Origin of the sequence: Liquorilactobacillus sucicola DSM 21376 = JCM 15457, from assembly GCF_000612445.1 — a bacterium.
Lineage (GTDB): Bacteria > Bacillota > Bacilli > Lactobacillales > Lactobacillaceae > Liquorilactobacillus > Liquorilactobacillus sucicola.
The window spans coordinates 115,344-173,014 of sequence record NZ_BALC01000002.1; the positions used below are offsets into that span (position 1 = coordinate 115,344).

At 39.6% G+C, this 57,671-nt stretch carries 48 protein-coding genes and 6 pseudogenes (1 of these 54 only partly in view); 49 read left to right on the forward strand and 5 right to left on the reverse strand.

The window, feature by feature from the left end:
* Positions 1-97: 97 nt before the first annotated feature.
* Positions 98-2,272: an anaerobic ribonucleoside-triphosphate reductase gene (gene nrdD, locus JCM15457_RS03775; RefSeq protein WP_034987782.1), complete on the forward strand. Its 2,175-nt coding sequence runs from the start codon at positions 98-100 to the stop codon at positions 2,270-2,272.
* Positions 2,262-2,852 (forward strand): anaerobic ribonucleoside-triphosphate reductase activating protein, encoded by a 591-nt coding sequence (nrdG, locus tag JCM15457_RS03780; protein WP_034987785.1) that lies wholly within the window; start codon positions 2,262-2,264, stop codon positions 2,850-2,852. The genes nrdD and nrdG overlap by 11 nt, the downstream gene beginning before the upstream one ends.
* Positions 2,853-3,352: 500 nt before the next feature.
* On the opposite strand, the gene JCM15457_RS03785 is transcribed toward nrdG, so the two are convergent.
* Positions 3,353-3,907 carry a M15 family metallopeptidase gene (locus JCM15457_RS03785; protein ID WP_034987788.1) on the reverse strand — a complete coding sequence of 185 codons (555 nt, stop codon included), beginning with the start codon at positions 3,905-3,907 and terminating at the stop codon, positions 3,353-3,355.
* Positions 3,908-4,013: 106 nt separating this feature from the next.
* Positions 4,014-4,487 (reverse strand): hypothetical protein, encoded by a 474-nt coding sequence (locus JCM15457_RS03790; RefSeq protein ID WP_034987791.1) that lies wholly within the window; start codon positions 4,485-4,487, stop codon positions 4,014-4,016.
* A gap of 94 nt (positions 4,488-4,581) precedes the next feature.
* Between JCM15457_RS03790 and JCM15457_RS03795 the strand changes: the two are divergent.
* The 5 genes and pseudogenes from JCM15457_RS03795 (at position 4,582) to pepF (ending at position 10,037) form a co-directional block, all read left to right on the forward strand.
* Positions 4,582-5,320, forward strand: a pseudogene (locus tag JCM15457_RS03795) (MBL fold metallo-hydrolase).
* 371 nt (positions 5,321-5,691) lie between these two features.
* Positions 5,692-6,090, forward strand: coding sequence for a transcriptional regulator SpxA (gene spxA, locus JCM15457_RS03800; RefSeq protein ID WP_034987794.1), 399 nt, complete (start codon positions 5,692-5,694; stop codon positions 6,088-6,090).
* A gap of 181 nt (positions 6,091-6,271) precedes the next feature.
* Entirely contained in the window at positions 6,272-6,991 is a 720-nt protein-coding gene (locus JCM15457_RS03805; protein ID WP_034987797.1) for an adaptor protein MecA, read from the forward strand.
* A gap of 145 nt (positions 6,992-7,136) precedes the next feature.
* Positions 7,137-8,153, forward strand: a complete 1,017-nt coding sequence (locus JCM15457_RS03810) for a competence protein CoiA (RefSeq protein ID WP_051993278.1) — start codon at positions 7,137-7,139, stop codon at positions 8,151-8,153.
* 75 nt (positions 8,154-8,228) lie between these two features.
* Positions 8,229-10,037: an oligoendopeptidase F gene (gene pepF, locus JCM15457_RS03815; protein WP_034987800.1), complete on the forward strand. Its 1,809-nt coding sequence runs from the start codon at positions 8,229-8,231 to the stop codon at positions 10,035-10,037.
* Positions 10,038-10,558: 521 nt separating this feature from the next.
* Here the strand turns inward: pepF and JCM15457_RS03820 are convergent.
* A complete protein-coding gene (locus tag JCM15457_RS03820; RefSeq protein WP_235725587.1) occupies positions 10,559-11,182 on the reverse strand; it encodes a DsbA family protein in 624 nt (207 codons plus the stop codon).
* 198 nt (positions 11,183-11,380) lie between these two features.
* Here JCM15457_RS03820 and yjbM point away from each other — a divergent pair, with 198 nt between their 5' ends.
* The 4 genes and pseudogenes from yjbM (at position 11,381) to mgtE (ending at position 15,284) form a co-directional block, all read left to right on the forward strand.
* Complete coding sequence (yjbM, locus tag JCM15457_RS03825) at positions 11,381-12,013, forward strand: GTP diphosphokinase (RefSeq protein ID WP_034987806.1); 633 nt, start codon at positions 11,381-11,383, stop codon at positions 12,011-12,013.
* 200 nt (positions 12,014-12,213) lie between these two features.
* The gene (locus JCM15457_RS03830; RefSeq protein WP_034987809.1) at positions 12,214-13,020 is read left to right on the forward strand and encodes an NAD kinase; all 807 of its coding nucleotides are present in this window, start codon (positions 12,214-12,216) and stop codon (positions 13,018-13,020) included.
* A pseudogene (locus JCM15457_RS03835) lies at positions 13,010-13,898 on the forward strand (RluA family pseudouridine synthase). The gene JCM15457_RS03830 and the pseudogene JCM15457_RS03835 overlap by 11 nt, the downstream one beginning before the upstream one ends.
* A 15-nt stretch (positions 13,899-13,913) precedes the next feature.
* Complete coding sequence (gene mgtE, locus JCM15457_RS03840; RefSeq protein WP_034987812.1) at positions 13,914-15,284, forward strand: magnesium transporter; 1,371 nt, start codon at positions 13,914-13,916, stop codon at positions 15,282-15,284.
* Positions 15,285-15,998: 714 nt separating this feature from the next.
* Here mgtE and JCM15457_RS03845 read toward each other — a convergent pair.
* Positions 15,999-17,028: pseudogene (locus JCM15457_RS03845) on the reverse strand (lactonase family protein).
* A gap of 189 nt (positions 17,029-17,217) precedes the next feature.
* Here JCM15457_RS03845 and JCM15457_RS03850 point away from each other — a divergent pair.
* Positions 17,218-17,574, forward strand: a complete 357-nt coding sequence (locus JCM15457_RS03850) for a PTS glucitol/sorbitol transporter subunit IIA (RefSeq protein ID WP_034987818.1) — start codon at positions 17,218-17,220, stop codon at positions 17,572-17,574.
* A gap of 212 nt (positions 17,575-17,786) precedes the next feature.
* Here the strand turns inward: JCM15457_RS03850 and JCM15457_RS03855 are convergent, their stop codons facing one another.
* The gene (locus tag JCM15457_RS03855; protein WP_034987821.1) at positions 17,787-18,764 is read right to left on the reverse strand and encodes a GMP reductase; all 978 of its coding nucleotides are present in this window, start codon (positions 18,762-18,764) and stop codon (positions 17,787-17,789) included.
* Between the two features lie 196 nt (positions 18,765-18,960).
* Between JCM15457_RS03855 and JCM15457_RS03860 the strand changes: the two genes are divergently transcribed.
* The 37 genes and pseudogenes from JCM15457_RS03860 to JCM15457_RS04040 form a co-directional block, all read left to right on the forward strand.
* The gene (locus JCM15457_RS03860; RefSeq protein WP_034987824.1) at positions 18,961-19,467 is read left to right on the forward strand and encodes an aminoacyl-tRNA deacylase; all 507 of its coding nucleotides are present in this window, start codon (positions 18,961-18,963) and stop codon (positions 19,465-19,467) included.
* Positions 19,468-19,489: 22 nt separating this feature from the next.
* The gene (locus JCM15457_RS03865; protein ID WP_034987827.1) at positions 19,490-20,350 is read left to right on the forward strand and encodes a methyltransferase domain-containing protein; all 861 of its coding nucleotides are present in this window, start codon (positions 19,490-19,492) and stop codon (positions 20,348-20,350) included.
* Positions 20,351-20,553: 203 nt separating this feature from the next.
* Positions 20,554-21,066, forward strand: coding sequence for a tRNA (uridine(34)/cytosine(34)/5-carboxymethylaminomethyluridine(34)-2'-O)-methyltransferase TrmL (trmL, locus tag JCM15457_RS03870; protein WP_034987833.1), 513 nt, complete (start codon positions 20,554-20,556; stop codon positions 21,064-21,066).
* 142 nt (positions 21,067-21,208) lie between these two features.
* Positions 21,209-23,539, forward strand: coding sequence for a DNA translocase FtsK (locus JCM15457_RS03875; protein WP_034987836.1), 2,331 nt, complete (start codon positions 21,209-21,211; stop codon positions 23,537-23,539).
* Positions 23,540-23,771: 232 nt separating this feature from the next.
* Complete coding sequence (yfmF, locus tag JCM15457_RS03880; protein WP_034987837.1) at positions 23,772-25,031, forward strand: EF-P 5-aminopentanol modification-associated protein YfmF; 1,260 nt, start codon at positions 23,772-23,774, stop codon at positions 25,029-25,031.
* A complete protein-coding gene (gene yfmH, locus JCM15457_RS03885) occupies positions 25,031-26,332 on the forward strand; it encodes an EF-P 5-aminopentanol modification-associated protein YfmH (RefSeq protein WP_034987839.1) in 1,302 nt (433 codons plus the stop codon). The genes yfmF and yfmH overlap by 1 nt, the downstream gene beginning before the upstream one ends.
* Before the next feature lie 2 nt (positions 26,333-26,334).
* Entirely contained in the window at positions 26,335-27,060 is a 726-nt protein-coding gene (gene ymfI / locus JCM15457_RS03890) for an elongation factor P 5-aminopentanone reductase (protein WP_034987841.1), read from the forward strand.
* 90 nt (positions 27,061-27,150) lie between these two features.
* Entirely contained in the window at positions 27,151-28,074 is a 924-nt protein-coding gene (locus JCM15457_RS03895) for a helix-turn-helix domain-containing protein (protein WP_034987843.1), read from the forward strand.
* Between the two features lie 38 nt (positions 28,075-28,112).
* Positions 28,113-28,700, forward strand: a complete 588-nt coding sequence (gene pgsA, locus JCM15457_RS03900; protein ID WP_034987845.1) for a CDP-diacylglycerol--glycerol-3-phosphate 3-phosphatidyltransferase — start codon at positions 28,113-28,115, stop codon at positions 28,698-28,700.
* Between the two features lie 91 nt (positions 28,701-28,791).
* Positions 28,792-30,035: pseudogene (locus JCM15457_RS03905) on the forward strand (competence/damage-inducible protein A).
* A gap of 114 nt (positions 30,036-30,149) precedes the next feature.
* Entirely contained in the window at positions 30,150-31,208 is a 1,059-nt protein-coding gene (gene recA, locus JCM15457_RS03910; protein ID WP_034987847.1) for a recombinase RecA, read from the forward strand.
* A 295-nt stretch (positions 31,209-31,503) separates the two neighbouring features.
* Positions 31,504-33,069: a ribonuclease Y gene (gene rny / locus JCM15457_RS03915; RefSeq protein ID WP_034987849.1), complete on the forward strand. Its 1,566-nt coding sequence runs from the start codon at positions 31,504-31,506 to the stop codon at positions 33,067-33,069.
* Between the two features lie 159 nt (positions 33,070-33,228).
* The gene (locus JCM15457_RS03920) at positions 33,229-34,029 is read left to right on the forward strand and encodes a TIGR00282 family metallophosphoesterase (RefSeq protein ID WP_034987850.1); all 801 of its coding nucleotides are present in this window, start codon (positions 33,229-33,231) and stop codon (positions 34,027-34,029) included.
* Positions 34,030-34,042: 13 nt separating this feature from the next.
* On the forward strand, positions 34,043-36,670 hold the full coding sequence (gene mutS, locus JCM15457_RS03925) for a DNA mismatch repair protein MutS (RefSeq protein WP_034987852.1): 2,628 nt from the start codon (positions 34,043-34,045) through the stop codon (positions 36,668-36,670).
* Between the two features lie 15 nt (positions 36,671-36,685).
* On the forward strand, positions 36,686-38,692 hold the full coding sequence (gene mutL / locus JCM15457_RS03930) for a DNA mismatch repair endonuclease MutL (protein ID WP_034987854.1): 2,007 nt from the start codon (positions 36,686-36,688) through the stop codon (positions 38,690-38,692).
* Positions 38,693-38,718: 26 nt separating this feature from the next.
* Positions 38,719-39,333, forward strand: a complete 615-nt coding sequence (gene ruvA / locus JCM15457_RS03935) for a Holliday junction branch migration protein RuvA (protein ID WP_034987856.1) — start codon at positions 38,719-38,721, stop codon at positions 39,331-39,333.
* A 17-nt stretch (positions 39,334-39,350) separates the two neighbouring features.
* A pseudogene (ruvB, locus tag JCM15457_RS03940) lies at positions 39,351-40,363 on the forward strand (Holliday junction branch migration DNA helicase RuvB).
* A 34-nt stretch (positions 40,364-40,397) separates the two neighbouring features.
* Positions 40,398-41,441: a tRNA preQ1(34) S-adenosylmethionine ribosyltransferase-isomerase QueA gene (gene queA, locus JCM15457_RS03945; RefSeq protein ID WP_034987859.1), complete on the forward strand. Its 1,044-nt coding sequence runs from the start codon at positions 40,398-40,400 to the stop codon at positions 41,439-41,441.
* A 28-nt stretch (positions 41,442-41,469) separates the two neighbouring features.
* Positions 41,470-42,615 carry a tRNA guanosine(34) transglycosylase Tgt gene (gene tgt / locus JCM15457_RS03950; RefSeq protein ID WP_034987862.1) on the forward strand — a complete coding sequence of 382 codons (1,146 nt, stop codon included), beginning with the start codon at positions 41,470-41,472 and terminating at the stop codon, positions 42,613-42,615.
* An 84-nt stretch (positions 42,616-42,699) separates the two neighbouring features.
* On the forward strand, positions 42,700-43,074 hold the full coding sequence (gene yajC, locus JCM15457_RS03955) for a preprotein translocase subunit YajC (RefSeq protein ID WP_034988324.1): 375 nt from the start codon (positions 42,700-42,702) through the stop codon (positions 43,072-43,074).
* Positions 43,075-43,484: 410 nt separating this feature from the next.
* On the forward strand, positions 43,485-43,931 hold the full coding sequence (gene fabZ / locus JCM15457_RS03960) for a 3-hydroxyacyl-ACP dehydratase FabZ (protein WP_034987865.1): 447 nt from the start codon (positions 43,485-43,487) through the stop codon (positions 43,929-43,931).
* A gap of 71 nt (positions 43,932-44,002) precedes the next feature.
* Positions 44,003-44,443, forward strand: a complete 441-nt coding sequence (locus tag JCM15457_RS03965) for a MarR family winged helix-turn-helix transcriptional regulator (protein ID WP_034987868.1) — start codon at positions 44,003-44,005, stop codon at positions 44,441-44,443.
* 20 nt (positions 44,444-44,463) lie between these two features.
* Positions 44,464-45,450, forward strand: coding sequence for a beta-ketoacyl-ACP synthase III (locus JCM15457_RS03970; protein WP_034987870.1), 987 nt, complete (start codon positions 44,464-44,466; stop codon positions 45,448-45,450).
* A gap of 24 nt (positions 45,451-45,474) precedes the next feature.
* On the forward strand, positions 45,475-45,717 hold the full coding sequence (locus JCM15457_RS03975) for an acyl carrier protein (protein ID WP_034987873.1): 243 nt from the start codon (positions 45,475-45,477) through the stop codon (positions 45,715-45,717).
* 21 nt (positions 45,718-45,738) lie between these two features.
* Complete coding sequence (locus tag JCM15457_RS03980; RefSeq protein WP_034987875.1) at positions 45,739-46,677, forward strand: ACP S-malonyltransferase; 939 nt, start codon at positions 45,739-45,741, stop codon at positions 46,675-46,677.
* 5 nt (positions 46,678-46,682) lie between these two features.
* A pseudogene (locus JCM15457_RS03985) lies at positions 46,683-47,413 on the forward strand (3-oxoacyl-ACP reductase family protein).
* Between the two features lie 13 nt (positions 47,414-47,426).
* The gene (fabF, locus tag JCM15457_RS03990; RefSeq protein ID WP_034987878.1) at positions 47,427-48,662 is read left to right on the forward strand and encodes a beta-ketoacyl-ACP synthase II; all 1,236 of its coding nucleotides are present in this window, start codon (positions 47,427-47,429) and stop codon (positions 48,660-48,662) included.
* 2 nt (positions 48,663-48,664) lie between these two features.
* Complete coding sequence (gene accB, locus JCM15457_RS03995) at positions 48,665-49,123, forward strand: acetyl-CoA carboxylase biotin carboxyl carrier protein (protein ID WP_034987880.1); 459 nt, start codon at positions 48,665-48,667, stop codon at positions 49,121-49,123.
* 8 nt (positions 49,124-49,131) lie between these two features.
* Complete coding sequence (gene fabZ, locus JCM15457_RS04000; RefSeq protein WP_034987882.1) at positions 49,132-49,557, forward strand: 3-hydroxyacyl-ACP dehydratase FabZ; 426 nt, start codon at positions 49,132-49,134, stop codon at positions 49,555-49,557.
* Between the two features lie 16 nt (positions 49,558-49,573).
* Positions 49,574-50,938: an acetyl-CoA carboxylase biotin carboxylase subunit gene (accC, locus tag JCM15457_RS04005; RefSeq protein WP_034987885.1), complete on the forward strand. Its 1,365-nt coding sequence runs from the start codon at positions 49,574-49,576 to the stop codon at positions 50,936-50,938.
* Positions 50,939-50,941: 3 nt separating this feature from the next.
* Positions 50,942-51,799, forward strand: a complete 858-nt coding sequence (accD, locus tag JCM15457_RS04010) for an acetyl-CoA carboxylase, carboxyltransferase subunit beta (RefSeq protein ID WP_034987887.1) — start codon at positions 50,942-50,944, stop codon at positions 51,797-51,799.
* Positions 51,792-52,580: a carboxyltransferase subunit alpha gene (gene accA / locus JCM15457_RS04015; RefSeq protein WP_034987890.1), complete on the forward strand. Its 789-nt coding sequence runs from the start codon at positions 51,792-51,794 to the stop codon at positions 52,578-52,580. The genes accD and accA overlap by 8 nt, the downstream gene beginning before the upstream one ends.
* A 21-nt stretch (positions 52,581-52,601) precedes the next feature.
* Positions 52,602-53,360 carry an enoyl-ACP reductase FabI gene (gene fabI, locus JCM15457_RS04020; RefSeq protein WP_034987893.1) on the forward strand — a complete coding sequence of 253 codons (759 nt, stop codon included), beginning with the start codon at positions 52,602-52,604 and terminating at the stop codon, positions 53,358-53,360.
* Positions 53,361-53,535: 175 nt separating this feature from the next.
* Positions 53,536-55,011 (forward strand): glucose-6-phosphate dehydrogenase, encoded by a 1,476-nt coding sequence (gene zwf / locus JCM15457_RS04025; RefSeq protein WP_034987897.1) that lies wholly within the window; start codon positions 53,536-53,538, stop codon positions 55,009-55,011.
* Between the two features lie 206 nt (positions 55,012-55,217).
* On the forward strand, positions 55,218-56,300 hold the full coding sequence (gene dinB / locus JCM15457_RS04030) for a DNA polymerase IV (protein WP_034988326.1): 1,083 nt from the start codon (positions 55,218-55,220) through the stop codon (positions 56,298-56,300).
* 70 nt (positions 56,301-56,370) lie between these two features.
* Positions 56,371-57,054, forward strand: coding sequence for a metal-dependent hydrolase (locus JCM15457_RS04035; RefSeq protein ID WP_034987899.1), 684 nt, complete (start codon positions 56,371-56,373; stop codon positions 57,052-57,054).
* Positions 57,055-57,065: 11 nt separating this feature from the next.
* Positions 57,066-57,671: the 5' portion of a DHH family phosphoesterase gene (locus tag JCM15457_RS04040; RefSeq protein ID WP_034987901.1), read on the forward strand. The gene runs 366 nt beyond the window's last position; only the first 606 of its 972 coding nucleotides appear in the window; its start codon is at positions 57,066-57,068; its stop codon lies off the right edge, out of view.

The window sequence follows — 57,671 nt, forward strand, 5'->3', positions numbered from 1 at the left end:
ATATATAGATATTGATTTAAAAGAACACACAATAGGTTGTATTCGGATGCTGTAAGTAATAGAATGTAAATAGAATAACAAACAGGGGGAATTGGAAATGGCAACGACAGAAACCAAAAGGAATACGAAGAATTTAACTAGGATTCCGACATTTTGTATTAAAAGAGATGGGTATAAGATGCCGTTTGCTATTTACAAACTCCAATTGATACTTGATCAGTTGGACTTGGGTGAAAAGGCACAATCACTGATCAATGGGATTCTTAAACAACTTGAAGATAAAACAGAAACTAGTACACAGGATATTCATCGCGCTTTTGTAGTCGCTTTGAATGAGGCGGGTTTTCATGATGAGGCTGTAAAGTACATAGCTGTCCATAAGGAACGTCTCATTCAATGGCAGGAACAAACGGATCCAACTAAACGATTGCAACGGTTGCAGAAGAAAGATCCAGCCTTAGTGCATGAAAATGCTAACAAAGACAGTAATGTTTTCAATACTCAACGCGACCTTACAGCAGGAACAGTCGGTAAAACGCTAGGGTTGAGGATGATGCCGGAACACATTGCTAAGGCGCATTTGCGTGGAGATATTCATTACCATGATTTGGATTATACTCCATGGAGCCCGATGACCAATTGTTGCTTGATAGATTTTAAGGAAATGCTGACAAATGGTTTCAAAATTGGTAATGCTGAAGTTGAGAGTCCGCATTCAATACAGACGGCAACTGCACAGATGGCACAGATAATTGCCAATGTTGCTTCTAGTCAGTACGGCGGATGCTCTGCCGATCGAGTAGATGAATTGCTTGCACCGTTTGCATTGCGTAATTATGAGAAACATTTAAAAGAAGCACATGACTACATTGATGACGAAACTAAGCGGCGGGAGTTTGCTAAAAAGCGGACGAAAAAGGATATTTTTGATGCTATGCAAGGCCTTGAATACGAAATAAACACCTTGTTTTCATCACAAGGCCAGACTCCGTTCACAACATTAGGTTTCGGTTTAGGGACAACTTGGATCGAGCGCGAAATTCAAAGATCAATTTTAAGAATTCGAATTCAGGGATTGGGACGTGAGAAACGAACAGCAATTTTCCCCAAATTAGTGTTTACGCTGAAAAAAGGCTTAAACTTGAAACCAAACGACCCAAACTACGATATTAAACAATTAGCAGTTGAATGTGCTACCAAACGGATGTATCCCGATATTTTGATGTACGATAAGATTAAAGAATTGACGGGAAGTTTCAAGGCGCCAATGGGTTGCCGTAGTTTCTTACAAGGTTGGAAGGATGACAAGGGAATAGAGGTTAATTCTGGTCGAATGAATCTTGGAGTGGTAACGGTCAATCTGCCACGTATTGCTTTACAGGCACATGGGGATAAGAAGCTTTTTTGGGAGATTTTTAATGAACGGATGCAAATCTGCAAGGAGGCTCTTGTTTTCAAAGTTAATAGAGTTAAGCAAGCTGTTCCACAAAATGCACCTATTTTGTATCAATATGGAGCATTTGGACAACGACTTACTTCGCAGGATAATGTCGATGAACTCTTCAAGCATCGTCGTGCAACTGTTTCGTTAGGATATATTGGGCTGTATGAGGTCGGTACTTCATTTTATGGACCAGATTGGGAACAAGACGAAGAGGCACACGAATTCACGGTGGCAATTGTCAAAGAGTTGAAGAATAATTGTGAGAAATGGTCAAATGAGTATGACTATCATTTTAGTGTGTACGGTACGCCTAGTGAATCATTGACAGATCGTTTCTGTGTGGCTGATCGGAAAAAATTCGGCAAGATTGCAGATATTACAGCTAAAGACTACTATACTAATAGTTTTCACTATGATGTTCGTAAACATCCGTCACCATTTGAGAAGTTGTCTTTTGAGATGGCATATCCTAAGTATAGTTCTGGTGGCTTTATTCATTACTGCGAGTATCCGAATTTGCGACAAAACCCAAGGGCTTTAGAAGCTGTATGGGATTGGGCGTACAATAAGGTTGGCTATTTGGGTACGAATACCCCAATTGATCATTGCTATAAGTGTGGTTTCCAGGGAGAGTTCAAAGCAACAGAACGTGGTTTTGAGTGCCCAGACTGTGGAAACCATGACCCTAAGAGCTGTGATTGTGTTAAGCGGACTTGCGGCTACTTAGGGAACCCATTGCAACGTCCAATGGTCCACGGGCGCCACGTTGAAATTGCCTCGAGGGCTAAGAATATGTTTGATGGAACGGGGGGACAAGATGCAGAGTAGAGTAAGAAAAGAACGCAAACCACGCGATCCTAAACCCGAAGAGTGGCTCGCTAGAGATTTGAGTCAAGGATACATTGCTGACTATAAACCGTTCAATTTTGTGGACGGAGAAGGTGTAAGATGCAGTATATATGTTAGCGGGTGTAAGTTTGCTTGTCCTGGCTGCTACAATAAGGTAGCGCAAAACTTTCATTATGGGACCCCCTATACCAAGCAACTAGAGGATACGATTATCAAGGATCTGGGTGAAGATTACTGTCAGGGTTTGACACTGCTGGGTGGTGAACCTTTTCTTAACACTCAGGTTTGCCTGCAATTGGTAGATCGGATGCATGCGGAATATGGGCATACTAAGGACGTCTGGTCATGGACCGGTTATCGCTGGGATGAGTTATTGCGTGACTCGGAAGACAAGCTGGAATTGTTGTCTAAAATCGATATTTTGGTGGATGGGCGTTTCGAACTCCCTAAGAAGGACCTCACGCTCCAGTTTAGGGGCAGCTCTAATCAAAGAATTATTGATGTACAGCGTTCCTTAAAAGCTGGCAAAGTTGTATTGTGGGATAGGTTGGTAAAATAGGCATTTAAAAACCTTGCGTCTTAATGATTGCTTATATAGTCCGAGTTGTTGTAATGAAATAAAGATACACAAAAAGATATTAAAAACATGAAAAGCTGCGAGTGGAATGTAAGCCACTTGCGGTTTTTTTAGCAATAAAAAAGCAGTACAAAGTCGGTAAAGTTTGAGTTCTAACGCAGAATTATGTACGTTGTGAGCACTTTACTATGAGCAAGTAATTTGAGTTAGACGGGGAATTTTGACTTATGGAACACATTTGTACGGAATAAATAGAGGAGCTGGGTTAAAATTTTACTTTTGACTCAGCCCCATGCAGAATTAATTCATTATCTGGTGTGTATAGTAGCAAGCTATTCCTAAATTTTGAATATTAGATACGATTCTCCAAGTAGAACTGGCTTTTGAAACTGTTTGTTCCGGCCAGTGGAAGTTAAAAAAATTGTAGTCATGCTGTAGTTTTCAACTTGTTCTGTTGAAATTAACAAAATTAAAGCAGCTATTTAATAATCATTAGGATCAGCAGAGCGAGGTTCGTAGATGTCACTATCGGTATCACGATAATCCCACCATTCATTAGGATAACCCTTAAAGCCAGCAGCAGTCATTGCCTGATCTAAAATTTGGTAATATTTTTCTTGCTCAGCAGAACGCGGGCTATTTCGAAAAGCGAGTGTTGAGAAGTCATCGAAACCAGTCTGCATTTCAATTTCACCGCCAGCTAAGTCAGTAAGAGTTAAGTCAAAAGTGACCCCCTTTTGATGGCTAAAGTTAGGATTAGGCGCCGCAACAAAAGTGGGATCAGGATAAACATCAAAAAGCCTTTTTTGAGCACTGACAGGACGATAGGCATCCCACACTTTGATGCGAAAGCCTTTTTCTCGTAGAAGGCGACTTGCTGTAACCAGTTTTTGTGCTGTGCCAGTTCGGGCGATTGCAGTTGTGAAATCATAGATGACTTGCTGCGTGAAATTATTGGTCGTTGCATAACGAAGTTCAACAATGATCGTGGGATCCAGTTTTTGAATATTGCTGAAACCGAACTTTGTCTCATCCATATGAACACTATACCTCCTTAACAAGTAAAATTTTGAGAGAGCTTCTTTACGTCATTGTAACCGTTATTCTTGCTGTGGACCAATAATTTGCGGTGACAAACAAAAATTAAAATGAATTGGTTTTTGATTGATAAACAGCTGTATGTGCTTGATATTTTGAATCTTTTAAATACTTTTGATTGAATAAAAGCGGGCCGGCATTGCTCCAAGCAAGAAAGGCATTTTGACTAGGCCAGGCCGAAAGTAGAAGGTAGTTGAAATTGTGGTTTAAGGAACGTGCAAGGATAAAGTTACTGTTGTTTGAGTGTTCAAATAAAGGCACAAAAATTTTTTGCTCGTCACTATTTAAAGTAAGATAAGAAAAAACAAAATAATAATTTGCTTTTTTTAAAAAAGTTCCACTGAGTATCTTAAAAGAAATTCCACCGTGAAAGGGAGTTTCCCCAGCAGACAAAGCTAGTAAAATATCGCTTTCGTCTTTAGAGACAGGATATAATTGTATCAATTTAAGATTTTTGTTTTTTTTGCGCAGTTGCGAGATAACAGCATTAGTACCAAAAGTTAGATGCAAAGTTTTCATAGAAGACGCCTCCAGTACAATTATAACGCTTACTATGGCATGTGTTATAATTTCGTTAGTAAGAATATGCTAAAAAGTAAAGGAGCAGATGATGATGAAGATTACAATATTAGGTTTTTTTGGAGGATATCCTTATGATGGCAAGGCAACTAGCAGCTATTTACTGCAGAGTGATGGATATAATTTGCTGCTTGATTGTGGAAGTGGAGCTTTGTTGAATTTAGAAAAAGAACTTGACCCTCTTCAGCTCAATGCGGTATTGCTTTCTCATTATCATCAAGATCACATCGCCGATATTGGTGTTTTGCAGTACTATTGGCAGTTGAATAATGAGCAGATAGGTGGCAAATTTGCCAATATATGGGCATACGCAAGATAAAGAGCACTTTGCAAGTTTAACTTGGGCTAAAGCAACGGTCGGTCGTGGATACGATCCAAGTGCAACTCTTATATTAGGCCCCTTTGAAATTGATTTTTTGCCGACGAAGCATCCTGTGACGGCTTATGCTGTCAGAATAAAAGATACTAATAATGGTAAAACCTTGGTATTCACAGCGGATACAGATTATATTCCAGAAATGGCAGCTTTTGCACGCGGCGCGGATGTTTTAATGACAGACACAAATTATAGTGATGGCAAGAAGGAACCAAAGTGGCACATGACTTCTACTGAGTCGGGGAAAATTGCAAAGGAGGCAGGAGTAAAGAAACTTATTCTGACACACTTACCGCAAAAAGTTGATTTTTCCTTGTTGCTTGATAAAGCACAAATGGCGGCATCAAAACAAGTTAAAGTTGAATTAGCAGAAATCGGCAAGATTGTGCAGTGTTAAAAAGAATGTTAATTCAGCTGACGTTAATCTAAATTTATATATATATACTGTAAACGCTTTTCTCGTTTGCCTGTTAATCCTTTAGTTACCGCTTTCTCAAAGAAATTTTACTATAATCCATAATTCATAATTTATGGTTATTATAACTATGGAATAAAGTGATGTTTGTAATTCAAGCATATTTGGCAAAGAAAGGTTGTTAAACTAAAGGATTTGTAGGTTTTAACGTACTATAATGAATAAATTTTGCTAATTTGTTTGCTTTTTTTTAGAAAAAAAGGTATTAATTTTTTGACGGAAGTAGTATAATAAACTTGTGGGCGATATTAATTATGATTAGCATGTTTTAAAGAGAAAAGGAGCGAAAAAATATGGTTACTCTATATACTTCACCAAGTTGCACTTCTTGTCGTAAAGCGCGTGCATGGTTAAAAGAACATGATATTTCTTTTAAAGAGCGCAATATTTTTTCTGAACCGCTGAGCATTAATGAAATTAAGCAAATCTTACAAATGACAGAAAATGGAACAGAGGAAATTATATCTAAACGTTCAAAAGCGTACCAAAAGTTGAACATCGATTTGAATGATATGCCTTTGCAAGAGCTGTTTAATCTTGTTCAAAAGAATCCTGGCTTGTTACGCAGACCGATTATTTTGGATGAAAAAAGATTACAGGTCGGCTATAATGAAGATGAAATAAGAAGATTCTTGCCACGTGAAGTTCGAGCACTTGAACTGCAGCGTGCCCAGAAACTAGCAGGGTTCTAGTTGCGAGTTTTCTGTGGGTTGGAGATTTTCTGAATAGTTATTTTTATGAGTGATACAGAGGCTGAGACCATATTCGTCCCAGCCTCTGTATTTTACTTTTTTTTAAGATAAAGTGCTTTACAATTTCTTATTTTTAGTTATCATTAAGCGAGAGGGTATACTGGAAAGGTGGGTGACCTAGATGGAGATGGAAAAAATCAATGATAACACAATTCGTGTGTTACTTGAAACCGAAGATTTAACTGAACGCGGTATTACTGTCCTTGACCTACTTGGGAACCATAAGGAGATTGAAAGTTTCTTTTACAGTATTTTAGAGGAAGTTGACGTTGATCATGAGTTTCGTGAAAATGATGCTGTGACCTTCCAGTTGCTTCCAAATAAAAATGGTCTTGAGCTATTCATTAGTAAAGTTGATCCTAAAGAAACAAAGGGCGATCAAGCTAATAACGGCAATAATGAAGGAGAAGAGTTTTCTTTTCTTGGTGCTAATGAAGATGTTTCTGAATATATCCGGCAAGAGTTATCTACTTCTAAGTCCAAGAATAAGAAAAAGGCACTTGAAAATGACGGCGACGGAGTTTCGGAATATTTAAAGGATAAGACTGTTAAACAAAGGCACGTTGTAGTTGAATTTGATGATTTTGAAAATTTCGTGCAAGCTGCGAAGATTTTGCATAACGAGGAAATTGCTTCAACGTTGTATTTACTAGATAGTGTGTACTATCTTGATTTGGTTTTCTTTGTTGGTCAAGCTAGCGATAATCAAATCAAAGATACTTTATCATTGGTTGTTGAATACGGAAGACGTGCAGGCATTTCAGCTGATGTCTTACAAGAACGGGGTAAAAAGTTATTAAGCAGTTCAGCACTTGAATTGGCCCGTTATTATTTCAAATAATAGAAGACAGTAGAAACCCTTAAAGGTAAATAATGATTGACGACTCTAAACCAGATTACTTCGCTGGTTTAGAGTTTTTTTAGTAAATGGTTTGCGAGGTAGCAAAAGTAAGAATAGTTTGCGTATCTGTTTAAGGGTGATGCAGATGTTAATAGCGAGAACAAATGGTAAGTCAGTTTTTGCAGCTGATGCTAAACATGGTGAACATTATTGGTGTCCAGGGTGCGAGACAGAGGTAATTTTAAAAAAAGGAAATTTTAAGATTAGTCATTTTGCACATAAAAAAGGAATGTGTCAGATATTCTCAGAAGGAGAAACACCTGAACATCTTCTTGGAAAAAATAAAATATTGGCGGCTTTTAAAAATGCAGGTTACGCTGGTGTTCTGGAGAAACACATACAAATGCTGAATCAAAGGCCAGATGTTTTAGTTCAATATAAGAATAAAAAGTCGATTGCACTTGAATTTCAGTGTGCACCACTAAGTTTAAAAAAGTTGTCTGAACGGTCAGAAGGATACTGTAGCAAGGAACTAAAATTTTGCTGGATACTAGGGCAACGCTATAAAATCAAAAAAACACTAACACAGCAAATAAGTCAATTCATGCAATGGTCAAAAAAGCTTGGCTTCTATCTGTTGTACTTTGATACAGTTAGATCAAGATTTGAATTGGTTTATGGGATTCAGCAAGCAGATTTCTTACCTTTGCGCTGCTATCATTTTTACACTGAAAGTGTTATAGCATTAAAAAAATTTATGTTGCAAGACCATCAGATCGAGTATTATCAACTAACAGTGGAAGAACGATTCAAACAAAAAAGACTTTTCTTGAAGAAAATGCATTACTCTGCGGGTATGTTCAGAAAACTGCAGGAACATGCTTACCAAGAACGCATTAGTCTGCAAAGGTTGACACCCTTGATTTTGCAGAAAAAATATGAGGTGCCACTGTTTTATCGTAAGGAGTTTTATTGGCGAACAGAGACTTTGCTACAGCAAAGGAAAATATTCGGCTTGAAACGAGATAGGGTGGATGCACAGAGTTTTGAACTTGATAATTACTTATTTCAAGTTCCCTTTATCAATAAAAGTAAGTTTAAGAAGCAAATAGTGCTAAGATTTCAAGAAGAGGTACAGCTGATAGATAAAGCAGCAGATTAAAAAAACTGACATTATAATTTATAATAGGCTATACTCTGGATAAGGTAGACTTACGTCGATTAAAGGAGGAAAAGAATGAAGAAAGAAAGTATAAAACTACCACTGCGTGAAGAAATCCCCAGTAAACTGACATGGGATCTGACCTTGATTTTTAAAAATGACAAAGAATTTGAAAAAGAATTAGAAGAGATTGAAGGTCAAATCGCTAATGTTGAGAACCGACAAGGATCTTTATCAAAAGGTTCAACTGCATTTTTAGATTCTTTAGAGGCAATTTTGCAACTTGAACGTCGGATGGAAAAAGCTTTTGTATATGCTAATTTAAAAAATGATCAAGATACAGGCAACAAATATTATCAAGGATTTATTGCCAGAGCACGCCAATTATATGCAAAAGTAGGAGCGGGAGTTTCATGGTTTGAACCAGAACTCTTGGAACTGCCGATAGAAAAGTTAAAAGGATACTTCAACCAAAACACCGAGTTGTTAGCATATAAACATCTAATTGCCAAAATAACAGCGCAAAGGAAACATTTTTTATCTGCAAAGGAAGAAGAATTGTTGGCCGGAGCTGCAGACATTTTTTCAACTCCAGAAAACATCTTTGGTGTTTTGAATAATTCTGATTTGAAGTTTCCTGAAGTACGCGATGCCAAAAATAATTTAATTCAGTTGTCACACGGAAACTATGGTAGATTATTAGAATCTCCACAACGAAGTGTCCGACGAGCTGCTTTTACGGAAATGTACCAAGTGTATCAACAGTTTCAAAATACTTTTGCGTTATCCCTTGCAGCACATGTGCACACACATAATTATTTGGCACAAAAGCGTTGTTATCCCGATGCCCGTAGTGCAGCCCTGACGAGAAATAACATACCTGTTTCCGTATATAAAACATTGGTAGAACAGGTAAATCATCACCTGCCTTTGCTACACAGATATGTTTCATTGAGGAAAAAAATCTTAAAAATAAATGAAGTTCATATGTATGATCTGTATACACCAGTAACCAAAATTCCAGCTAGGACATATAGTTATAAAGACTCACAAGAGATAGTTCTAAAAGCTTTAAGCGTTTTGGGTAATGATTACACTGCAAGAGTAAAAGAAGCATTTGAAAATAGATGGATCGATGTTGTTGAAAACAAGGGGAAACGCAGTGGTGCATACTCTTCCGGTATGTATGATACTGCACCATACATTCTTTTGAACTGGCAGAATAATCTTGAAAGTCTCTTTACGTTGATTCACGAGATGGGGCATAGCATGCATACTTATGCCAGTAACACCTCTCAAGACTATCATTATAGTGATTATTCAATTTTTGTTGCTGAAATCGCATCAACTACGAACGAAAACTTGCTAACACAATACCTGCTTGAACATACGGAAGATCCACATGTCAAAGCGTATATTCTCAACCATTATCTGGATGGTTTTAAGGGAACGATCTTTCGGCAGACACAATTTGCAGAGTTTGAACAGTGGATTCATGAACAAGATGCTGAGCAAAAACCGTTAACTGCAAAAGAAATGAATGCTTTTTATGCCGATTTGAATAAACGATATTATGGACCAGACATTTTTAATGATTCTGAGATAGCTTATGAATGGGAGCGCATCCCGCATTTTTACTACAACTTTTATGTATATCAATACGCAACTGGCTTTGCGGCAGCGTCTGCCTTGGCACAGAAGATTTTAACTGAGGGGCCCAATGATTACCTCAACTTTTTGAGCGCCGGAAGTTCAGATTTTCCAATTGAAATTGTCAAAAAAGCAGGGGTAGATATGACTGAGACGACTTATCTTGAATCAGCCTTTGGACTTTTTGAAAAAAGACTGGATGAGCTGGAAAAATTGATAACTAAGTTGAGCTAATATACACTAAGAAACAGTTTAGTTCTAAAAATGAAAGTAGTAAGAGCGAAAGCGTATAGAAATACAAACTGTATTTACAATGGATAGTTAAGAATTGCTGTCTATATGGTGGGCTCTAAGAGAGGGGCAGATCAAAATAAGGAATATCTCCAAAGTTGACTTCAACTCCCACTTCTACTTATTTTGGATAAACATGTTTCATAGGTCCAAATTTTCCAGCTCCCGCGAGTTACGCATAGCAAAGCACTTATTGCGTTCGTAATTTTGTGTTAGTATTCACAATTTTCTAATTTTGCGTTGCCTGAAAAAGGGGCTGTGCCAAAAGTTAAATTTGGCACAGCCCTTATTCTTATTCCGTATAAACGTGTTCCATAAGCCAAAATTCTCAGTCTAACTTCGAATTATTCATAGCAAAATACTCGCTATATTCGTAATTTTGAGTTATTACTCAAATTTTCTCGACTTATGTCACACTCCCTGAAAAAACGGGCCCTGCTTGAAGCGGGGCCCGTTAAACTTTTTTATAAAATGTGTAATGAGGTGTGGGGCCCTTTCTTTGAAGATGCTTTATGCTTTAAAATAATCTCCTCATTTAATTGCCCTGTGCATAATTGTTCTAAAAGTTTGTAGGAACTACAGCCAGTGAATGAGACACCACAATCCATACCATCTAAATTATAAATAACAACGGTAGGATGTTCGTGAACATTCATTTCAGCTGCCATCTGTTGATCCTGTTTGAAAGAATTGATAGTAAATGATGAATGCCGGTCATCATTAAACATATCACAATCTAAGTTGCTAGCTTGGGCAGTCTTTTGAGCGACCTCCTCGTTATATTCTGTTCCAAAATCAACAATCTGTTCCTGCAGGTTCAACAAATAATTACGTCCACATCGTTTTCCTTGAAAGGACGCTGCTTTGTAATCAAGTGATGCTTGATAGATATTATTAAAAATCTGATTGCGTGCTTGCAAATCATTTAGAGGAATATTTTTTGTCTGCATAACTGAGCTCACTGTCTGCAAATTCAGAAATGGAATAAAACTAAACCTAACCTCGACATCTAACTGATCTACTAGTCTTAGTATGTTCTGCTCCGAATGATAGCAGTCGCTACCTATTGGGTTGATAAACAAATACATTTCTAACACTAATCTTTCCTCCGCTTAGTATAATTTTCTCTCTCAATTCTATTTAGTTAATTGCTAACTATACTTTAACAAATTTTTTTTTTTCAACGTTTCTGCCTTATTTTTTTAAAGCAGTTTTTTGAAATTACCCTACTATTTGTTGAGTATGTTAAAATATTGGGTATATGATGTAGAGCAGAGGGGATCATTGTGATAAAAAAGTGGGATAATTTTTTATTGCCCTATGAACAAGCCGTTTCGGAAATCAAAGCTAAATTCCTAGCGGTAAGGCACCAGTTTGAATTATCGCAAAGACACGTACCTATTGAATTCGTAGTTGGACGTGTTAAACCTATCGATAGTATTCTTGAGAAAATGCAGCGGCGAAAAATCAGTTATGAACGTTTAGCGAGTGATATGGAAGATATTGCGGGAGTTCGAATTATGTGTCAATTTGTGGATGATATCTATCAGATTGTTAAGCTTATCAGAAAAAGAGAAGACATGTATGTTATTGACGAACGAGATTATATTTTAAACAAAAAGCCGAGTGGTTATCGCTCATATCACATTGTCGTTGAATACCCAGTTCAAATGCTAGAGGGTGAGAAAAGAGTTTTGGTTGAGATTCAGATCAGAACTTTAGCGATGAATTTTTGGGCAACGATCGAACATTCATTGAATTATAAGTACCAAGGAGAATTCCCAGAAGAATTAGCTGATCGTCTTCAGCGTGCAGCTGAGGCTGCTTTTCAACTAGATAAAGAAATGACTGCTATCAGAGAAGAAATACAAGAAGCACAGAGTTTATTCTCCTATAAGCGTGGACACAAAGAACAATGATTAGGTACTGGTATGCTATAGTTGAGTGGTGGTTAATACGTTACAAACTAGAGGCAATGATTTTTTTAAATACGGAAGCTGAATGATTTAGTGAAATTAAACTCGAAAGGGAAAAACTTTTATATAAGTGTACTATGCAAACATCTTTAATGATGTTACACAGATTTTAGCAGATAGAATGTAGATAAAAGAGGTCAGTTATGAAAATAGCCATTTTTGCTAATGAGGGCCGCAAGTCAATGATGATCAGCCGGAAGCTGCATCAAAAATTTAAAGACACTCACTTTATACTGGATAATGATAATCCTGACATTGTCGTGACAGTGGGGGGCGATGGGACTCTCTTGTCGGCTTTTCATCAATATAAAAACATTTTGGACAAGGTACGTTTTGTTGGTGTTCACACAGGGCATCTAGGGTTTTATACCGACTGGAGAGATGATGAGATCGATGATCTTGTTATAAGTCTGCAGTCAGACAATGGTCAATCTGTCAGCTATCCCTTATTAGATGTTAAGGTCAGTTATATGGACCAGTTGCGTCCCGAAACTTTCTTAGCGCTGAATGAAGCGACTCTAAAGAGGAATAGTGCCACAATGGTGACGGATGTCTATATTGGCGGGGAACTTTTCGAAAAATTTCGTGGGGATGGTCTTTGCATCTCAACTCCAACAGGTTCGACCGCGTACAATAAATCATTGGGTGGAGCTGTCATTCATCCGAATTTAAAGGTTTTGCAAATGACTGAAATCGGATCGATCAATAACCGTGTTTTTCGTACTTTGAGTTCGCCAATGATAATTGCTCCAAACGATTGGGTTACCCTGTATCCTAACCGGGAAAGTGATTACATTTTGACGGTTGATCAGAATAGCTACCATGGACGCCAGATAAAACAAATAACGTTTAAAACGTCTAAGCAAAGTATCCATTTTGCTAAATATCGTCATATGCAGTTCTGGCAGCGAGTTCAAGATGCATTTATCGGTGCAGAATATGCAAATTAGTTGGACATATACAGGCGGTTCGCCTATCAAGGTGAGAACGTTCTTGAAGTTAAAGGGGGTTTCACGCCGCTTGCTAACCAAAGTCAGATACCAAGGTGGCAGTATACTACTTAACGGCCGGGAGGGACGCAAAACTGATAAGATGCAGCAGAAGGATAGGATAACACTTGTTCTTCCACCAGAAAAGCCAAAAATTTTTGTCCCCTTCATATGTCCCATTGGATATTCTGTATGAAGATCGAGATTTTCTGATCATCAACAAACCAGCAGGTGTAGCTTCAATTCCGTCTCCATTACATCCTAGTGATTCTCTTGTAAACCGCGTTTGGGGTTACTACCAGCTCAGACACTATTGGGGACTCATTCCTCACATTGTGACACGATTAGATCGTGACACGTCAGGGATTGTGTTGTTTGCAAAACATCGTTACGCACATTCCTTAATGGATGAACAGTTAAAAAGTCACTATGTACAGAAGTATTACCTTGCTGTGTTGACAGGGCAAGTGGAGGAGCAGCATATACTAATAAACCTTCCTATAGGCAGGGATCCAGCATCGATCATAAGAAGAAAAGTAGTTGCTGGTGGAACTAACGCAAGTTCGGAATTGCAGAGGGTCCAACAGTTAAGCGGGAGTACTCTTTATCGCATTCAGCTTCATACGGGGAAGACACATCAAATACGAGTCCATTGTGCGTATTTTCAGCACCCGCTTGTTGGGGATACTCTGTATGGAGGAAAAATAAGCATGCCGCTGCAAAGGCAGGCACTTCATTGTGAACAGCTTATATTCAGGCATCCTTTTTTAGATAAGGTAATTAGGATCAGGTGTGACTTGCCCCATGATATGCAAACTTTTATTCAAAAAAATAATTAAAGAGGTAAGCCGATCATGGCCGAAAACAAAAATACAAATAATGAAAAAAAACAAATAATCCTTTCTCTTTTAGATGAGCAAAAAGCAACCAAATTCAGAGAGCTTTTTTTAAACCTGCACGTCTATGAACAAGCGCAGATTTTTACTAGTTTAGATGAAAAACAACGGGCTCGTGTATATCGCTACTTAGATCCAGCTGAACTCGGTGATACTTTTGATGCTATTGAAGAAGATCCAGAAAGTATTGTTGCCTATTTTAAAGAGATGTCACCTAATTATGCTGCCAAAGTGATCACGCAAATGTATACGGATAATGCGGTTGATGTTTTGGCTTTTGCGGATAAAAAAGATTTGCCAAAGTATTTGCGGCTAATGTCACGCGAAAAAGCGGATGAAATTAAAGAAATGCTGCATTACGAAGACAAGACTGCTGGTGCCATCATGGCGACAGAATACGTTAAGATCGTCGGCAACCAAACAGCACGTTCGGCAATGCATGTGCTAAAACGAGAAGCTGAAGAAGCAGAAACTATTTACTACACTTATGTTGTTGATGATGATGACAGATTAGTAGGTGTGGTAACTTTGAGAGAACTGCTGATCAGTGGAGATGATATGTTGATTCAGGAAATCATGAATGACCAGGTAATGTCAGTCAAAGTGGATGAAGATCAGGAAGATGTTGCTAAGACGATTCGTGATTATAATTTTTTGGCAATTCCTGTCACCGATTATGATGACAAAATGATCGGAATTATCACAGTTGATGATATTATCGATGTTATTGATGAAGAATCAGCGGAGGATTATTCAGGATTAGCCGGTGTTGATATTGAAGAAAGTCCAGATAATCCAATCAAGGCGGCTGCTAAGAGATTACCGTGGTTGATAACTCTTCTTTTCTTGGGAATGTCAACTGCAACTTTGGTGTCGCATTATGAACACCTAGTTAGTGAAGCCAGCATTTTGGCCGTTTTTATTTCTTCAATAACCGGGACTGCGGGTAATGCTGGAACACAAAGTCTGGCGGTTGCTGTTAGGCACTTAGCTTATAAAGGCGACGATGATAAGAGCTTATTTCGAACGATCATTGCTGAAATTTTTACAGGTCTTGTAATCGGAACAATTACAGGTGTGACGATTATGGTCATCGTTGGTTTTTGGAAGAATAATTTTGTTCTAGGCTTTGTAATTGGGTTGGCAATGATGTGTGCTATTGTTGTTGCAAATCTGGCGGGAAGTCTCATTCCCATTTTGATGGATAAGATTGGAGTAGATCCTGCAGTCGCATCAGGCCCCTTTATTTCGACTTTGAGTGATCTGACCTCTGTTCTGATTTACTTCAACATAGCTAAATTATTTTTGTCCTTCATTATCGGAAACTAAGCCGATTGAATTTAAGTGAGATGGGCAAAAAAGAGGGGGCTGTGCCATAAGTCCTTCAAAATAAAAGAGATTAGTGAAAATCGTTCTTTGATTTTCACTAATCTCTTCTTTTTGGTTCATATAAACGTGTTTCATAGGTCAAACTCGCTTGTCGGCCTCAAACTTTACCGTTGTATGGCATAAGCTGTTCTTGACTAAACATAAGAAAGAGTAACTTGCGAAGAAAATAAGTCCTTACCAGTCATGGTTCCAAGTTTGGATTTTAGGTGAGGCGGAAAAGCTTCGACTGCACCAAGCGAAACCACTGTGCTTTCCCAGAACCGCTCTCATAGTACGGCCATTGATTAAAATTGGAAACATCAACGTGAGACTGCCAGAGTCAAATCATAAGGAAAAAAACTTATGAGACCTTGAGACCAAGGTATGAGTAATCATATAATTGGTTAGTTTTTTACCGTGGTTAAAAAAATTTGATTGTTTTATCCATGCAAACTATTACTGCGAACTTATCCTGTTTAGGATAAGTTCTTTTTTTACGGTAATAGTAGTCCAACAATATGAGCAGATGCTGTCGCCTGTTGGCGAAGCGGTTTACGGATAGCAAAAAATAAAATTTCACTGGCATACGTGTCACATGCTTTTCATACGAACTAAGGGTTTCAAATGCAGAAGCAATATGAGTTAGTTCCCTTAGTTTCAAGTAATATTTTTTAATCAATCGATGAAGGCAACACAAACGCCTTCGGGGATGGTAATATCTTTTTGAATGCAGGTTAACTTGCCAGTCGTAGTATCACGGCTCAACAAAGTTGCATTGTCGGTGTTTTGGTTAGCCACCACAATAAATTTGCCAGTTGCATCAAGCATGAAATCACGTGGAAAGTCGCCCTGAGTAGGTGCATACTCAATGAGATCCAAGTGCTTTTTTGCAGCATCAAATGCAAAAACAGCAAGTGAATTGTGACCACGATTGGAAACATAAACAAATTTTCCATCTTGGGATATGCGGATAGCTGCAGCTCCATTGTGCTTATTCCATGTGGCTGGAATCGTAGACACAGTCATTATGTGAGTAAACCTGCCCGTTTTTTGGTCGTAGGCTAGCAGTGCTAGCTTGCTGCTTAGCTCACCGGCAAGAAAAGCATATTTGCCACTTGGGTGGAAGACCAGATGGCGCGGTGCGAACCCAGCAGCAGTTGAAAATTCTGCAACCAAGTTTAACTTCCCGTCAAAGGATACGTCATACGTATAGAGTTTGTCAGCACCAAGGTCGCAGACTGCCAGTCGTCTGTCTGGTGTTAGATCAGTATAGTGAACATGAGATTTTTCCTGTTCTGGGCGGGGCCCGCTGCCGTGATGGCGTACCTCGTCTTTTTTGACCAATTTGCCGTGCTTATCAGTTTTAAGAACTGTGATGGTGCCCTCATGGTAATTAGCAGTGAAGACGAGCTGCTTTTCTTCATCAATGCCGATATAACATGGCGGAGCACCAGCTGCTAGGACTTCATTCTGGAAAGTAGGTGTGGAAGAGGACAAGGCATAGCTGGCAACGCCACCATGCTGATCTTTTTTTGAAATCGTATACAAAACATTATCTGCCGAATAACGCAGGTAAGTTGGATTTTGGATCTCAACAAATACTTTTGGTGCGCTTAATGTTTTCTGGTCAGTGTTGAGAATAGCACGATAGATACCCTTAGAACTTTTTTTTAGTATAGGTGCCAAATAAAACTGTTTCTTGCATTTTAAAACCTCCTAATTGCTTGTTTAATCATAGATAGTATACCACATAATGTACAAAGCTCTGATACGCCAGGAAAGCAAAAAAATGGTACAACTTAATTAAAGCGGAGAAACATTGCACTGAGTATTCCTTAAAGACATATGATACAATGTGATTATTCTATAGATAATTCGAAGGAGTCAGACGATTATGTTAAAAGCAGAAGTTGTTGAAATAGGTCCGGAAGCTATCTCGAAAAATGATCCTTTGTTGATACTTTTTGATGAGACCGCATCGACTAAATTGAGACGTGTTTCAATTGTTCAACGATTTTCAAAAAGTGGAGATGCTAATTATGATATTGCGGCAGGAAATAAGATAAGCATAGATGACCAGGAGTATGAGGTCGTCTATGCAGGTCAACTGGTGAAGAGCAATATGGAAATGATTGGGCATGCGACGCTTTGTTTCAGTGAAGTGCCAGAAACGCCACAGCATAACGGAATTTATCTCAAGCCTTTTGATTTTCCTAAAATACATGTTGGCAGCATTATCAAATATTACTAAAACCTGATTGTAATTTTTAAACTAAACAAGGAGTCCGCAACCAATCAAATGGCTGCGGACTCCTCTTTTATTCCGTATAAACGTGTTCCATAAGTCAAAATTCTCCGTCTGACTTCGAATTACTCATAGCAAAGTACTCGCTATGTTCGTAATTTCGAGTTATTACTCAAATTTTCCCGACTTATGTCACACTCTCTTTCAGGGGAGCAGAGCTAAATGCTGTCTCCGTTGAAAATTGAGTTTTTGACAATAACATAATCGACTTTGCGCAAAGCTGCTAGATCACGACCTCCTGCATATGAAATGGATGACTGCAAATCTTCATGCATTTCTCGTAGAGTATCTGCAATGGTACCGCGATAAGGAACTAATAATTTTTTGCCTTCAACGTTTTTGTACTGGCCTTTTTGGTATTGTGATGCAGATCCAAAATAGGTTTTGTATTTGTGACCATCCTTTTCAATAACTTCACCGGGACTTTCTTTATGTCCTGCGAAAAGTGAACCGATCATACACATTGAAGCACCGAAACGAACTGACTTGGCAATATCCCCATTGTAGCGGATTCCGCCATCTGCAATGATTGGCTTGCTGGCAGCCTTGCTGCAAAGCCGTACAGCAGCAAGTTGCCAACCACCGGTTCCAAAACCAGTTTTTAATTTTGTAATGCATGCTTTTCCAGGACCGATTCCGACTTTGGTCGCGTCTGCGCCAGCATTTTCAAGTTCACGCACACCTTCGGGCGTACCAACATTACCTGCAATCACAAAGGTGCCAGGGAGATTTTTCTTGATATGCTGAATCATATCAATAACTGTCTCTGCGTGTCCATGAGCAATATCAATCGTAATGTACTCGGGGAAAGCCCTTTTAGCAGCTAAGACATTGATAAAATCATACTCTTGTGGTTTGACGCCAACCGAGATTGAAGCGAAAAGGCCTTCTCTGTGCATTTTTTGTATAAAAGGGAGCCGCTTTTCTTCGTCAAAACGATGCATGATATAAAAATAACCATTGCGTGCAAGCCAAGCAGCCAGCGGTTCATCAATGATAGTCTGCATATTAGCAGGAACGACAGGGATTTTAAAGGTCATTGGGCCGAATTTTATTTTGGTGTCGATTTCAGAACGGCTTTTAACGATGCATTTATTAGGAACTAATTGAATATCTTCATAATCAAAAACAGGCAATATAAAGACCTCACATTCTAAATTTACAAATATTATTCGTCGATTAGTGACTTTTGGTTCACAAACACTGTTAAATCTATCCTAAATTAATTTGAAAGTCAAATAAAAAGGAATGCTTAACATATATCATTCGTGTTTATCAAGAAATGACTAATTATGAGGGGCAGGTTATAATATAGATGAAGATTGACAAGGAGTGAAGCAGCATGCAAAAAAGGCCAAAATAAAAAAGACAAATGACGAAAGAATACTTGATCAACATCATATTGATTACCGTGAAACCCACTTCGACTGGATTACAAAGGGCAAGGATGCGTTGACGGAAGCAGAAGCAAATGGCGTGCCAGCCAAAAGTATTTTAAAAACAATCGTTTTAAAGGGAAGCGATAACGTCCGCGACTATCTTGTTGTTTGTCTGCCGTTAGAATATGAAATAAATCTAAAAAAAATTGCTAATGAGCTGGGGAAAAAGCAAGTTCATTTAGCCGATAATAAAAGATTAATTAATATTACAGGCTATGTTCACGGGGCTAATACTCCAATCGGCATTAGTGTTCGTAAGGGTTTTCCGATTTACTTTGATGAAAGAATAAAAAAATTTGATAAGATTTCTGTTTCGGCAGGCAAAGTTGGAAGATCTGTTTGTTTGCGGCAGGGTGACTTAATAGACCTGGTAAAGGGCAAATATCTTAAGGTTGAGTAGCTAATTTGGACGGAGGAAAAGTGTGAAAAAAATCGAGTACGGGATGGATTTTGTTGCTAGAAATCTGGGAATTTTTAAATGTCCTGTTTGTGGCAGAAGTTTTGAAAAAATAGTACATAAAAGCGTCAGCTGTGATCAAGGGCACTTGTTTGATTTTTCAAAAAAGGGGACACTTTATTTTTTGAAGCATGGTGTTAAAAGCGACTATAATGATGAAACTATGTGGCAGGCACGGCGTAATGTCTTGCAGGCGGGTTTGTTTCAACCAATTGTTGATGAAATAAGCAGTTTTCTTTCCGAAAACAGGTCATTGCGAATAATTGATGCAGGATGTGGTGAAGGTTCAACTCTGAAGTATTTTGAAAATAAACGTGAAAGTAACAAGGATATCTATGTTGGTTTTGATATTTCAAAAAGGGCAATTAATCTGGCAACGCAGGGAGAGGGTTCAGCTTTTTTCTGTATCGCTGATTTAGCTCAGCTCCCATTTGCTGCGAATTCGTTTGACGCAATCATTGATATGTTTTCACCATCGGCCTATGGAGAATTTGAACGGATTTTAAAAAAGGGTGGTATATTGTTCAAAGTCATCCCTAATGAAAACTATTTGATTGAATTGAGGCACATGCTGTATGAAAAAAATGATAATCATTATTCTTATAGCAATGCTGAAGTTCTGTCCTTATTTAAACAGCATTATCCTCAGGCTAGAGTCAAGAGAATCAATTATGAATTCACACTTAAAGAGACATCTTTTGAAGATCTACTATACATGACACCATTGCACTGGGGGGCTGCTGAAACCAAGATTGATGATGCACTTGCAACTGGATTAGCCAAAATAACAGTCGATGTTTTACTTTTAATGGTTGAAAACGATTGAAAACTAATTGTTTTTTGAAAATAACTTGTAAATCAAAAGCTGGAATGGTATTATAGCGTAGAGAAATCGGTTGTTAACAATTAACGGAACAGAGTCGTTAGTTGTTGAATGATTGTACTTCATTAACGTAGCTGTTCGCCGTGCCCACACCGAATGGCTACGCTTTTTTTGTTTAAAAAAATATGAATAGAGAAGGAAAGATCATGGCAAACCACATTGTTTTATTTGAACCGCTGATGCCGGCTAATACAGGAAATATTGCAAGAACGTGTGCAGGAACCAATACGGAGCTGCATTTGATCGAGCCCTTGGGGTTTTCAACAGATGATAAGTATTTAAAAAGAGCAGGATTGGACTATTGGGATAAAGTGAAAATAACATATCATGAAAACCTGCAGGCGTTCATGCAGACGCTGGGAGTTGCCGATGATCTGTATCTTGTTTCCAAATTTGCAGAACATGCATACACTCAGGTCAGATATAATCATGAAGGCAGAAACAACTACTTTATTTTTGGCAAGGAGACAACGGGGCTGCCGGAGCCATTTATGCGGCAAAACGCAGACAAATGTATCAGAATACCACAAAATGATACGCATATTAGAGCATTGAACTTATCTAATACAGCTGCAATCGTAATTTACGAGGCGTTGAGACAGCAAAACTTTCCTGCTTTGGAAAAAAGTCATGTTTATGAAAATGACAAGCTTAAATAATCTTTTTGGTCGTGTTAATTTGAAAAGCATACTGTTTATTTAATCTAAGGAACCTCCTCATCATCGTAGCTGGGATAATGTCTTGCGATGTACTTATGTTATAATCAGACCAAGTAGTTAATAGTGAGAGGGGTATCAAGCTTTGGCACAACGTAAGAGGAAAAGGCGAACAACTAGCAGAAAGTCGGAATTTATATCCAAGCGCACAAGCGGTGGATTATTTATTCTTGTAGGCTTATTAGGTTTCTTGAAACTCGGCTATGTTGGAATATTATGTGTAAATATTTTTCGCTTGTTTATCGGTGATGCATACCCTGCAGGACAGGTTGTGCTTATCATTTTAGGTGCCTATTTGCTGCTGACTGGAAAAGAACCGCAACCTAAAAAACATTACCTAAGTGGTGCAGGGGTTATGTTGGCCAGTGGACTGCTTTTATTGCACAGCCTTTTTTTTCAACAATTGGAGCTGCATTCTAATTTTATTAGTATTACTTGGCAGTATTTACGTGCAGACATTGCTGCGGGAAGCATAGGAAGCCGCATTGGTGGTGGATTGTTAGGTGCACTCTTATATACACCTTCTTACTTTTTATTTTCGCAAATTGGAACGTATATTGTCACGGGAGTGGCTTTTGTTGTAGGTGCATGTATTTTCAGTGGTTTTCCGGTTAGTCGCGTACTGGAGTATTGTGGAAAGGCACTCTATCAGTTACTTGCTTTTTTCAGGGAAACGCTGCGGTTCTTTATGAACAAATTATACCAAGGGTTTCTAAAATTACGGCACAAGATTGCGGCTGTACAACAGACCAGAAAAAAGGAAAGGGTTGTCGAAAAAGAAAGCAGCCAACCTGAAGTTCAGCCTGAAAAAGAGCAGAATAACAACGGTAGTGAAGAGAAAGTAAAAATTACACAGTCAGAGAATGCAGCTGTTATTAGGACTGACACGTGGAATACAGGAGTGGAACAGGACAAATCCAACTCTAAGGAAAATAAAGATGAGCAAACTACAAAGAAGGGGCTAAGTTTTGGTGACAATCCGGTAAATGATGATTATAAGCTGCCACCGGCAACTCTTCTGCAAAGGGTTGATCCCACTGATCAGAGTGGTGAATATCAAAAAATCGAGAAAAACACACAGGTTTTGAAAAAAACATTTAATAGTTTTGGAGTCGATGTAGATATAAAGAGTGCTATCTTAGGACCAGCAGTCACAAAGTACGAACTTCACCCAGCAATTGGGGTCAAAGTCAGCAAGATTGTCAATCTCGCTGACGATTTAGCACTAGCTTTAGCTGCTAAGGATATTAGGATCGAGGCACCTATTCCAGGCAAGTCCTTAATTGGAATTGAAGTTCCTAATCAAAAAGTTTCGACAGTCTCTTTCAGAGATATTATTGAGGCACAAAAGAAACAAAAAAGCAAGCCGCTGGAAGTTCCTCTTGGAAGAGATATTTCAGGAAAATTAGTGACGGCAGATCTTGCAAAGATGCCGCATTTATTGATTGCGGGTTCAACCGGGAGTGGAAAATCTGTGGCAATCAACGGTATTATTACCAGCTTGCTGATGAATTGTCCGCCGCATTTAGTGAAGCTTATGCTAGTCGATCCTAAAAAGGTAGAGTTGGGTGTTTACAATGGTATCCCCCATCTTTTGACGCCGGTCGTGACTAATCCTAAAAAAGCGTCTAAGGCTTTACACAAGCTGGTTGCTGAGATGGAGCGTCGTTACGAATTATTCGCCAATACTGGTCAGAGAAATATCGCTGGGTATAATGAAATGATCCAACGGCAAAATAGTGAAACGGGTTCAGAAGAAATGCTCTTGCCATACATTGTTATTGTTGTCGATGAATTATCAGATTTGATGATGGTTGCAGCAAATGAAGTTGAAGATGCAATTATCCGCTTGGCCCAGATGGCGCGTGCTGCTGGAATACACATGATTCTTGCGACGCAACGGCCCTCTGTTGATGTTATTACCGGCTTGATTAAAGCAAACGTTCCTTCGCGAATTGCTTTTGCCGTTTCGAGTGGGACTGATTCAAGAACGATAATTGATACAAACGGTGCTGAAAAATTACTTGGACGCGGTGATATGCTATTTTTGCCAATGGGGCTTAATAAGCCAATCCGTGTGCAGGGTGCGTTTATTTCTGACAATGACGTGGCAAGTGTTGTAGATTTTGTCAAACAACAGCAGTCAGCTGAGTATGATGAGTCATTGATTGTTTCTGATGAAGAAACAACGCAAGATGAGACTGAAGATTCAGAAGACGAACTTTTCAATGATGCAGTTCAACTGATTGTTAAGGAGCAAGCATGCAGTATTTCAATGCTCCAACGCCGCTTTCGTATCGGATATAATCGTGCGGCAAGGTTAGTTGATGAAATGGAGGCTAAGGGGATGGTTGGTCCTTCTGAGGGCAGCAAACCACGAAAAGTTTATCTCAGTAACGATACTCCTCCAGAGTAGTAATGACTAAGGAGCATGCGTTAAAAACGAGGTGTATTCTTTGGGTTAAAGTATCCAACTTTAATCAGAGGAATATGCCTTGTTGCGGTTGCAGCTTAAGTAGTTTTTAAAATTAAGGTAAGCGGCACTTGAATAAGCAGAAGCTGCACACTGATCAATAGAAGCTTATTTGTAATTTTGATTTTAATCAATTATGATATTGTACATAAGCAATTTTGAGGAGGAAACAGAAGTGCGTACTGAAATAACGCCTGGTGTGAATTTAACAGTTACACCAAACAAACAATTCAAAACAACAAGAATCGCTATTGCACTGATTGAACCTCTTGATAGTAAAGTGTTAACTAAACGGATGCTGCTGGCAAATGTGTTAGAAGCTGCAAGTGCACATTTTCCAACCCAGAAGGCAGTTGCGGAAAAACTATCAAAAATGTACGGTGCTGGTTTTGGAATCACAGTTGAGCGCCGTGGAAATGTTCATATTATGAATTGCGTTTTCGATAGTGTGAATGAACGTTACTTGGCTGACGAGGAGAATTTATTCGATGAAGCTTTTGCTTTTTTGAAGCAGTGTCTTTTTGCACCGTTAGTCTTTAATGACGCTTTTGAGCAGGAAACATTTGAACGTCAGAAGAAAAATTTGGGCTTCTATATGCAGAGTGTCAAAGATGATAAGCAGCTCTACGCGGCGCTTTCTTTGCAAAAAAATTATTTTACGGATGAAGCACAAAGAGTACCATCATTTGGTACTTATGAACAATTAGAGAAGATAACTTCTAAAGAATTGTACGACTATTATCTGGAGTGTATTGCAAAGGATCAAATTGAGATAGTTGTGTCTGGAAATGTGGATGTAAAAGAGTGTGAAACGTTAGCACGTGAACTTCCGTTCTCAAAGCGGAATTCTTTTGAGGGACAGCTTTTTTATACTCAGGATCTCCAAATGGAGGTTAATGAAGAAAATGAACATCAAGCTGTTGTACAAGGAAAACTAGATTTGGCTTATAATTTACCTATTTTTTATCGGGAAAAGGGATATTATGCGGCCTTGATCTTTAATGGTATTTTTGGAGGACTGCCGCTCTCAAAGCTTTTCATGAATGTACGCGAAAAATCCAGTTTGGCATATTATGCGAACAGTTCATATGACAGCTTCCGAGGTTTTGTTTCGGTTCAGGCTGGAATACAACCTAAGAATAAAATGGCTGTTCAGGAAATAATAACTAAACAGCTGGAAGATATAAAAAATGGTGAAATTTTGCAAAATGAATTTCAAGATACGAAAAAGGCTTTGAAAAATTCATTTTTGAGCAGATTGGATAGTCCAACGAACAACTTGGATCAAGCATTGATAAATATTCTAATGAAAAGAAATGTTTCGGTTCAAGAATGGCTGCAGGATCTTGATGCTGTCAGTCTCGATGATGTTGTTGAAGCAGCTCAAAAAACAAAGCTGCAGTCAATTTATTTTTTAGATGGAGAAGTTAACTAATGGAAATAGTGCAGTACGCGCAATTCGGCGAGAAAATGTATAAAGAAAAATTAGACAACGGTTTGGAAGTCAATATTCTTCCCAAAAGAGGATATCATAAAACTTACGGTATTCTGACGACTGATTATGGGTCACTTGATAATAAATTTGTCCCACTGCATAAAACAAAAATGGAACGTGTCCCTGATGGAGTTGCGCATTTTCTGGAACACAAGTTATTTGAGAAGAAAGATCATGATGCATTTGAGTTGTTCGGTCACTATGGAGCAGACGCAAACGCATTTACTAGTTTCACCAATACTAGTTATCTTTTTTCAACTGCCAGCTATCCACAGAAAAATTTAGAAATTCTATTGAATTTTGTTCAAGAACCTTATTTTAATGCCCAATCAGTCGAAAAGGAAAAGGGGATTATCGGCCAAGAAATAAAGATGTACGAGGATGATATCGACTGGCGTTTTTATTTTGGAATGCTTAAAAATCTGTATCCAGAGCATCCGTTGAGCGTCGATATTGCGGGAACTACAGAATCAATTAGTAAAATTACGGTTGAAAATTTGTATGATTGCTACTGGACCTTTTACCATCCTAGAAACATGAATTTGTTTGTTACTGGAGATGTTGATCCTGAGGAAACGTTCGAGTTAATAAATAAAAATCAAGCTAGAAAAAACTTTGCCCCAGCTGAAGAAGTTAAGAGGGCAATTTTAAAATATGATGAATCAGGCCAAGATATAATACCTTATCGAATGTTGGAGCTTGACACACAACGTGCAAAAGCAGCCGTTGGGGTCAAGGGATTAGACCAAGTTCCAGCGGGGCGTGCGGGTCTGACCTATAAAATGCGCATTGAAATGCTTCTTTGGCTGCTATTCAGTGATACTTCCGCTAATTATACGCGTCTTTACAATGAGGGTATTATTGACGATAGTTTTGACTTTATGTTTCAATTGGAACGTGGTTTTCACTATGCTTCAATCAGTAGTGATACAAATGACCCACAAAAATTCTGCCATGATATAATCAATATTTTAGAAAATGCTGAGCAAATACTAAAGGGACATTATCAGCAGTTTAACTTGGCCAAAAAAGAGTTGCTCGGCCGGCAGATTCACATCATGAATTCACTAGAAGGCATTGCTAACCAATATTCAGGTCATTTATTTGAAGGAGCGACTGTTTTCGATAAGGCCGCTGTTATTCAGCAAATGGAGTTCGAGGATGTTTTACAAGCATGTAAAGCTTTTATCCGCTCAGAAGCAGTTAGTGTGTATCAAATTTTACCAAAAGAAGGTATTTAATTATGAAATGGGTCCTGATAGTCGGTTCATCAGGGGATATCGGCAGTGAAATAGCTCGTGATCTGGCCACCCAAGGATGGTCAATTTACCTACATTATTTCAGAAATAAGAAAAAAAGTGATGCTTTATGCACGAACTTGCGACAAACATATCCCAAGCAGGATTTTATTCAGTTGCAATGCGATCTCACTAGCAAGACTGAACTGGATAAGTTGAGTGAACAGCTTTTTGGTCTGGATGCTGTTATTTTTGCTCAAGGAACGACTTGCTATGGCCTTTTTCATGATTTAAAGCCCACTGAGTTTAACTCTATGCTCTCCATGCAGCTGACGGCTCCGTTATACTTGCTGCAAAAAGTTGAGGAGAAACTAGCTCGTAACCATTTTGGCAGAATTGTCTTTATTGGATCTGTTTATGGTGGAGCAGGGAGCGCAATGGAAGTTGGATATAGTGCAATCAAGGGCGCTTTAAGTTCTTTTGCAGCAGCATATAGCAAAGAAGTTGGTTCACTTGGAATAACGATCAATGTTGTTGCCCCAGGAGCTGTAAACACACAAATGAATGCATTATTTTCTGAAAAAGAAAAGATTCAAATTGATGAAATGATTCCGCTGGGACGATTTGCGGCAGCTAGCGAGATCAGTTATTGGGTTCAGGCAATGTTGAATGAACGTGCTGCTTACCTTACTGGTGAAACGATTTATGTCACTGGAGGCTGGCTGAAATAATCAATTCTTAATTAATATTTGTCTTGAGCTATGCTATACTAGAAAGGGATTTAGAAAGTGTAATCGGACAGTAATGGAGAGTTAATAAATATGACTGAAATTGGAAAGAATCTTAAAAATGCAAGAATAGAAAAGGGCTATACGCTGGATGATCTGCAGCAGATAACGAAGATCCAAAAGCGCTATTTGATTGCGATTGAAGACGAAAAATTTGATGCTTTACCGGGAGATTTTTATGTTAAAGCATTTGTCCGCCAATATGCTGAGACAGTTGGGATGGACCCAGAAGAGCTTCTTGACGAAATTGGTGACGGTACCCCAAAGCCAGCCGATATTACGGAAAACGCAGCAACGCGTGAGGATGTCCGCAGTCGAATAGAGTCTACTAGACAGAGCATGGCAAAGACAAATAAATTCAATCGACTTTTGTCCTACCTGCCCACAGTTATCATTGTCTTAATTGTTGTTGCTATTTTAGGTTCTATTTATTTTGTTGCTTGGAACAATCATCAAAAAACAGCTGATTCACAGCAGATTCAAAGCAGCAGCACTAAAGTATCTGTTTCATCTGATGATGTGAGTTCGAACAAAAAGAAAGCTACTAAGAAGAGCTCGTCGCAGAAGGATTCCAGCTCGTCGGCATCCAGCACTTCAAGTAAGAAAAAAGATAGCAGCAGTGCTAAGAAGAAAGGGTCGCGGATTAGCTTAGATTCAAATTCAGGCTCATCGTTTGTGTATAATTTGAAGAACAGTCCTAAAGAAAACATTGTTAAGGTCAGTGTTAAGGACGCGAGTGCTTGGACTGCCGTTTCTGTTGATGGAACACAGCAGTGGCAAGGAACTTTGAGTTCAGGAGAAGATCATGAGTTGAAGATCCCTTCAGGTGCCAGTTCGATTGCTATTAATTTAGGGAATTCAAAAGCGACGAAGATTGAGATTAACGGACGCAATTTTAATTTTATGAAGGATAATAGTTCCTTAACAGTTAGGACTTTGACGTTGAATATCAAGTAAACTGCTGCAATGCAGCATGAAAGAGAGGGGAGTGGAACATGAATTTACCGAACAAATTAACCGTGATTCGGATCTTCTTGATTCCGGTGTTTATTTTAGTGCTGACGATTCCATTACAATGGGGGACATTGAATTTTGGAGGCACGGTACTCCCTGTGGCACAGCTAGTAGGGGCGGTCATTTTTGCTGGCGCGTCTTTGACTGATTTCGCAGATGGGCAGATAGCACGCAAGAGACATTTAGTAACGAATTTTGGCAAATTTGCTGATCCCTTAGCTGACAAAATGCTTGTTATGACAGCTTTTATTCTTTTGGTGTCAATGGGGAAGGTCCCGGCTTGGGTTGCCGCAATTATCATTTGCCGCGAATTAGCTGTCACGGGTTTGCGCCTTATCGTTGTTGAAAATGATGGTGAGGTAATTGCCGCTGCTATGCCTGGAAAAATCAAAACAATGACACAGATGTTCTCCATTATTTTTCTCTTGTTGAATAACGTGTTTTTTGCGGCTGTTGGAATTCCTCTTGGTGAAATATTATTGTATATCTGTTTGTTCTTCACAGTATATTCGGGAATTGATTACTTTGTAAACAGCAAACAGGTCTTCGCTGATTCATTTGATAAGTAACTCTTTTAAGGAACTGGAATATGTTTTTCAGTTCCTTATTTTTGTACAAATAATTACTGCCTTGCGTAGTTAGTATATGGAGGAGAAGTAAATGCATACTGAAATAATCGCAGTTGGTACGGAAATATTATTAGGGCAAATCATTAATACTAATGCAGCGTTTGTTGCTCGCAGGCTTGCTGGGATGGGGATCGATGTTTATCATCAAACTGTCGTAGGAGACAATTCGCAACGCTTGACTCAGGCTATCAAGATTGCTGCTAAACGCAACGATCTGATTATTTTAATGGGTGGTTTGGGACCGACAAAGGACGATTTGACAAAACAGACTGTTGCTAATTTTTTGAAAAAAAAGCTAATTGAAGATGCAGATGCAATGAAGAAGATAATTCATTACTATGCGGCAAGTGAGAAAGAAATGACTGCTAACAATCGTTTGCAGGCACAGTACATAGCGGGTTCCGTCCCTTTAAAAAACGAAACCGGTTTTGCAGTGGGAGAGTATTACCAAAATGATCATGGCTGCGATTTTTTGTTGTTGCCTGGACCGCCCAATGAATTAAAGCCAATGTTTGCAAATTTTGCTCAGCCGTTATTATATAAAAAATACCATAACAATCATTTGCTCTTTTCACGAGTATTACGTTTCTTTGGCATAGGCGAGTCGCTTTTGGCAACAAAAATAGAAGATCTTATTGATAAGCAGTCCAATCCGACTATTGCACCATATGCAAAAACGAGTGAAGTCACCTTAAGACTTACTGCAAGTGCTGTTGACGAGTATGAGGCCAAGCAGCTTTTGGATGAGACTGAAGAAAAAATTTGCAGCCGTGTTGGTGAGTATATGTATGGCTATGGGGATGAAAATTCACTAGTAAAAGTTGTTGTTCAGAAACTGCTACAGGCAGGGTTAAGTATAACTGCCGCTGAGAGCTTGACAGCTGGAGCTTTTCAGGCAGCACTAGGTGACGTACCGGGGGTATCCAGTGTTTTCCCTGGCGGATTTGTTACGTATGCTAACAGTGCTAAGAGCGGTCTTTTAGATATTCCCGCACGAATTATTCAAACTAATGGTGTCGTAAGTGAAGAAACGGCAAAATGGATGGCGCGAAAATCAAAGGAGAAAATGGAAACGGATATTGGAATCTCGTTTACGGGCGTGGCTGGACCAGATGCCTTGAAGGGAAAGAAGCTGGAACCGTGTGGATTGGTCTTGCTTTCAAAGATCGTCCGGTCCAAGCGAAGCTTTATCATTTCGCTCGTCAGCGATCACTGGTGCGTGAACGAAGTGTATTAACCGGCTTAGATTGGATCAGACGTGAGCTGATAAAATGATTTTTTCGAACCTTTGTTCGATTTTTCTTGCAATTTATTTTTTTAATCGGTATTATTGAGTGGAAGACCGCTATGAATTATTCTTAGGCATGGTCGGACTGAGGAGGAATTAGATTGGCTGATGAGAGAAAAGCAGCACTGGATGCTGCCTTAAAAAAAATTGAAAAAAACTTTGGTAAGGGTTCTATTATGCGAATGGGAGAAAAAGCTGATACCCAGATTTCAACAATTCCAAGTGGTTCTTTGGCTTTAGATGAAGCCTTGGGTGTCGGTGGATATCCTCGAGGAAGGATTGTTGAAGTTTATGGACCTGAAAGTTCTGGTAAAACGACTGTAGCACTTCATGCAGTCGCGGAGGTTCAGAAAAACGGCGGTGTCGCAGCTTACATTGATGCTGAGAATGCACTTGACCCTGCTTATGCAACAAAATTAGGTGTAAATATTGACGATTTACTTTTATCACAGCCTGACACTGGTGAACAAGGCCTTGAAATTGCTGATGCCCTAGTTTCTTCTGGTGCAATCGATATTGTTGTTGTTGACTCAGTTGCAGCACTCGTGCCACGTGCTGAAATTGAAGGTGAGATGGGTGATGCACACGTAGGGCTACAGGCCCGCTTGATGTCGCAAGCGTTACGTAAACTTTCAGGAACGATTAATAAAACGAAAACAATTGCAATTTTTATAAACCAAATTCGTGAGAAAGTCGGCGTGATGTTTGGTAACCCAGAAGTTACACCTGGTGGACGTGCACTTAAATTCTACTCGACGATCCGCTTAGAAGTAAGGCGTGCCGAACAGATTAAAGATGGGGCCGATATTGTCGGGAACCGTGTTCGTATCAAAGTTGTCAAGAACAAAGTCGCACCGCCTTTTAAGCGCGCAGAAGTTGATATTATGTATGGTGAAGGAATCTCCAAAACCGGTGAATTAATCGATATGGCAGTCGAAAAAGAGATTGTTAAAAAAAGCGGTTCATGGTACTCATATGGTGAGGATCGAATCGGTCAAGGAAGAGAAAATGCAAAACAATATTTAAGTGATCACCCAGAGATGATGACAGAGGTTACACACAAGGTTCGTCAAGCTTATGGAATCGCTGATGCGGATGAAAAAGAATCAACCGAATTGCCACTAGATGATAAAAAGGAAAATGCAAAAGCAAAAGAGTAGCACTATCAAAAAGGGCAGTAGCAGAACGGTGAGTTTTGTTGCTGCTTTTTTATTTGAAGAGCGAAAAGTAAGCTGCAAATTTAGGCTATCCCAAGATATGGCGTGCTGAGATATTTTACCAGTAGTAGAGAGTCGCAGGACTCTACTTCCTCAAATTGGTGAAACCATCCGTTTTATGTTGACATAACGTAGCACCACACCGTAAAATATAAGAGTATGTTGATCAAAATAACATCTTAAAAGCAATGGTTATTTTAAAAGTTTAATCATTTTTTGACGATGTGGAGGTGAAAATTTGGAACTGACAATTACTATCCTCGCCATCGCTGTTATAACTTTGGGTATTGGTTTAGCTTTAGGTAAAGCTCTTCAAAAGAGCAGTTATAAGAAGAATCTTGATGCCGCTACGCAAACTGCACAAGGGATCGTGAGGAATGCTAAAAAAGAAGCGGCAGCATTGAAAAAAGAAGCTGTTTTGGAAGCTAAAGATGAAAGTCATCGTTACCGAGGCGAAATTGAAAGTGAATTGAAGGAAAGACGTTCCGAGGCTCAAAAACAAGAAAACCGTTTGCTTCAACGCGAAGAGAATTTGGATCGCAAGGATTCAGCTCTTGAAAAACGTGAGCAAGGACTTGTAAAAAAAGAAAATCGGATAGAAATCGACCAAAAAGAGCTGGAGAAAAAACACCTTGAAGTTGATTCTCTAATTAAGCAGCAGAAGACAGAGCTTGAACGGGTTGCTTCCCTGACTAGGGAAGAGGCTAAGGATTTGATCATGGATGAAACTAAAGAAGCTTTGAATCATGAGCTTGCTGTTATGATCAAAGACAAGGAGATAGAAGCTCAAGCTAGTGCTGATCGGACTGCTAAGAGTTTGATTGCACAGGCTATTCAGAGAAGTGCTGCTGATACTGTTTCGGAGACCACAGTATCTGTCGTTTCGTTACCTAATGACGAGATGAAGGGCCGGATTATTGGTCGTGAAGGACGTAATATTCGTGCACTTGAGACTTTAACGGGGATCGACCTTATTATTGATGATACTCCTGAAGCGGTTGTTTTAAGCGGGTTTGATCCAGTCCGCCGCGAAATAGCTAAGATGGCGTTGGAGAAGTTGATTCAGGACGGAAGAATACATCCGGCCAGAATTGAAGAAATGGTGGAGAAATCTACCAAGGAAATAGATGCAAAGATAAGAGATACAGGTGAAGAAACAATCTTTGATCTTGGGTTGCATGCAATGCATCCTGATTTGATTAAAACTGTGGGACGTTTGAAGTATCGGACAAGTTACGGACAAAATGTTCTCGATCATTCGGTTGAAGTGGCTAAGATAACAGGTGTCTTAGCGGCTGAACTTGGTGAGGATGTTACGCTAGCAAAACGTGCAGGTCTGCTACATGATATTGGAAAGGCAATTGATCACGAAGTTGATGGATCTCATGTTCAGATTGGGGTCGAATTGGCTGAAAAATATAAGGAAAGTGATACTGTAATCAATGCGATTGCTTCACATCACGGAGATGTTGAGCCTAAATATACGATTTCAGTTCTGGTCGCTGCAGCTGATGCGATTTCAGCAGCACGTCCAGGAGCTAGAAGCGAATCCTTAGAAAATTATATTCATCGTCTTGAAAAGCTTGAAAAAATCACTAATGAATTTGATGGTGTTAAAAAGAGCTACGCGATCCAAGCAGGACGTGAAGTGCGTGTAATAGTAAAACCAAATGAAGTAAATGATCTGGAGTCAACGGTTCTTGCACGTGACATAAAAAACAGGATCGAAAGTGAAATGGAGTATCCTGGACATATTAAAGTAACCGTTATTCGTGAGATAAGGGCAGTTGAATACGCTAAATAGTCATTATTTTAAGTGATTTATTACCTGCAAGGAAACTGGGATGCTATGTCCCAGTTTTCTTTTTTATTTCAAAACTAAAACAAAAGAGATTTCGCAACAGAGTTGTAAAAATGCTAAAATTGAATTATTGAGCAATGAATATCAGAAAAGGGGAAAAATATGCGTATTTTGTTTGTTGGCGATGTTATGGGGAATGCAGGTCAGGAAGTACTGGAAGAGTATCTACCCAAGTTAAAGCATCTATACCACCCTCAAGCGACGATTGTTAATGGGGAAAATGCAACCAGAGGGCGTGGAATCAATGAAAAAGTGTACAAACGAATATTAAACTGTGGGGCTGATGTTGTTACGATGGGAAACCATACGTGGGATAATCCAGCGATAACGGACTTTATTCAATCAGCGAAAAAACTGATTAGACCAGCTAATTTTTCGGCAGGACAGGTACCAGGCATAGGTTATACGACGATAAAAATAAATCAGCAGAAGCTGGCTGTTCTTAACTTGCAAGGGCGTGTATTTATGAATCCTTCAGATGATCCCTTTGCTGTAGCTAAGGAAGTCATTGCAGAATTAAGAAAACAGACTAATTTTATTTTTGTTGATTTTCATGCGGAAACGACTAGCGAAAAAGCTGCTTTTTCATGGTATTTTGATGGGCAGGTTTCGGCTGTCGTCGGGACACATACTCACGTCCAAACAAACGATGCGCGTATCCTTCCTCAAGGAACAGCTTTTCTGACAGATGTCGGAATGACAGGGCCCTACGATGGTATTATAGGTATGAAACGGCAAAATGTTATAGCACGTTTTTTAAATCAAATGCCGACAAGATTTGAAGTTGCCGAAGATAGTCGCCGTAATTTGTCTGCTTGTCTGATTGACATTGATGATGAGACGGGAAGGGCACGAAAAATAAAGACAATTCAAATTAATGCCGATCATCCGTTCATGCAATAAAGGAGAGAAACAGATGCCGCAAAAAACAAAAAACACACCAATGATGGAACAGTATTTAGCTGTTAAAGAACAATATCCAGATGCTTTTTTATTTTATCGTTTGGGTGATTTTTATGAGATGTTTTATGACGATGCGATTAAGGGTTCACAGATTCTAGAGTTAACATTGACGACACGTAATAAAAATGCGGCTGATAAAATACCGATGTGTGGTGTGCCGCATCATGCAGCACAAAATTATATTGATATTTTGGTCGATCAAGGCTATAAAGTTGCGATTTGTGAACAAATGGAAGATCCTAAGTTAGCCAAAGGAATGGTCAAACGTGAGGTCATTCAATTAGTCACACCGGGAACGATGATCGATCCCTCGGCTAGTGAGGCAAAAGAGAATAATTACTTGACTGCTTTGCATGAAAGCAATGAAAAATATGGGTTAGCTTATGTAGATCTCTCGACTGGCGAATTAAAAGCAGCAACTCTGGAGAGCATAAGCCTTGTACTGAATGAATTGATGAGCTTGCGGACAAAAGAGATTGTAGTTGATGATTCTGTCACAAAAACAAGTTTAGACAAGATAGAGGCACTTAAAATCATGATCTCAAAGCAAGATGAAGTTAGAGAAAGTGCGGAAGCGAGTTATACGATTCAGGATATAAAAAACAAACTTGAGGTGGAAGTAATTCAGCATCTTATCACATATCTTAATGTGACCCAAAAGCGGAGTTTAGGACATCTGCAAAAAGCAGTCCACTATGAACCATCAAATTTCTTAAAAATGGATCCATATTCTAAACGTAATTTAGAGATATTACAAAACAGTCGAACAGGCAAGAAACAAGGAACGCTGTTGTGGCTCTTAGATGCAACCAAAACAGCAATGGGGGGGCGGTTATTGAAACAATGGCTCGAACGTCCGCTACTTGATTCAAAAAAAATAATCAGTCGACAAAATAAAGTCGAGAATTTATTGCAGCATTATTTTGAACGCAGTACCCTCCAAGAAGAATTGACAAGTGTCTATGATCTGGAGCGGTTAGCTGGCCGAGTGGCTTTTGGAAATGTTAATGGTCGTGACCTGATTCAACTGAAGCAATCATTGGAACAAGTTCCTAAAATTAGTTATGTTTTGAATGAACTGAATGACGGGACTTTCGATGATCTTTTAGAAGGCCTTGACCCAGTTGGAGATGTCGTTGATCTAATTGAGAATGCAATCATTGATGAACCACCTATTTCAGTGAAAGATGGCGGACTGATCAAGGCGGGTTATAGTGCAGAACTTGACAAGTATACGGATGCGATGAAAAATGGCAAAAAATGGCTGGCAGAAATGGAAGCAAAAGAACGGCGTGAAACGGGAATCAATAATTTAAAGATTGGTTTCAACCGTGTTTTTGGGTATTATATTGAGGTATCAAAGGCAAATCTGGACAAACTGCCGGCTGAGCGGTATGAACGGAAACAGACATTGACGAATGCCGAACGTTTTATAACACCCGAACTAAAAGAAAAAGAAGCAATGATTCTAGGTGCAGAAAGTAAAGCTATTGAGTTAGAGTATCGTCTTTTCGCAGGTATTCGCAATCAGATCAAAGACCAGATCAAACGTCTGCAAAAATTGGCACGTGCGATCGCAATATTGGACGTTCTACAAAGTTTCGCCGTTGTCAGTGAAAGAGATCATTTTGTCAAACCCAAGTTAACCGCTGGTAAACATGACGTCAAAGTGATGGGCGGCTGGCATCCGGTGGTGCAACAGGTAATGGGGAAGCAAAGCTATATTCCTAATGACGTTGTGATGCCTGAGAAACTTAGCATTCTTTTGATAACAGGGCCGAATATGTCTGGAAAAAGCACTTATATGCGTCAACTCGCACTTACAGTCGTGATGGCACAGATAGGTTGTTTTGTACCAGCAGCAAGTGCTGTTTTACCGGTTTTTGACCAAATCTTTACGCGAATTGGGGCTGCTGATGACTTAATTGCTGGACAGTCGACATTTATGGTTGAGATGAAAGAAGCAAATCATGCACTTAGTCATGCAACACGTAATAGTTTGATATTGTTTGATGAAATAGGCAGAGGAACGGCAACATATGATGGAATGGCATTAGCACAAGCGATTATTGAATATGTTCACGACCATGTATTTGCGAAGACGCTATTTTCAACTCATTACCACGAATTGACCGCCTTATCTGAAAAACTACCAGCGTTAAGGAACATTCATGTTGGAGCTGTTGAAAAAAATGGCGATTTGATTTTCTTGCATAAAATGCAGCCTGGGCCTGCAGATAAGTCCTATGGAATTCATGTTGCAAAGCTTGCAGGAATGCCTGAGAATCTCTTAAAGCGGGCCAATTTTATCTTAGGCAAGTTAGAGAGCAAGAAGAAGCATACTGACAATTCAGTGAGTGATGAGCAAAATACAGTTGAAAAGAAAGCCGATGTAAAAGAAGTTGAACCTCAAGTCGACGATAAGCAGCTTTCTTTATTCGAACCGGAAAAGATTGTTTATAAAAAAGACGATCAGAAAGTATTATCAGAGATTAAAGAAACCGATTTGATGTCACTGACGCCACTTGATGCAATAAATATTTTGTATAAATGGCAGAAGGATCTGAGAAAGAAAAGGTAATTGGAGGTAATTTTCATGCCGAAAATAAAAGAACTCTCAGAAGTACTTGCTGATCAGATTGCAGCTGGGGAGGTAGTTGAAAGACCAGCCTCCGTAGTTAAAGAACTTGTTGAAAATGCAATTGATGCGAAGAGTACTCAGATTGATATAGTTGTTGAAGAAGCAGGTTTAAAAAGAATTCAGGTTATTGACAATGGAGAAGGAATTCCAGCCGAAGATGTTGAATTAGCCTTCAAACGTCACTCGACAAGCAAAATAACGAGCCGTGAAGATTTGTTCAGAATAAAAACGCTTGGTTTCAGAGGAGAGGCTTTACCGAGTATTGCCTCTGTGGCTGATGTCTATCTCGAAACTAGTACTGAAACAGATGTTTCAGGAACACTTTTACATGTTAAGGGTGGTGAGCAGCTTGAAAAGAAAACGAGCGTTCGACCACGTGGAACAGAAATAACTGTTGCAGACTTGTTCTACAATACACCTGCGCGACTCAAATATTTGAAAAGCCTTCAAACTGAACTGGCCGCAATAAGCGATATTGTCAATCGCTTAGCGCTAAGCCACAATGACATTGCGATTTCATTGAGCAATAATGGACATACTTTATTGCAGACAGTGGGAAATAACGATCTTCAACAGACAATCAGTGCAATATACGGTGTGAAGAACGCGCGGCAGATGGTTGCTTTTAACGGAAAGGATCTTGACTTTAAGGTTGCAGGATATGTTTCACTTCCTAAATTAACACGTGCAACTAAAAGCTATATCAGTCTGTTGCTTAATGGAAGATATATCAAAAATTTTCAATTGAGCAATGCGATAATCAAAGGATACGGATCCAAATTGATGGTTGGGCGCTACCCCGTTGCAGTTGTCAATATCACGCTTGATCCGCTCTTAGTTGATGTTAATGTCCATCCAACAAAACAGCAGGTGCGTATAAGCAAGGAAGATCAGTTGGCACAATTATTGACAAAATGTGTTTACGACCGAATAGCACAGGAGAACCTAATACCTGATGCCTTGAAGAATTTGAATCAAAAAACACGCAAGGAAATTGATATTGATCAACTTCAATTTGATCTGAATGAGTCCTCGCGCTCTTATTATCATGATAGAACCGGTACAGGTGAATTGCCGGCCCAACAAGTGACTTCTCAAATAAAAGATGCGGTACCTGACATCAATAGTTCAGGCAGCTCTACCGTAGAAGACGAGCAAGATGAAGAGTCATCAAAGAATGCAAAACCAGCAGTCACTATCATTAGAGACAAAAATGATATGGTGGATAAGTTAGATGAGTGGGACAAAAAATATCTGCGACAAGCATCACAGTCTGCTATTTTACAAAAAACGTCTGAAAATCAGTCGTATGTCCCAAAGCAAGATCAGCTGCAGGCTAAAACCCAGCGCCGCTTTCCAGAATTGACTTATATCGGTCAAATGCACGGAACATACTTGTTTGCAGAATCGCAGGATGGATTGTATATTATTGACCAGCATGCAGCACAGGAGCGCTGCAAGTACGAGTACTATCGTGAAAAAATAGGTGAGGTTGAATCAGACCAGCAAGATCTTTTGGTACCAATAGTTCTCGATTACACAACAAGTGATTCACTGATCATCAATGAAAATCTGCCTAAATTAGAACAATTAGGGATCGACTTGGAGGATTTTGGACCTAACAGTTACATCGTGCGGCATCATCCAACTTGGTTCAAGGATGGACAAGAAGAAGATATTATCCGTGAACTTATTGACTATATTTTAAAAGATGGCAAGATAGATGTTGCAACCTATCGAGAGAAAACAGCAATTATGATGAGCTGCAAACGCTCAATTAAAGCTAACCATCATTTGGATGACAAGCAGGCCAAAGCATTGTTGGAGCAGCTTAAAAAATGTGAAAATCCGTTTAACTGCCCGCACGGACGGCCTGTGTTGGTACATTTTACTAATTCTGACATGGAACACATGTTTAAACGGATTCAAGATCCACATCAGAGCTTGCGAGAACAAGAGTAAGCAGATATTTTAGGAAGGAAGAAGAGATGTACGAATATTTTAGAGGAAAGATAACTGCCGTGACACCATATTATATCGTTGTTGAAGCGGGAATGATCGGTTATCAAGTATATGTTGCAAATCCATTCCGTTACCAAGTTGATGTACAGCATGAAAAAAAGGTTTATATTTATCAAGCTGTAAGGGAAAATGCTATTACCCTCTTTGGTTTCTGGGATTTAGATGAAAAAAACATTTTTGTCAAGCTTCTTAACGTTTCAGGAATTGGACCCAAGAGCGCACTTGCTATTCTAGCGAATGATGATCATCAAGGTCTTGTGACTGCGATCGACAGTGAGGATATCGGTTATTTGACTAAGTTCCCAGGAGTAGGGAAGAAGACGGCCAAACAGATCGTACTGGACTTAAAAGGCAAGATGGAAGAAGCCGGTATACAAAAAGAATTGATAGGACAACAAGGATTGGCACTTTCCAGCCAAACTGATTCAAACCAATATCTGGAAGAAAGCATCGCGGCATTATCTGCATTAGGTTATACTAAAACCGAAGTTAAACGAGTCAGCAAGAAACTTGCACAATTTGCAGGCAAGTCTACTGATGAATATCTGCGTGAAGCGTTAAGATTATTGATTAATAAGTGATGCGAGGGGGTGTCTAAATGCCGGAAGATGATCGCATAGTATCAGGCGATTTAGTCGATGACGAACAAGATGATGAAAGAGAAAATTCACTGCGGCCGCAGATTTTGACCAATATATTGGCCAAAAGGCGATTAAGGATGAGCTCCAAGTATACATTAAAGCAGCTTCTCAGAGGCAAGAGGCACTAGATCACGTTTTATTGTATGGTCCTCCGGGTTTGGGAAAAACGACGCTTGCGATAATAATAGCAAACGAAATGCATGTTGCAATCAAGACAACAAGTGGTCCAGCAATTGAACGACCTGGTGATCTGGTTGCACTCCTGAATGAGCTGCAAGCAGGCGATGTTTTGTTTATTGATGAGATACATCGTCTACCTAAAATCGTAGAAGAAGTGTTATATTCCGCAATGGAAGACTTCTATGTCGATATTGTTATTGGACAGGGTCCAACTGCCCATCCGGTACACTTCACGCTTCCACCATTTACTTTGATTGGGGCGACAACACGGGCAGGGTTACTATCTGCGCCGCTGCGTGATCGCTTTGGAATTATTGCACATATGAACTATTACACCGAAGATGAACTCGCAACGATCGTTGAACGTTCTGCTGATATTTTTCAAACACTGATTAGTTTGAGCGGAGCACATGAAATCGCACGAAGATCACGAGGGACGCCACGAATTGCGAACCGCTTGTTGAAAAGAGTACGCGATTTTGCAGAAGTTGCTCAGCAAGATAAAGTTGACGAAGAGATTGTCCAGTACGCTCTCAATCTATTGCGTGTGGATGATCACGGATTAGATGAAACAGATCGTAAAATGCTGAAAATGATGATTGAACTCTATAATGGCGGCCCAGTCGGTGTAAATACGATTGCAGCCAATATTGGTGAAGAAATAGAAACCGTAACCGAAATGATTGAACCATATTTAATGCAAAGTGGTTTCATCAAAAGAACACCCCGGGGGAGAGTCGTCACCCCGGCAGCTTATGAACATCTAGGAATACCGTATTCTAAAAATTAACAGAAATATTTTTCTTAAAAGAAGGGTGACAATTTTGTCAGAAGAACATTTGACCACAGAAGATTTTGATTATGATTTACCACAAGAACTGATAGCACAGACTCCGCTGAAGAAACGCGATCATTCGCGAATGTTGATCTTGGATAGTAAAACAGGGACTTATAAAGATGATGTTTTCTATAATGTGATCGATCAATTGCACGCGGGCGATGCTTTAGTAATGAATGATTCACGGGTAATGCCTGCACGAATATACGGTATTAAACCTGAAACAGGCGGTCATATTGAAGTCCTGCTGCTGAATAATACACAAGGTGACGAGTGGGAGACTTTAGTTAAGCCAGCAAAAAGAGCCAAAGTCGGGACACGGATTGTCTTTGGGGATGGAAAGTTAAGTGCTGTTATCACTAAGGAGTTGGAGCATGGTGGTCGGATGATCCGCTTTGAGTATCAAGGCATTTTTATGGAAATTCTGGATGAGTTAGGCGAAATGCCATTGCCTCCGTATATTAAAGAGAAGTTGGATGATCCTGAAATGTATCAAACTGTTTACTCACGTGAAATAGGATCTGCAGCTGCTCCTACAGCAGGCTTGCATTTTACGAAGGAACTGCTTAAGAAAATCGAAAATAAGGGTGTTCATTTAGTTTACCTGACATTGCATGTTGGTTTAGGGACGTTTAGACCGGTCAGTGTTGAAAATATTGAAGATCATAAAATGCATAGTGAATTCTATAGGTTGTCAGAGGATTCTGCAAAGGTCTTGAATGAAGTTCGCGCTAATGGGGGCAAGATTGTGGCAACTGGGACAACAAGTATTCGTACATTAGAGACTATCGGGACTAAATTCAATGGTGAGATTCACGCCGACAGCGGCTGGACGGACATTTTTATTAAGCCTGGTTATGAATGGAAAATAGTCCAAGCCTTTATCACTAATTTTCATTTGCCGAAATCAACGTTAGTAATGTTAGTTTCATCATTCACTGGAAGAAAAAATATTTTGAATGCTTATAAACATGCAGTCGATGAGAAGTATCGTTTCTTTAGCTTTGGCGACGCGATGTTTATTAAATAATCATGATAACAAGAAATGGAGAATTGTAATGACTGAACCAGCGATCAAATATCGTTTGATCAAGAAAGAAAAGCATACTGGAGCGCGACTAGGCGAGATCGTAACGCCACACGGTACGTTTCCGACACCAATGTTTATGCCAGTAGGGACACAGGCTTCAGTGAAGTCTCTAGCTCCAGAAGAATTAGATGCGATGGGAGCTAATATTATCCTTTCCAATACCTACCATCTGTGGCTGCGTCCAGGAGAGGACATCGTCAAAGAGGCAGGCGGGTTACACAAGTTTATGAACTGGAAGAAAGGAATACTGACAGATTCTGGTGGATTTCAAGTGTTCTCACTTGCTAAGATGCGCGATATTACTGAAGAAGGGGTTCACTTTAGAAGTCATCTGAGTGGCGAAAAACTCTTTCTTTCACCGGAAAAAGCAATCCAGATTGAAAATGCACTGGGGGCAGATATTATGATGAGCTTTGATGAATGTCCCCCTTTTTTTGAAACTTATGACTATATCAAAAAATCAGTTGAACGAACAAGCCGCTGGGCTGAGCGAGGCTTGAAAGCACACCAAAATAAAGGTACGCAAGGACTATTTGGGATTGTTCAAGGTGGTGGTCACAAGGATTTGAGAGCGCAGAGTGCACGTGACTTAGTTTCAATGGATTTCCCAGGTTATTCAATTGGCGGTCTTTCTGTTGGTGAAAGCAAGGCCGAGATGAACCATGTTCTTTCATTTACAACTCCTATGCTTCCAGAGAATAAGCCGCGTTATTTAATGGGGGTTGGTTCAGCTGATGCATTGATAGATGGCGTCATTCGCGGAATAGATATGTTTGATTGTGTTTTACCGACGAGAATTGCACGCAATGGCAGCTGCATGACTTCACATGGCAGACTTGTTGTGAAAAATGCAATTTACGCAAGAGACTTTAGACCAATAGATGATAATTGCAATTGTTACACTTGTCGTAATTTTTCACGCGCTTATATCAGGCATTTGATCAAAGCAGATGAAACTTTTGGTTTACGCTTAACCAGTTATCACAACCTTTATTTTTTGATAAATTTGATGAAACAGGTACGCCAAGCAATTATGGATGATAATTTGCTTGAATTTAGAGAGAGCTTTTTTGAAGAATATGGATTTAACCGTGAAAACCACCGTAACTTCTAAGAAATTTGGCTAAATACCTAGTCAGTGGCTTAAAACTTTGTTAAAGTTATAATTGTGCAGGTTTTATAGATGGGAGTGAAAAAAATGAATGGATCGTTACCAACGATTATAATGTTTGTTGCTTTAATCGGTTTGATGTACTTTATGATGATCAGACCGCAAAAGAAGCAACAGCAAAAACGTCAAGAGATGTTAGGCAACCTCAAAAAAGGGGATGCTGTTATTACAATTGGAAGATTGCATGGAGTTGTTGACAGTATAAATAATGCTGAACATACAGTAACACTTGATTGTGACGGAATTTTTCTGACGTTCGAACAATCTGCTATTGCAAGCGTTACACCATCTGAAAACAATGGCAGTGCGGTAGCTGAGGAAAAGACACAGACAACTGTTGCCAAGGATACTGAAGAAACAAGCAAAGAAGATGTTTCTGAAGACGAAGAAAAGAAAAGCTGAAGATAATATTGAGGAAAGTGATGCTTAAAGTCGAATTCTTGTAAGCACACTTTTTTATTTTGGTACGTCAAGCAAACAAAAATAGATTAAAATTTGATTAGGCTAAAATGGGCTATGTATGATTAGTGGTTATTGCTAAATATTTTATAATTTTTTGCTTATTATAATCATTTAGTATAATTGATATGCTACACTGCGATATTGGGTCGAACAGCCTTTCTAAAGTTATTTAAATGATATAAGCTGTGTTATTTGCGAATATATAATGATTAAAAATACAATGTTTGTTTTTTTGTAAATTAAAATGACTTTTTTGTTGGAATTTGACAATTTAGTCCGAGTGTAATATTATTCAATCATCGAATATTTTGATGTTCGAAATACTTTTTTTGGTAAGTGAGGTGACAAATGTGGTGCTTATGGATGCACAAGAAATTATGGACCTGATCCCTAATCGTTTTCCAATAATTTATATCGATTATGTTGATGAACTGAAAGCTGGTGAATCAATCGTTGCAACAAAGAACGTAACGATTAATGAATCTTTTTTTAGAGGTCATTTTCCAGGTAATCCTGTGATGCCTGGGGTATTGATTATTGAAACTTTAGCACAGGCGGCTTCAATTTTAATTTTGAAATCACCTGAGTTTGTGGGGAAAACAGCCTATCTGGGGGCGATTCACAAAGCTAAATTTCGCCGGGTTGTTCGTCCAGGGGATGTGCTTAAGCTACATATTACCTTGACAAAAAAACGGGAAAATATGGGAATCGTAGAAACGAAAGCAGTTGTTGATGGAAAAACAGCATGTGCAGCTGAACTGATGTTTATTGTGGCAAATAGAGACGAAAAAATCTAAAAGGATTGTTGTATTTTCGCTTGTAACATTGTCATTTAAATTGAGGTTGGATAAGGACGGACATTGAACACATGGAAAATCGGGTAAAAACAATCAATGATTCCCTTGTAAGAATTTATAATGATATTCTTTGGATTGAGGAGCATGAATTAAAAAGAAGTCATTTTAAAGACGTCTCTATCAAAGAAATGCATGCAATCAATGCAATAACGATGTACGATAAAAAAACGGCATCGCAGGTAGCAAAAGAACTGCACTTAACGCCAGGTACACTTACTTCAACCATTGATCGGTTGAGCAAGAAAGACTATGTAACACGGATTCGGTGCAGTGATGACCGTCGTGTTGTTCGTTTAGGATTGACCAAGAAGGGACGTCTTATGTATCGGGCACATGATGCTTTTCACCGTATGATGGTACGGAGTTTTCTGAAGGATCTTGATCCGGAAGAAATAAAAACGATTGAAAAAGCAGTATGTAACCTAGAAGATTTTCTAAGGGAGCATTCATAGATTAAGGAGTAGACAGCATATTGGAGACAATCAAAGTTGTCAAGACTGCTCGTTGTGTCCCAGCTAAGGTTGTGACTAACGATGATTTGAGCAAGATCATGGATACCTCAGATGAATGGATCAGTAGTCGAACAGGTATCAAGCAGCGTCATATTAGTGTCGGGGAGAATACTTCGCAGTTATGCGCTGTCGTGGCCGAACAACTGCTCAAAAAAAGTGGTTGGGATGTTGAGTCAATTGATCTTCTGTTAGTCGCAACTATGTCGCCAGACACTTACACACCTGCAACTGCAGCGTTAGTTCAAGGAAAAATTGGGGCGCATAATGCATTGGCATTTGATATCAGTGCTGCGTGCTCTGGCTTTATCTACGGGCTAAATGTAGCAGAAAAATTTATGACATCTTCTGGATCAGCTTGCAACCGTGTAATGCTGATTGGGGGAGAGGTTTTGTCAAAAGTCATTGACTGGACGGACAGAACAACGGCGGTCCTGTTTGGCGATGGGGCTGCAGGCGTTTTGCTGGAAAGGCAAGAAGATGGTGGTGCCAGCCGATTCATCTCCTCAAGTTTGCACACTTATGGTGAGCTAGGGGATAAGCTGGAAGCAGGCAAAACAGAGGCATTGGTTTCTTTTCCAATGGAAGGCGAGCATAAAATTAAGGCTTTTTCGATGTCTGGAAGAGACGTTTACAAATTCGCCACTCATAAAGTTCCAGTATCGATTGAAGAAGCAGTTAAAAAAGCCGGTTTGACTTTAGATCAAATTGACTATTTTGTTTTGCACCAAGCAAATTCACGTATAGTTGCACAAATCGCTAAGCGTTTAAATCAGCCCTTAGCGAAGTTTCCAATGAATATTGCCAAATACGGAAACACCTCCGCTGCAAGTGTGCCACTTCTTTTGGATGAACTTGTTTCAGACAAAACGATAAAGCGCGGGCAAACGATCGTGCTAAGCGGCTTTGGCGGAGGTTTGACAGTAGGCACACAAATTATCAAATACTAAATATTAACTAGGAGTGTATTAATAATGACAGAACAAGAAATTTTTGACAAAGTAAAAGATATCGTGGTTGAACAATTAGATGTAGATGCTGATAAGGTGAAAATGGATTCAGATATTAAAGATGATCTTGAAGCAGATAGCTTAGATGTTTTTGAAATCATGAACGAGCTTGAAGATGAATTAGATATTAAACTTGAAGCTGATGAAGGTGTTAAAACGATTAAAGACGTTGTTGAATATGTAAAAAAAGAAGTCGACGCAAAATAATTTAATGGAGATCTTAGATTTATGAAAATAGGCTTTTTATTTAGTGGACAAGGTGCCCAATACAGTAAAATGGGGTTAGATTTGTACGAATCTGACCAGGTTTACCGTGAGACGATTGATCAAGCGGCCGAACTGACAGGAATGGACCTTGGTACTATTTACCGCAACGAAAATAATGAGTTGGCGCAAACAGTTTATGTACAACCAGCTATTGTTGCCATGAGCTTAGGGATAATGCGAATGCTCAACAGAGATGTACCGCAGCTTGATGTTCATGGCATGGTGGGATTGAGTTTGGGCGAATATTCGGCACTTATAGCTGCAAACAGTTTGAGTTTTGAAGAGGGCATGCAGGTTTTAAAGGATCGTGCAATGTATATGCAAAACGATGCAGAAGAAACTGATGGCGCAATGGTTGCAGTTATGAAAACGGATATTGAAACCATTAAAAACATTTGCAAAGAAGCAAGTAACGACACAGAAGTCGTGTGTCCTGCGAATTATAATTCCCCTAAGCAAGTTGTTATAGGCGGAAACAAAGCGGCCGTTGATCGTGCGATCAAGCTATTTCATGAGCAAGAAATTAAAAATGTTATTCCATTAAAGGTCAGCGGGGCGTTCCATACCCCGCTTTTTAAAAAAGCAAGTACTTTGATGGAAAAACGTCTTGCTGGTGTGCAGTTTGAAAAAACAATTGTTCCTGTTATCAGCAATACAACTGCACAACCGTTTCAGGCTGAAGAAACGCGAGAAATATTGACACGGCAATTGATATCACCGACACACTTTTATCAATGTGTTGATTATATGATTAAAGAATTAGGGATCGATACTGTTGTTGAGATCGGACCTGGTCAGACTTTGAGTAAGTTTACAAGACAAATTGACAAAAAAATTGAACGCTATCACATAGATGGTCAAGCTAATTATCAAAAATTTATTGAAGCAAGTCGAGGATGATAAACATGGATCTTAAGGGGAAAAATGCTTTTGTTACCGGCAGTTCCCGCGGAATTGGAGCTGCAATTGCACTTCAATTTGCAAAAGAGGGCTGCAATGTTATATTAAATGGGCGTAAGAATGTTTCGGACGAACTGATAAAGAAAATCGAAGCCCAAGGTGTAAAATGCAAAGTCGCTCTGGGTGATGTTTCCAAAACTGATGATGTAAAAAGAATGCAAACAGAAATTTTTGAGGAATTCGGTAAGCTTGATATTCTCGTTAATAATGCTGGAATTACCGCGGATAAATTGATGATTGGAATGAAGGAAGAGGATTTCCGACGTGTAATTGAGACTAACTTAGTCGGGACATTCAACGTAACACAAGGTATTCTCAAAAAAATGTCACGAAAACGTTCTGGGGTCATCATTAATTTAGCGAGTGTTGTCGGATTACACGGCAATTTAGGACAAGCTAATTACGCTGCCAGCAAAGCAGGAATTATCGGATTGACAAAAACAATTGCACGTGAGGGTGCTCTTCGTGGAGTGCGCTGCAATGCAATTGCACCAGGAATGATCAATAGTGATATGACGGCTGAGGTTAGCCAGAGAATCAAGGATCAAATGGTAAAAGACATTCCACTGCAGCGATTTGGCGAGCAATCGAAGTCGCAGAAACTGCGGTTTTCTTGGCCAAAAGTGATTACATCACAGGGCAGGTCATAACGATTGACGGTGGAATGACGATCTAGGAGGGTTTTATCGATGAGTAGAGTGGTAATTACTGGAATGGGCGCCGTTACTCCAGTAGGTAACGACACAGATACATTTTTAAAAAATATTTTTGCTGGAAAAATAGGCTTTGATAAAATCAGCAAATTTGACGCAAGCGAAACAGGAATCACAGTTGCTGCTGAAGTTAAGGATTTCGATCCAAAACTTCGGGTTGGTAAAAAGTCAGCTAAAAGAATGGATTTATTTTCTCAATATGCTGTTGACAGTGCTATTGCGGCGGTCGAACAAGCCGGCATTAACAGCGAGAACACCGACGAATACGATATGGGTGTAATTTACGGTTCAGGGATCGGCGGTTTGACGACGATTCAAGAACAAGTAACTAAGATGAACAGCAAGGGGCCACAAAGGGTTTCTCCTTTGTTTGTTCCAACATCAATCGTTAATATGGCAGCTGGTAATATCGCGCTGCGTTTTAAGGCAAAAAATATTTGTACTGCGATCGTTACGGCTTGCTCTTCAGGTACCAACGCAATCGGTGAAGCTTATCGCCAGATAAAGGAAGGCAGAGCCAAAGTTATGTTGACAGGCGGCTCCGAAGCATCAGTCAACGAAATCGGGATTGCAGGTTTTGCGGCTCTGACAGCTCTTTCGAAAGAAACTGATCCGTCTCGTGCTTCATTACCATTCGACGAAGATCGTTCAGGCTTTGTTATGGGTGAAGGTGGAGCAACACTTGTTTTGGAGAGCTTAGAGCACGCACAAAAGCGTGGCGCGAAGATCTTGGGCGAAGTTGTTGGATATGGCAGCACTTGTGATGCGTTCCATATGACATCTCCAGATCCAACAGGTGAAGGAGCTGCGCGAGCAATGCAGCAAGCTATCTCTGAAGCAGGAGTAACACCCAGCGAAGTGGGATATGTCAATGCCCATGGGACAGCAACTCATGCTAATGACTCCGGTGAAGCACACGCTATTAATCGGGTATTCGGAGTTGATAGTCCTGTTAAAGTCAGCAGCACTAAGAGTATGACTGGTCATTTACTTGGGGCTGCTGGTGCCATTGAAGCAGTTATCACTGTTGCTGCCCTTGAACAAGGTGAACTGCCAGCTAATGTTGGGTTAAAGAAACAAGATCCTGAATGCCATGTCAATGTAGTGACGGAGAATGCTGAAAGTGCCCCAGACCTCGAGTATGCAATTAGCAACTCGCTCGGCTTTGGTGGGCACAACGCAGTGTTAGCATTTAGAAAATGGAGTGAATAGGGTTGGATTATAAAGAAATACAAGAATTAATCGCAAATTTCAATGATTCACCTAGTCGTGAATTAGAGATCACAACGGGAGATTTTCATATCCGTTTGAGCAAAAATAAAATAACACAGCCTAGTGTTCAAGCACCGACACCAGCACCAACTAATGAACAGGTTCAAAAGGCTGAAAATAATCAATCGTTTTCAGTTGAAGCAAAACAAGAGGAAAAAGTGGGCGAAACGATCGATTCTCCGATGGTGGGAAGTGTTTATCTTCAATCAGAGCCTGCCAAGCCTCCTTTTGTCGAGGCGGGGGACAGTGTCCATAAGGGTGATGTTGTCTGTATCATTGAAGCAATGAAAATGATGACAGAAATTAAGAGTGAGGTTGACGGCGTTATTTCTAAGGTTCTGGTAAAAAATGAAGAGCTGGTAGAATTTGGACAACCACTTTTTGAAATTGAGGGGGCATAAAGAACAATATGGTTTTAGATGTTACTGAAATACAAAAAATTATTCCTCATCGTTACCCTATGCTGCTAATAGACCGCGTTGATGAACTCGTTCCAGGTGAAATGGCAGTAGCAAAAAGAAATGTGACAGTGCATGAAGAAGTGTTCAATGGGCATTTTCCCAACAATCCTGTTATGCCTGGTGCTTTGATTGTTGAAGCTTTAGCACAGACAGGTGCCGTTGCATTGCTGACTATGCCAGAATTTAAGGGGAAAACGGCTTATTTTGGCGGTATTAAGGAAGCCAAGTTCAGACGTGTTGTTCGCCCAGGAGATACATTGCGCTTAGAAGTTAAATTAGAGAAGATTAGAAATAATGTTGGTTTAGGAAAAGCCTTGGCGAGCGTCGAAGGTAAGAAAGTATGTACTGCAGAACTGACATTTATGATTGGTTAAAGTTAGGGGTGATTTGATGTTTAAAAAAGTTCTAGTAGCCAACCGCGGTGAGATCGCTGTTCGGATTATTCGTTCGCTAAAAGAATTAGGCATCAAGTCAGTAGCGATCTATTCTGATGTCGATCGTGAAAGTTTGCATGTCCAGTTAGCCGATGAAGCCGTTTGTGTTGGAACTGCACGGCCACAGGCGTCATATTTGAATATGAAAAATATTTTAAGCGCGGCTGTTGGAACCGGCGCAGAAGCAATTCATCCTGGCTTTGGTTTTTTATCAGAAAACAGTCAATTTGTTGAGATGTGCGAGGCATGCGGAATTACTTTCATTGGTCCAAAATCAGCAACAATTGATTTGATGGGAAACAAAGCGAATGCGCGCGAACAGATGCGTGCTAGCGGTGTACCAGTTATTCCTGGTAGCGAAGGCTTTGTTGCTAACTCATCGGAGGCAAAAAAAATTGCAGACAAAGTTGGCTATCCTGTTTTGCTAAAAGCTGCTGCCGGCGGTGGCGGTAAGGGTATTCGACGAGTTGATAATGAAGAACAACTACAGAGCAATTTTGAAGAAGCTCAGCAGGAGGCTGTTGTATCCTTTGGTGATGCAAGAATGTATCTCGAAAAAATCATGGAGGATGTTAAACATATAGAAGTCCAAGTTTTCCGTGATCAACAAGGAAATGCAGTTTATTTTCCTGAGCGTGATTGTTCTGTGCAGCGCAACAAGCAGAAAGTTATCGAGGAGAGCCCTTGCGAATTGATTACTGAGGAACAGCGCGAATTCTTGGGAAAAATTGCAGTTAAAGCTGCAAATGCGATTGATTATGTCAACACTGGTACAATAGAGTTTTTGATGGATAAAGAGCATAATTTCTATTTTATGGAAATGAATACTCGAATTCAGGTCGAACACACTGTAACTGAAATGGTGACAGGAATTGATTTGGTGAAGGCGCAGGTTAGTGTAGCCGCGGGCGAAGAATTGCCGTTCAGGCAAAATGATATTCATTGTCAAGGGCATGCTATTGAATGCCGGATTAATGCTGAAAATCCAGCGCAGAACTTTGCCCCTTCAGTTGGTAAGGTTAAATATCTTTATTTCCCAGTCGGCAACTTAGGGATGCGAATTGACTCAGCACTGTATGCAGGAGTTAAGATTTCACCTTTTTATGATTCAATGGTTGCTAAGGTCATTGCGTTAGGTAATGACCGCAATGAAGCAATACAAAAAATCAAACGGCTTCTAAACGAAATGTTGATTGATGGTATCACAACAAATCAAGCATTCCATTTGGCCTTGCTTGATGATGATACCTTTAAGAATGGACGAGTGACGACTGATTATCTTGAGAAATCCTTCCTACCAAGATGGAAGAAGGAGGATTAAAGCGTGCAATTATTTGATGAATTAAAAACACTAGGCCACAAACATATAAAGGCTGACAAAAAAGCTGGCGAAAAAGTTCCATCTGGAATGTGGATCGCATGTCCTAAATGTCACCAATCTTTCTATCATAAGGATCTGGGCGTTTATCAGGTTTGTCCTAATTGTGAGTATGGCTTTAGGATCACAGCTCGTGAACGCTTGAAGTGGTTAGTTGACTCTTTTTCTGAAATGGATGACTCTTTAAAAACAACTGATCCGCTGAAGTTCCCTAATTATCAGAAGAAACTCTCCAAGGCACGCGTACAAACAGAATTAAATGATTCTGTTTTGACAGGAATTGCTAAAGTCGAGGAACAGACTTTTGGATTGGGAATAATGGACCCTGCCTTTATTATGGGCTCAATGGGGACAATTACAGGCGAAAAAATAACTCGTCTTTTTGAACGGGCGACCCGTCAAAGTATGCCGGTTGTTTTATTCACGGCTTCTGGCGGTGCGAGAATGCAGGAAGGTATTTTCTCATTAATGCAGATGGCAAAGATTTCGCAAGCTGTTAAACGTCATTCAGAAACTGGTCTGCTGTATATTACCGTTTTAACTGATCCAACTACTGGTGGTGTGACGGCCAGTTTTGCAATGCAGGGTGATATTATTTTAGCTGAACCGCGTGCCTTGGTAGGTTTCGCTGGAAAACGGGTAATTGAACAGACAACCCATCAAAAAGTTCCTAACGACCTACAGGACGCTGAACGTGTCCTTGAGCACGGTTTCATCGATGCTATAGTTCCTAGAAAAGACATGAAGAAGAAACTTGCATGGCTACTTGACCTGCATAGCAAAGGAAGTGGTGCGAATGGTTAGTTTACTTGATAAGAAGAAGACAGCTGCTCAAATAGTTGCTAATGCGCGTAGTGAAGAAAAAATGTCTGCTTACGAGTTAATTAATGGAATATTCAGTGATTTTATGGAATTGCATGGTGATCGTTTGTCAGATGATGATGCTGCGATCGTTGGCGGTGTTGCAAAATTTAATGATATGCCAGTGACCGTTATTGCAACTAACAAAGGCAAATCAGCCGAAGAGCGTCTCAGGACACATTTTGGCTGTCCGGAACCATCAGGCTACCGTAAATCGCTGCGTCTGATTAAACAGGCTGAAAAATTCAATCGGCCTGTTATTGCGTTAGTGAATACTGCCGGAGCTTACCCTGGGAAATCTGCAGAAGAAAATGGTCAAGGGGAAGCTATCGCACACAATTTATTTGAAATTAGCAGTGTTAAAATACCTGTTATTTCGATGATTTATGGCGAAGGCGGTAGTGGCGGTGCACTTGCCTTAGCTTGCGGGGATCGTGTTTGGATGTTTGAAAATAGTATGTATTCTGTTTTATCACCTGAAGGTTTTGCAGCCATCTTGTGGAAGGATAGCAGCCGAGCAGATGAAGCAGCTGAAGTGATGCAGTTGACCCCAGAAAAACTGCTGGAGCAGCATGTTATAGATGGGATAGTTCCTGAATCAAGGTCACATAAGCGTGTATTTAAAGCTGTTAAGAAAATATTACAAAAAGAATTGACTGATTTGGATAAGTTGACGCCATCTGAGCTAGTTGAAAAGCGTCATCAAAGGTTCCGCCAGTTCTAGGTTTGATGGAGGTTGAAAAGATTGAATAAATTATTAAGCGGTAAAAAAATTCTGATAATGGGTGCTGCAAACAAACGGAGTATTGCTTGGGGCTGTGCACAGTCAATGATCGATAATGGTGCGGAACTTATTTTTACGTACCAAAATGAGCGATTGAAAAAAAGCTTATCTCGATTAGTGGAAAATGAAGATCGTCTGGTTGAGTGTGATGTTTCTAGCGATGAAAGTATTGAAAGAGCGTTTGCACAAGTTGCAGAACGTTTTGGCAAGGTTGATGGCATTGTCCATGCGATTGCTTTTGCTAAAAAGGAAGAACTTTCTGGTGATATCATGAATTCCAGTCGTGAAGGGTATGCATTGGCTCAAAACATTTCAGCCTATTCACTGATTGCTGTTGCTAAATACGGAATTAAAATATTAAATAATCCGGGCAGCATTGTAACATTAACTTATTTCGGATCAGAACGTGCTATTCCTAACTACAACGTAATGGGTGTTGCAAAAGCTGCACTTGAAGCGAATGTCAGATATCTTGCACGTGATATGGCTAAATACGGCGTGAGAGTGAATGCTATTTCAGCTGGAGCAGTTAAAACATTGGCTGTGACAGGTGTTAAGGATCATGGCGATTTGTTGCGTTTATCACGTGAAAGAACAGTGGATGGTGAATCAGTAACAACAGAACAAATTGGAGGAGCAGCTTCGTTCTTGGTAAGTGATCTTTCGACGGGTGTTGTCGGGGATGTTATTTACGTAGATAAGGGTGTTCATTTGATTTAATGTTTCTTTGTTTCGCTGGAAAAATTGAGAACTTAATAAATTGTTTAAGTCTTACGTTTTTTCAAGCCCTACATAAGATTTAAAGAATATCTGATACTTGTTAAAGTTTTCTTTTACAAGTACACTAGTGTTTGTACAAGTGTAAAGAGATTAAGTGAAAGTGGTGCAACTAATTATGGGTACAAGACAACAAGCACTCTTTATTATTTTCGGTGGAACAGGGGATCTTGCGAAACGAAAATTATATCCATCATTGTTTGAACTATATAAGAAGGGTTTCTTAAAAGAAAATTTTGCTGTGATTGGGACAGCTCGCCGTCCGTGGACTGATGAATATTTTCAAGATGTTGTCAGAAAAGCGGTAACGGATGCTGATACTTCTAAAGAAGATGCGGATGAATTTGCACAGCATTTTTATTATCAGTCTCACAATGTCAATGATACAGAGCACTATGTGACTTTGCGGAAATTGGCACAGCGGCTAGATCAAAAGTATAGTATTGGTGGCAATCGTTTATTTTATTTAGCAATGTCGCCGCGTTTCTTTGGAACAATCGCCGAGCATTTGAAGTCACAGAATATAGTAACTGATAATGGATATAATCGTCTGATAATCGAGAAACCATTCGGTCACGATTTGGCAAGTGCAAAAGACTTAAACAATTCGATTGGGCGCTATTTTGCTGAGGATTCTGTTTTTAGGATTGATCATTACCTTGGCAAGGAAATGATTCAAAATATTGCTGCAGTTCGTTTTGGCAACAATCTTTTTCGGTCGCTTTGGAATAATCGCTACATTGATAATATTCAGATCACGTTGAGCGAGGCACTGGGAGTTGAAGAGCGTGCTGGTTACTACGAAACGGCAGGAGCTTTGCGTGATATGGTTCAAAATCATATTTTGCAAATAGTTTCATTGCTTACAATGAATATGCCGGCTTCTTTTACTGAAAGCGATATAAGACGCGAAAAAATATATGCACTAAAAGCTCTGCAGGTTTATTCACCTGAACAAGTAGAAAAAAATTTCGTTAGAGCTCAATACGGCGAATCGTCTGCTGGTCTCAAAGGGTATCGGCAAGAGGAACAAATTGCGGATGATTCGAAGACCGAGACTTTTGTAGCTGGTAAAGTGTTTGTCAACAGTGAGAATTTTTCTGGTGTTCCAATATATATTAGAACAGGGAAACGCTTGTCTAAGAAAACAACACGTATTGATATTGTTTTTAAAGACGTTCCCAAAAATATTTTCGGTTCTGAAAGACTTGGGAAGAACATCTTGACAATTATTGTTGAGCCTAAGGGCGAGATTTATCTGCAGATGAATGTAAAGAAAATAGGGCAGAATTTTGGACTGAAAGTTCAGAAGTTAGACTTGCTGCAGGTTGAAGACAATAGTGTACAGATACCTGAGGCTTATGAAAAACTGATTTTGGATGTGCTTCGTGGTGATGCAACCAACTTCACACATTGGGAGGAAGTTGCCTATTCTTGGAAGTTTGTTGATGCGATCCGTAATGCATGGGATAATCAGCAGATTCCTTTACCTGAGTATGCTAGTGGTTCGATGGGACCGCAGGAAGCTGATGATTTGTTAGCACGGGATGATCATCACTGGATCTTCACTTCCGAAAACGACAATAGGGATTAACTGTGTAGAATCGGGTGCACAGCAACGGTCATTGTCTAAGCTAGGTTTAATTGTAAGTAAAATATAATGTGATATAATCGGAGACTTATGGTAATTTTGATTTTACTGTAAGTCTTTTTTGGTGGAATAAAACATTTGAAAACGAACTAACGTTCTGCTATGATTTAAATATCAAAAACGGATGCTAGGTGGTAATAGGGGTGAAGTTGAAGCGAAAAATCGTGCATGTTGATATGGATGCTTTTTATGCATCAATTGAGATGCGAGATCACAGACAATATCGCGATAAGCCACTTGTCATTGCGCGTGACCCGCGGCATACGGCCGGAAGAGGTGTGGTCGCGACGGCTAATTATGCGGCGCGTCGTTTTGGCATACACTCGGCTATGAGCGCACAAGAAGCGTATGAACTATGCCATCAAGCGATTTTTGTAAAACCTGATTTTGTTAAATATAGGCGTATATCAAAAGAGATCCATGCTATTTTTCATGAGTATACCGACAAAGTCGAACCAATTGCTTTTGATGAGGCTTATCTGGATGTGACTGAAAATAAGAAAGAAGTAAGTTCAGCTTTACATGTGGCACGGCTCATTCAACAAGAAATTTTTGCCAAAACAAAGCTGACGTGTTCCACGGGAGTTTCGTATAACAAGTTTTTAGCGAAATTGGCATCTGATTACCATAAACCAGCAGGAATGACACTGGTCCTGCCTGAAGAGGTGAATTCATTCTTGGCTGATTTACCGATTGAAAAATTTCGAGGTGTAGGCAAGAAAACGGCACCTAAGATGCACCAGTTAGGAATAGAAACAGGAGCTGATCTTCTCGAATGGAGTGAAGTAGATTTAATTTCGAAGTTTGGAAAAATGGGGCAGATTCTTTATCAGAGAGTTCGCGGGATCGATGAACGTCCAGTTGAATGGAAAAGAAAACGAAAGTCAATTGGATTTGAAAGAACGCTCAATCAGCCTTTGAAGAGTTCCGTTGAGGTAGATGATATGCTGGATTTTTTGGCTGAAAAGCTGACAGAAGCAGTACAACAAAAGCAAAAACACGGGAAGACGCTAGTTTTGAAATTAAGAAATAGTCAATTTGAAACAGTGACTAAGAGAATGACCTTTGATGACTACTTGACAAATGATAAGAAGAACTTTGCCTTTTGGGGCAGACAGTTATTTGATCAGATGCAACCTAATGAGGTAGATGTCCGTCTTTTAGGAATGACGTTGACCAATATTGACGAACTAAGATTTGAAAACATTAAATTGCCATTATGGAAAGAGTAGCGGTTTTGTAATTAGCGGTTTTTATAGGTATACTTGTATTGTAAGTCAGCTAATGTAGGAGGTGCAGTTGATGAAAATAATTTGGCACGGCCATTCAGTGATTGAAATTATCACGGCAGATAAAACAGATATTTTAATTGATCCGTTTATCACGGATAATCCGTTAACTGATTTGAAAGTTGAAGAATGTCAGCCAGACTTTATATTAGTAACACATGCTCATTTTGACCATGTAGGGGATACTGTTGAGATCGCACAGCGAACAGGGGCAACAATAGTTGCTGTCACTGATTTAGCAGGATACTTTGAAGAAAAAGGGCTAAAAGCTTATGGCATCAATTTTGGCGGATCTTTGAAAACCAATTTTGGTTCAATCAAGCTAGTTCCGGCATGGCATACTGCAGCGTTGCCTCAAAAAGGATCTGACCCGCGGACACTCGGTGTCGCTGCCGGGTTCGAATTGCATGTTGACGGAAAGGTTTTGTACGATGCTGGAGATACGGCATTATTTTCAGACATGCAACTGCTTAACGGTGGAAATGGTGTTGATCTGGCTTTCTTGCCAATCGGAGATTATTATACAATGGGACCAGATGATGCCATTCGAGCTGCATCGTTTGTTAAGGCAAAGCGTGTTTTGCCGATCCATTACAACACTTTTCCACAGATAAAGCAGGATGTTGCAGCCTATCTTGCCAAGTTAGCACCCGGAGTCGGAATAAAAACTAGTGTGGGAAAAATTTTTGAAATTTAAGGAGAACTAGGATGTCGATAGAAACAAGTATTCTTGAGCAGATTAAGGAGAATGAAACTATTATCATTCACCGCCACCAACGCCCTGATCCTGATGCGTATGGATCACAATGCGGACTTGCGGCGATTATTAGGGCAAACTTTCCAAGTAAAAAGGTTTATCAAGTGGGCGAAAATGTACATGGCCTCGCTTGGATAGCTGAACCGGAAAAAATTGAAGATGACGTCTACAAGGATGCACTTGTAATCGTTACTGATACCGCCAATCAACCGCGAGTAGATGATAAGCGTTATACGAAGGGAAGGTATCTGATCAAGATAGATCATCATCCTAACGAAGATCCCTACGGAGATATTTGCTGGGTCAATACAAAAGCCTCGAGCTGTTCTGAGATGATTATGGACTTGGTAAATGCGCTTGGAGGTGAACTGACTGTTCCTGATGATGCTGCACGAATGTTATATGCAGGAATTATTGGCGATACAGGAAGATTTATGTATGATGCTACTACCCCACATACGATGCGTATTGCTGGTCAGTTGATGGAACATGATTTTGAACCTGCAAAGGTCAATCAGAAATTAGATAGCATTGCTTTGCCAGTAGCACGGTTGGCA

Coding starts and splice junctions, on each gene's coding strand:
- nrdD (WP_034987782.1), top strand. CDS start 98: ATGGCAACGACAGAAACCAAAAGGAATACGAAGAATTTAACTAGGATT.
- nrdG (WP_034987785.1), top strand. CDS start 2,262: ATGCAGAGTAGAGTAAGAAAAGAACGCAAACCACGCGATCCTAAACCC.
- JCM15457_RS03785 (WP_034987788.1), bottom strand. CDS start 3,907: ATGGATGAGACAAAGTTCGGTTTCAGCAATATTCAAAAACTGGATCCC.
- JCM15457_RS03790 (WP_034987791.1), bottom strand. CDS start 4,487: ATGAAAACTTTGCATCTAACTTTTGGTACTAATGCTGTTATCTCGCAA.
- spxA (WP_034987794.1), top strand. CDS start 5,692: ATGGTTACTCTATATACTTCACCAAGTTGCACTTCTTGTCGTAAAGCG.
- JCM15457_RS03805 (WP_034987797.1), top strand. CDS start 6,272: ATGGAGATGGAAAAAATCAATGATAACACAATTCGTGTGTTACTTGAA.
- JCM15457_RS03810 (WP_051993278.1), top strand. CDS start 7,137: ATGTTAATAGCGAGAACAAATGGTAAGTCAGTTTTTGCAGCTGATGCT.
- pepF (WP_034987800.1), top strand. CDS start 8,229: ATGAAGAAAGAAAGTATAAAACTACCACTGCGTGAAGAAATCCCCAGT.
- JCM15457_RS03820 (WP_235725587.1), bottom strand. CDS start 11,182: ATGTATTTGTTTATCAACCCAATAGGTAGCGACTGCTATCATTCGGAG.
- JCM15457_RS03830 (WP_034987809.1), top strand. CDS start 12,214: ATGAAAATAGCCATTTTTGCTAATGAGGGCCGCAAGTCAATGATGATC.
- mgtE (WP_034987812.1), top strand. CDS start 13,914: ATGGCCGAAAACAAAAATACAAATAATGAAAAAAAACAAATAATCCTT.
- JCM15457_RS03850 (WP_034987818.1), top strand. CDS start 17,218: ATGTTAAAAGCAGAAGTTGTTGAAATAGGTCCGGAAGCTATCTCGAAA.
- trmL (WP_034987833.1), top strand. CDS start 20,554: ATGGCAAACCACATTGTTTTATTTGAACCGCTGATGCCGGCTAATACA.
- yfmH (WP_034987839.1), top strand. CDS start 25,031: ATGGAAATAGTGCAGTACGCGCAATTCGGCGAGAAAATGTATAAAGAA.
- ymfI (WP_034987841.1), top strand. CDS start 26,335: ATGAAATGGGTCCTGATAGTCGGTTCATCAGGGGATATCGGCAGTGAA.
- JCM15457_RS03895 (WP_034987843.1), top strand. CDS start 27,151: ATGACTGAAATTGGAAAGAATCTTAAAAATGCAAGAATAGAAAAGGGC.
- pgsA (WP_034987845.1), top strand. CDS start 28,113: ATGAATTTACCGAACAAATTAACCGTGATTCGGATCTTCTTGATTCCG.
- JCM15457_RS03920 (WP_034987850.1), top strand. CDS start 33,229: ATGCGTATTTTGTTTGTTGGCGATGTTATGGGGAATGCAGGTCAGGAA.
- mutS (WP_034987852.1), top strand. CDS start 34,043: ATGCCGCAAAAAACAAAAAACACACCAATGATGGAACAGTATTTAGCT.
- mutL (WP_034987854.1), top strand. CDS start 36,686: ATGCCGAAAATAAAAGAACTCTCAGAAGTACTTGCTGATCAGATTGCA.
- ruvA (WP_034987856.1), top strand. CDS start 38,719: ATGTACGAATATTTTAGAGGAAAGATAACTGCCGTGACACCATATTAT.
- tgt (WP_034987862.1), top strand. CDS start 41,470: ATGACTGAACCAGCGATCAAATATCGTTTGATCAAGAAAGAAAAGCAT.
- yajC (WP_034988324.1), top strand. CDS start 42,700: ATGAATGGATCGTTACCAACGATTATAATGTTTGTTGCTTTAATCGGT.
- JCM15457_RS03965 (WP_034987868.1), top strand. CDS start 44,003: ATGGAAAATCGGGTAAAAACAATCAATGATTCCCTTGTAAGAATTTAT.
- JCM15457_RS03975 (WP_034987873.1), top strand. CDS start 45,475: ATGACAGAACAAGAAATTTTTGACAAAGTAAAAGATATCGTGGTTGAA.
- JCM15457_RS03980 (WP_034987875.1), top strand. CDS start 45,739: ATGAAAATAGGCTTTTTATTTAGTGGACAAGGTGCCCAATACAGTAAA.
- fabF (WP_034987878.1), top strand. CDS start 47,427: ATGAGTAGAGTGGTAATTACTGGAATGGGCGCCGTTACTCCAGTAGGT.
- fabZ (WP_034987882.1), top strand. CDS start 49,132: ATGGTTTTAGATGTTACTGAAATACAAAAAATTATTCCTCATCGTTAC.
- accC (WP_034987885.1), top strand. CDS start 49,574: ATGTTTAAAAAAGTTCTAGTAGCCAACCGCGGTGAGATCGCTGTTCGG.
- accA (WP_034987890.1), top strand. CDS start 51,792: ATGGTTAGTTTACTTGATAAGAAGAAGACAGCTGCTCAAATAGTTGCT.
- zwf (WP_034987897.1), top strand. CDS start 53,536: ATGGGTACAAGACAACAAGCACTCTTTATTATTTTCGGTGGAACAGGG.
- JCM15457_RS04035 (WP_034987899.1), top strand. CDS start 56,371: ATGAAAATAATTTGGCACGGCCATTCAGTGATTGAAATTATCACGGCA.